The sequence below is a fragment of the Pseudoalteromonas nigrifaciens genome (assembly GCF_002221505.1).
Classification (GTDB): domain Bacteria; phylum Pseudomonadota; class Gammaproteobacteria; order Enterobacterales; family Alteromonadaceae; genus Pseudoalteromonas; species Pseudoalteromonas nigrifaciens.
The window spans coordinates 1-57,671 of record NZ_CP011036.1 but is presented as its reverse complement, the minus strand read 5'-3'; the positions used below and the strand labels follow the sequence as shown (position 1 = coordinate 57,671).

The following is a 57,671-nucleotide window of genomic DNA, read 5'->3' as shown; positions in this document are numbered from 1 at the left end:
GTGCCATTTAGCGCTTTATTGTGCGTGGTTAAATGGGCAGTCGCAAAGCGTGGCGTTACTCCAATAGAGGCACCTATATGCATTGCTAGTGCCGACGCTTCTACCAATGGCGATGTGGTCTCACGGCTTGGCTCGGTAATTTCATGACGACGACACGCCGCCATAAAAAGCCCTACATTACCGAGCAAATCAAACGCACTATCAAAACCTTCATCGGTATTTCCCTCCGCTAATAAATTACTTATTAATGCGTTACCTTCATCTTTTAATTGCTGTTTTAAAGGCTCTCCCAACCCCTCTACATTGGCTTTATCATCTTGTTGCCAGTAAAGTTGCTCAAGCTCGCTGTTTATCTGTGGGAAGGCGCTTCTTATCCATCGATCAAAAATGGCTGTATGGGTGCTCATTATTGTTTCCTGTTATTATAGTTATCACTAAATGCTAACAGAGTTTAATGAGGGTAAAACGCTAAAAAAATTAGTAATTATCAACATCATTAGCAATAATCACTACAAATATAAAAATAATTAATAAGAATCTATATATGCTCGATAAAAAAGATCAGCAATTGCTCATTGCCTTACAAGCCAACGCCAGAATGTCTGTTGCAGATCTTGCCAGTCATATTAGCCTCTCAGATACGCCCTGCCTTAGACGAATTAAAAAGCTAGAACAAGCTAGTATTATTACCGGCTACCACGCTGCTATTAACCCCAAGGCACTTAAACTAAACGTTTTGGTGTATGCATTTGTACGTTTAAATCAAAATTCGGCCAGTGCTGCCCGGCAATTTGAGCAACACGTAGAAAAGCTCACTCATGTGCTAGAGTGTTCGGTAATATCGGGAAGTTACGACTATTTACTAAAAATAATTGCGCATGATTTAGAAAGCTATGAGCAGTTTGTTAAGCATCAACTAGGGAGCTTAAGCTGTATCGCTAATATAGAATCAACCGTGGTGTTAAAGCAGTCTTTTAGCAAAAAACAATTACCATTATAAAAAATACCGCAAATAACTTACTGTTAGCTATACTGATATTTTAAATTGGGAATATTACTTGTACAGGGATTTATGTGAAAAATTTTAACTCCAAGTATTACTCTAGGGGCTGTTGATCTTTGTAGTACATATATCAATCAGCCCACATTGGTAGCCACATCATAGTAAATGCTAAAGCGAGCATTGAATGATAATTTCGTTCAAGCTTTTCATACCGCGTGGCTATCCCTCTATATTGCTTAATACGGCCAAATGCATTCTCAACCAAGTGCCGATATTTGTACATGCACCAGTCAATATCTTCATTGCCTACTAAACTGTTGCCCTTACGTGGAATAACGGGTGTAGCGTTATTATCACGAACAAACGCTCTCAGTTTTTCACTGTCGTAGCCTTTATCTGCGACAACCATATTACTTGTTGGGCAATTAGCTACGAGTGACTCTGCATGGACGATATCATGCGTATTTCCACAGGATAATTCATAATAAACAGGCAACCCTCCGCTATCGACTGCAAGATGAATTTTCGTAGAATTTCCACCTCGGCTCTTTCCAATTGATTCATTGTCAGCAGTTCTTGCACCGCAACTATGTTGATGAGCCCTGACAATACTGCCATCAATGAAGACCCAATCCATGTCCGCATCACGAGATAATGCGCGAAACAGTTCATTCAAAATCCCTTTTTTGGACCATAAATTAAACCGTCTGTAGATAGCACTCCAACGGCCAAAATCAGAAGGTAAATCTCGCCATGGAATACCTGTGCGCATCTTATACAGTATGCCTTCGAGCGTTTTTCTATGGTTGGGCTTATTATAAATTCGACCACTTAAGTACATTACTTTTGATAAGACATTCCATGTCCCGTCTGTTAACATTAATCTTGGCATGTAGGTTCGGTGTAAAGTTTTCTGGCGAATTCAATTATACCTTATCTTCATGCTGTTTGTTTTTCATACCACAAAGATCAACACGCCCTAGTGTTTTTTACATTATTTTTTCTTTAGCCTATTTTTTTGTAGGAGTAATACTTACCAAGCTAACCTTTAACTCGCAAATTATTCCGGTTTGGTTACCTGCTGGTATAGCCTTAGTTGGCTGCTTTGTGTGGTGGTGGCGATTTATTCCTGCGCTATTTTTAGCGGCTCTCGCATTTAATTTAAATTTTTTTGCTAATACAACTCATGAAATGGTATTGGTAGGAAATTCATTAAACGAGGCTATGTATATTGCCTTTGGGGTGGTATTGCAGGCCATGGTTGGGGCCGCAATATTAAAGTTTTGGTTAGGCCACCCTCTGCGCCTTAAAAAGCGCCAAAACATTATTTATTTTATTGTAGTTGTAGGTGTTTTAGTCAGTTTAATTTCGGCTAATTTTGGCGTGTTTGCACTAAGCCAATTTAATGCAATGTACAGTGCAGATAATCACTGGAAAAACACAACTTACTGGTGGTTAGGTGATATTTTAGGGGTGTTAATTGCCACTCCATTTTTACTTTCGTTATTACCAGAGAAGTCTGATAACTATAATATTTCGGTGCTACCGACACTTTCGGTATGTTGCATTTTATTTGTATCAGTAGCGGCCACCACACAATTATACGATAGTGAAAGCCGTATTAATGCGATAAAAATTGCTGAGCGCGAAGTGCAAGTGATAGAAAACAGCCTGTACCGCTATACTAATCGCAGCATTATTGCTGTGCAAAGTTTAGCTAGCCAAGTTCAGTCATCGCCAACATTAAGCCAGCAAGACTTTAATCTATATGCCAACACCCTACTTGCTAAGCACTCATTTATAAAAGCTTTATCATGGAATGTAAAAATCCCATCTCATCAACGCCAAGCATTCTCTAAAGAAATTTCAAGCATTTATAACTTAAATTATGATGTTATTGGTGAACCTTTAGAGCCAAACGATCCACTCGTTATTGTAAAATATATAGCACCGCTTAATAGCAACCAAAAAGCAATTGGGTTTAATGTATATTCAAACCCAGATCGCAAAGCATCCTTACTCAACCCCGCAATAAAGTATCAGCCAGTGGGAACTAAAATAATTCAACTCGTACAAACTGAGCACTCTGATGCTGCTTACTTATTATTTGCGCCTGTATATTCTCAATCCAATGAAAAAGAAACCATTAAAGGCTATGCCACAGGCGTATTTTTAGTCCCTCAAATTATTAAGCAGGCCATTACTGAGCAGCAGTCTAAAATGTTTTCGATTGCTATTTATGAAGATATAAACAAACCCGCATTTTACAGTAACTCAAACAATCTTAATGTTGCACAAGGCAGTAAGCTAATATCGTTTAATGTCGATTTTGGCGGGCAACAATGGATCGTAAAACTGGCACTTAAAGATGCCTTTTTAGCTCAACATAATAATCAACTCACCTTACTGCTGCTGATACTTCAAGTAGTTGTATGCTCATTAATTTTATTGATTTTACTACTGTTTAATCAGCAGCAAATTGCACTTACTCGCCAAGTAGCAGAGCGTACTTATTCGTTAGCACAAGCAAAAAAGCAATCTGATTTGGCTAACCGGGCTAAGAGTCAATTTTTAGCTAATATGAGCCATGAAATACGCACGCCACTAAATGCTGTTATTGGCTTTTCTTCGCTTGCCCGTAAAGAAGACGACGCCAATACCCTAATTGATTATTTAGATAAAATAAATTCGTCATCTAAAAGCTTATTAAATTTGATAAACGATATTCTCGATATATCTAAAATTGAATCAAAACGGCTAGTGCTTGAACGTATTCCATTTGATTTAACCTCACTTATTCAGCGCATTAATACTATGTTTGAACAAAGTGCTGCAAGCAAAGCAATTGTGTGGAAAATAAATAGCAATATCCCTAAAGACACTTGTTTTGTTGGCGATCCAATGCGATTAGAGCAAATAATGCTTAATTTATGCAGTAACGCTATTAAATTTACTAACGCTGGCAGTGTTACTTTAAATGTAGATACGCAACTTATTGCGCCCAATAAAGCACAGCTAACAATTGCCGTTATTGATACCGGAATAGGTATAAAAGCAACTCAACATGAAAAGTTATTTAGTGCATTTACTCAAGCCGATAACTCTACTTCTCGGCAGTTTGGTGGCACCGGCCTTGGGTTAGCCATAGCCAAAGAGCTTAGTGTATTAATGAATGCAAATATAGCGCTACATAGCGAGCTTGATAAAGGCTCTACTTTTACATTTACATTAGAAATAGAGACGGTTAAAGCGCAAGAACCTCTTATAAAACCTACAGATAATACTAATATAGCCGCTTTAAAAATTTTAGTGGCCGAAGATAACCCGGTTAATCAAATGGTTATAAAAGCCATGCTTGGCTCACTAAAAATTGTGCCACAGGTTGTTGAAAATGGTGAGCTTGCAGTTAATATTATAAAAAAACAGCATTTTGACCTCGTGCTTATGGATTGCCAAATGCCAGTAATGGATGGCTATAGAGCAACGGCCCTAATCAGGCAATTTAAAACGGCTGAGGAACTGCCAATTGTTGCCTTAACTGCCGACGTTATGCCCGAAGACAAAGCACACGCTCAGGCGGTTGGTTTTAATCAACACCTTGCAAAACCGCTTGAACTAATTAAGCTAACCGAGTGTCTTGCTCAATATGCAGTGGTTTATGAACAATAATAGTGTGTTTTTAAAAATATTTTTAACTTGTATGCTTAGCTTTTTGCCTCACTTAGCTGTCGCTGAAAATTGTATTGCGCAGGCAAGCGATTTTGAATTTATTAAAAAGAGTAAACAGCAAGGCCTATTACGCTATACAAAGGATCACCACCAAGCGTATTTTGATTACCAAGCGCGTGCCCCATTTAATAGCTACCTCAATCATGCGTATCAGTATATTAGTGTAGCTAATCCTCGCGCTGCTATGCCATGCCCTGTATTTACTCAAACGTATCAGCAACTAGTTACTCAAGGCAGTCGTAAGCCTAACCCCACTATTGCCGACATTATTGCTCCTTTTGAGTTAAAACATTCACAAAGTAAAAAAGCGGTATTACTCGTGCACGGCCTTACCGACTCTCCTTTTACCTATCACGATTTAGCCCAAGTGTATTATCAGCAAGGTTATACCGTACGCACTATTTTGTTACCCGGCCACGGCAGTGCTGCTAGTGCGTTACAAGATGTAGACCTACAGCAATGGCAACAAGCTGTGCGTTACGCTATAGAGCGCACAACACAAGACTTTGATGAGGTTATTTTAGGGGGCTACTCTACGGGGGCCGCACTACTTATAGACTATGCAATCACGCAAGCGCTTTCATCAAAAATAACGGCGCTTATGTTATTTTCACCGGGCTCCGAGCCGCATAATAAACAAGGTTGGATAGCCAAGTGGCTTGATTTAATCCCATTTTTAAATTGGATAGATAAAGACGCCGATGTTGATTTTGCTAAGTATGAGTCGTTTCCACTCAATGCTGCAGCAGCCTCATATGATGCAATGTCATTGGTTAGCATTAAAAACTTAAGTAAGCGCCCTGCTTTGGCATTGCCTGTATTTAGCGTAATAAGCGATATTGACGCGACAATTGATAGCCATGCCACCCTTAAATTATTAAATGCACTACATAATACTAATTTAAGTCGCTATAAAAAACTCGATACCCTAGTGCTTTATGGTAGCAGCACTATTTTACCCCCAAATTTTGCAGCAGATTACAGAGTATTAAATCCGCAGTGTGCCAGCGAAGCATGTCTAAAAATCCATGGTATATCGCATATTGCCATTGTTAACTCACCACAAAATCCGCATTATGGTATTAGTGCCTCTTATCGTAATTGCGGCAGTTTTATTGGCGGCGAAAAGTTATATAAAACCTGTAAAACCACAAAAAGCCCGCAACTTGGAGAACGTACAGCTGCTAACTTAAAGCAATATCCCACCTTACAACGATTAACCTATAACCCCTTTTTTCCTGAGCTTAAAAAACAAATAAGCACCTTTATAAAAAACGTAGAACACGCACAAGGTAAGTAGTAATGGCGACATTTTCGCATCAATGGTTTAGTAGTATTAATCAAATAGAGCGAGCGCATTGGCAACGTTTGTTTGGCGACGAGCCATTTACCCAACATGCTTTTTTATACGCATTAGAGCAAAGTCAGTGTGTTAATCAACAAAGTGGTTGGCAGCCTTATCACTTAGCTATTTTTGAGGGCGAAAATATTATTGCGCTGGCACCTGGCTATTTAAAAAGCCACTCTTACGGTGAATATGTGTTTGATTGGGCCTGGGCAGAAGCATACGAGAAACATGGCTTAGAGTACTACCCTAAATGGTTATGCGGTGTGCCATTTTGCCCCATTGAAGGTAGCCGTATTGCTATAGAGCACAGCAATCCTAGTTTAGTGTATAAATACATTACAGAGTTACTAAACCTGCACAGCAAAGAGCAAGGCTGGTCTGGTTGGCACGTTAATTTTTGCAACTTAGCCCAAGCCACACACCTCACTGAGCAACACGCTATGCTTAGAGTGGGTGTGCAATTTCAGTGGTTTAATAAAGGCTTTACATGCTTTGACGATTTTTTAAATACGCTTAATTCACGTAAGCGTAAATCACTAAAAAAAGAACGCAGCAAAATAACCCAACAAAACATTACTATTGAATGGCTGCAAGGGATGCAAATTACGCCTGAAATTATGCAGCTATTTTGCGAATTTTATCAACGTACTTATTTAAAACGCTCTGGCCACTTAGGCTATTTAAATATGCCCTTTTTTAAGCTTTTACATGCGCTAATGGCCGACAAGCTAGTCATTATGCTAGCCAAAAAAGAAGACGCTATTATTGCCGCAACCCTTAGCCTAATAGGAGCAGATACACTGTATGGGCGGTATTGGGGGGCAAGCGAAGAGGTAGATTCTCTGCACTTTGAACTATGCTATTACCAAGGGATTGAGTTTGCAATAAAGCATAACCTCAGCTGTTTTCATTCAGGGGCACAAGGTGAGCATAAAATAGCACGCGGTTTTGCCCCTGTATTAACCTACTCAGCTCACCATATAGTTGATAATAACTTTAGCAACGCAATTAGCGATTACTTAAAACGTGAACGCCAGCATATTAATATTTATAAAGATCAATGCAGCGCATTACTGCCGTTTAAAAATCAGTAACTGATTATTAGCAGGCATGGCTATATCACTTATTAACGTTAGCCCTGCTTGCTTTGCTAATAGCTCAACTGCTGCAAAATCTCTAATACCGCTAAGTGGGTCGCGCTCTATTAAAAAGCGATTAAAGTCGTTATTACTTTGGCTAGTAAACTCGCCTTTATATTTAAATGGCCCGTAAATACATACTATGCCTTGGTCATTTAAATGCTGTTTTACACCCGCAAAAAAATGCTCTACAAGTTGCCAGCTTACAATATGAAAAGTATTAGCCGTGTAAATAGCATCCACTTTATCTATTGGCCACGCATTGTTTAAGTCAAGTTCAAGGGGAGCATGTAAATTGGTTAAATTAACCTCGCGGTGCCATAAATTAATACCTTCATGATTAATCGCTCTGTCGCTGCTATACCATTGTAAATGCGGCAACTGCTGAGCAAAGTACACGCTGTGCTGACCTGTACCTGAGCCTATTTCGAGCACCGTTTTGGCATTCGCTAACACAGATTTTAACTGCGCTAAAATAGGCTGTTTATTATTTTCACACGCTTGTGAGAATGGCTTGATCATTTTTACTCTCAAGGTTAAAGACTGATGCGCAACAGTAAAACAAATTTAGCGTATTTTGTCGTGCGCTAATGTACGCTTTAAAGCCAGTTAATTAATCTATACTTTTATAGCTGTACTTTACATTGAAACACCTAGCTCAAAATGTAATGATAACTATTATCAAATAACCCTTGCAATTTACCACACCAGCCTACAGATAGAGTACAAGGTTTACTTACAATAAATAATTACCAAGCGAGTGCGTAATGAGCATTCTCAGCCGCTGGTTTAATCCTTTTAAGGAAGAATATTATGACTCAGTTTAGAACAGAATCAGATAGCATGGGCGAGTTACAAGTCCCTGCTAATGCACTATATCAAGCGCAAACTCAGCGCGCTGTGAATAATTTTGCCATCAGTGGTTTAGCTATGCCTAAGCAGTTTATAACCGCCCTTGCTTACATTAAACAAGCGGCAGCGCAGAGCAACTTTGAGCTTGGGCACCTAAGCAAAACTAAAGCTAAAGCAATAGAGCAAGCATGCCAAGAAATTATTGATGGTAGCCATTATGAGCATTTCCCGGTCGATATATTTCAAACTGGCTCGGGTACTAGCTCAAATATGAATGCCAATGAAGTGATTGCCACTTTAGCAAGCCGGCTAGGCGATGAAAGCATTCATCCTAATGATGATGTAAACATGGGGCAAAGCTCTAACGATGTGATCCCTACTGCCATTGCCCTGAGCAGCGCAATAAATGTGGTGTACGAATTACTCCCTTCACTAGAAAAACTATCACAGCATTTAGAACACAAAAAAGCCGAGGTTGGCGCTATAGTAAAAACCGGCCGCACTCATTTAATGGATGCTATGCCGGTTACTTTTGGGCAAACTCTAAGTGCCTGGCAAACGCAAATTAACCATGCCGCGGCTGGTATAAGGCATAGCCTAGAGCGTGTTTGCGAACTAGCGCAAGGTGGTACCGCTGTAGGAACAGGTATTAATGCCGATCCACAATTTGCACCGCTATTTGCTAAAAATCTCAGTGCCAACGTAGGTATTAGATTTACGCCTAGCAGTAACTTTTTTTACAATATTGGTTCGCAAGATGCCATTGTCGCGCTTTCAGGGCAATTAAAAGTACTTGCTGTAGCGCAAATGAAAATAGCCAACGACTTGCGCTGGATGAACTCTGGTCCATTAGCTGGTTTAGGTGAAATAGAGCTTGAAGCACTGCAACCCGGATCATCTATTATGCCCGGCAAAGTAAACCCAGTGATCCCCGAAGCGGCAGCTATGGTGAGCGCCCAAGTAATTGGTAACGACGCTACAATTACCGTTGCCGGCCAAGCAGGTAATTTTGAGCTAAATGTAATGCTGCCGGTAATTGCTTATAATATTTTACAAAGTATAGAGTTACTCGCTAATAGCGCCCAAGCACTGGGAGATAAAGCCATTGCTAGCTTTACAGTAAATCAGCTAAATATTGATAAGGCACTGGCTAAAAATCCTATTTTAGTAACCGCGCTAAATCCGGTGATCGGTTATGAAAAAGCAGCCAAAATAGCGAAACAAGCATATAAAGAAGCTCGCCCAATTATTGATGTTGCCGAGCAAGAAACTGATTTATCGCGCAGCGAGCTCGAAAAGCTACTTAACCCCAGCAAGTTAACCCAAGGCGGGCTGTAAATATTCACAGTAATTAATAACGGCTTTAATTGCTTGATAATAGAGTTTTTATTGCCGTAACAAATGCACAGTGTATGATAGTGGTGAATAATTCACCACTATCAGGATTTGTTATGCGTACACCATTGCTAGCTATATTTTTACCACTGTGTTTAACCGCTTGTTTAGATAACCCCGTAGCAGAAACAGAAAAAACAACTGCCAGCGAAGCAACAACGTCATCGCAGCAAAAACTACAACAACTGCAAAAAAGTAACAAAGCAGAATTACATGCCCCAGCCGAAAAACTATCAAATACTGCCATGAAAACAGTTACTCTTGATGACATTAAAACAGCTAAAAATGAATTAAATACGCTCATTGCTAATAAACAATGTGATAGCAGTACGCAGTGCCAAGTAGAAGCTGTAGGTAGCCGAGCATGTGGCGGCCCAAGTAGTTATATAGTGTATTCAACGACAACAGCAACAACTGAGCAAGTCACTGCATTAAGTAAAAAAATCACTACTTTTGAAAGTAACTATAATGCCCAAAATCAAATGGTCAGTATTTGCCAACATTTAACTGCGCCAAGCACGCAGTGTGTAGAAAATAAATGTGTTAAACTTGAAGGCTCAGCAGTAAGTGTATTTTAAGGATAAGGTTATGAGTTGTTTGCCATCAGCAATTAAACTATCAATTGTAAGTATTGCTACTAGTATTTTGTTACTGAGCGGCTGTGCTAGCACAACATCGTCAAGCAATGATCACGGAACGAGTTTAGCGAGTCTTAATAGTCAACTTAACGATATTGTTAGTAACAATAGCTGTACAGCTAGCTTTCAATGTAAAGTGCTTGAAGTAGGTGCGCGTGCGTGCGGTGGGCCAAGTAAGTATACGGTGTACTCAACACTTAATACCCAACAAGAACAAGCTGAGCAGATTGCACAGCAAATAACAGCACAAGAAAACACGCTAAATAAGGCACAAGGCTTAACTGACTGCCCATCAGTGCTTGAAGTACAATCACTATGTATTAATCAGCAATGCCAACCTTTTGAAATAAAATAATGCTGCAAACAATTTAATTTCAGCGTTATCCTAAATATGGGATTAACGCTGAAATAATTACCACCATTACTAAACAAATCCCCGCCTTAATAATATAGTGCATTGGCATTTTGTTAAGCACCCAATACGCATAAATAAAACGCACAAAGTAGCTTGCCGCAGTACCAAATAATGCAAAAATTAGTAAGTAAGCAATTAAAATTATATTCACGGCAACTCGTTATTTTATCTTTTTAGTTTAAGGGCATAGCGTCTATAACATAAAACTACTTAATTTTTTTTGTATGAGCAATCAAAAGTTCTGCAACGCGTTGCTTTACTACGCGCTTATCATCACTTTGCACATCAAAACGGCTTGCAAGCTGTGCTATTTCATCGTCGTTTAAATTAAACGATAGACGCTGTCGGGTTTTTTTAGACTTTACATCCAAACCGAGTATTTTGCGGATCATATCTGAAGGTGTTAGCTCTTGATCAATCGCTTGCTTTTTTATCGACTTTTGTACTTCGCTACTTAGATCAAATGCCATTTGCGTGGCACGCACTGCCTGCTCTTGGCGTAACCACTTTTCTTTAGCATCACTCACTTAGCGTCTCCTGGAAACAAGTCAACAATGTCGGTAATTGGCCGCGTTAAGGTAAGCGATACTTCGGTTTCGCCACCATCCCAAATCTCAATATTTAAACCAAAGCCTTTATCATCAGACTCTAAACAAATCATTTCACACAGCTCACCACCTTCTTGCTCATAACGTGGAAGAGCTTGATTGCGATAGTCTTTATTATGAAAATAACACACAAATGGCGATTCGCTTTGCTGATAGCTGTTAGCTAAAAACTGCGTAAAACGCTCTGGTATATTTTGCACTGTGATATGCGTTAAAGACTCTTCATCAAAAATACGCGCAAACTGATCAAGGCCAAATATATCTTCTACTTCATCACGTTGTACTTTTATAGAAAAGTTAGCCCATTGCTCACCATCTTCTTGCTCTATTTGTAAAAATACCACTTGGCCGCTGTCACTTTCCAACACAAACTCAGTGTCACTACTGTGTTGATACTGGTAAGTTTGTATATCAATAACGCGAAGAGTTTGCCCTTTTAACCACGCTGGATAAGCAAATGAATCGATGACAGTAAACATGTCACCTTTTTTAAGCTCACTGGCATGATTAAGCTGACGCTCTGGCTCTTTTTTAGATTTGAAAAAATTAAACATAGGAAGGCTGCCTTCTAAGCAAAAAAGGTAACTAAGCTAAAGCCTGGTTACCTTTTTAAATATGAACGTAATTATTAGCTATTTTGCTTGGCTTTAATACGCGCTAAAATATCAGCACTTTTTGGACTGCTGTCGCCAATTCCGGCTTCTGCCATTTTCGCTTTTAAATCGTCGCCGTTTACATCGGCTTCAAGCTCTTTAGCTGCACCTAACTGATCTTGACGGTCTTGCTGGCGTTGCTTAATACGCTCAAGTGATTGGCGAGCCGATGTCATAGACGAGCTGTTAGTGTTTAATGTGCTGTTTACAGCCATAGTAGCTTGTTGCACGCTTTCTGTGGTTTTAACCATAGTTAGCTGGCGTTGGTTTTCTTTAATCGACTTTTCAGCTTCTTTAACTTGCTGTTTAAGCGCTACAATATGATTGCTAAAACCAGATAATACTTGTTCGTTCTCTGCTTTTTCAGCTTCAAACTCGCCAATTTTTTCTGCAATTTCTAATGCTAAAGCTTCGTTGCCTTTTTCCAGCGCTTGCCCAGCATAAGCTTCATGCTCAGCAATAGATGCATCTACAGCGCTAATTTTACGCTTAGTTTGCATTTCTTTCGCCATAACTTCTGTTAGGCTTTTTTTAGCACGGTGCAAAGCATTTTGTGCATCTGCAATTTCTTGCTCAAAAATACGGATACCGTTTTTATCTACAATTGCTTCGCCTGCTTCACGCGCGCCGCCACGTACTGCTGTAAATAATTTTTTTAAAATACTCATAATCTTAACTCCACTAAATCGCTACTAATCGTTTAAATACATGGTCACGGCTTCTAGTGCATCAATAGCATTATCGGCTAATGTCACTAGTTCGTGGGTAATGTCATCTAATGATGAATTTACCGACAGTGCGCCAAAAATCGCGTATTTATTATCGATTTTAGCAAATGCACTTAATGGAATTGGCACGTTTAAACGTAGTAATGTTTCGTTTAACTCGTTACGTAATTCCGGCTTAACTTCATCTTCGTCAAACAAGTAGCTAATGCATAATAACTGCTCTTGTGTTTGCGTAACAAAAATTGGAAGCTCATCATTTTCATCAACAATGACTTGTAATACATCTTGCTCACCTGGATTAGCAATCAAGAAAGACTCAAAGTTAGCGCCTTCTGTTTCAAAAGAAGCTAATTTTATTGAAAGTTCATTTAATTCCATGTCTCTGCCTTTTGTCGTTTGACATATTATGTCTGAGTTAAGATTCTCATGGCTGACATATTATGTCAACCATGTTTTATTAGTTTTTATACAACTCGCTTTCTATTTGCCATGCTGTACGGTAATAATCGTACAGTTGGCCAGAGCCTAACCTATTGACTTCAATATCTTTAATATGTTCGAAATAATTATTCGGAAAAATAAAACTAGCCAGTAAATATTCTTTACTGATCCACCTTGATGGTATCGGCATTGCGGTTACATCGTTGATTCGCCCACTAGCCGATTGCCCCATTTTGGTAGCTATAGTCCAGCCCCACTGTCCAAATGAAGGAATGTTTTGTTGATACTGCTCTACATATTCAAATCCAGCCGCTTTAACCGTTTTAGCAATACTTAAAAAGGCTTTTTTAGCATGATAAGGCGAAGTTGACTGCACCGCCATTGCGCCATCTGGTGCTAGTAATTGGCGTACATGATTATAAAAGTAGTCACTATACATTTTATTTAAATCGGGATGATTAGGGTCAGGTAAATCAATTAAAATAGTATCAAATTGCTTTGCCTGATCGAGCAACTTTTCAACTTCTAAAAAGGCATCACCAACAATAATATCTGCACGCGGATCATGCATAGATTTGCTATTAAGGCTTAACAACCGCTGGCTAATATCTTCAGGCGAAGTAAATTCAGCATCTTTATGGCCAAACAAATTAAGCAATTGCCCATCAAGGTCAATCAGGGTTACTTTGCTCACCGGCCACTTTAAAACATCTCTAAGTGCCAGCCCATCGCCACCGCCAATGATCAGTACCCGCTCATGACGGTTTGACGCCAACATAGCCGGGTAAACTAACATTGAATGATATATTTGCTCATCAACACTAGAGAACTGTAAGCGCCCATTTAAGTATAAATCGGTTATTGGCTGCGGCTGATTTTTACTTAACCGCTCGGTTAGTACCACATGTTGATATTTAGTGGCTTGAGAATAAATAACCTTGTCTTTGTATAAAACATTGCTCAAGTTATCCATCCAACTACTGCCCAATACCAATATAAACGCAAATAATACTAGTAATAACAGGTGACACGCTAATAACAGTTTGGCAAAGCGTACATAGGTGTGATACCGCCATAAAAAAGCAAGCCCAGCAATTATATTAAACAGCGCAGTCCACGCGGCTGCTTGCATTATGGGCATAGACAACATAATGCTAACCCAAATAGCCGCGCCAATTCCGGCGCCTATATAGTCGGCACCATAAATTGTTCCTGCGTTATTTTCTAAAAAACGGCCATAAACATGCTGACGAATACGCGCAATAAGCGGTATTTCCATACCAATAAACAAGCCAAGTATAAGGCCAAATACATAGGGTAAAAAACGCGACCACTCTTGTAGCTTTTGAAATACATAGCCATTGAGTACTACGTCGGGAGGTAAATTAAAAATACTCGAAAACATATGCGGCAGTGAATAGCTAACAGCAATAACGCCGGCAATGGCTAAAATACAGCCCATACCAATCAAAGCAATTATACTTTCTAGCCAAGCAAAGGCGGTAAATGCATCTTTAAACCAACGTGCTAAAAATGCGCCAATGCCCATTGCTACTATCATAGTGCCGATCATCGCATAAATAGCGCTTTCTACTGAGCCAAGTACCCGCCCCGCATAATGAGACAGTAAGTATTCATAAATAAGGCCACACCCTGCGAGTACGGCCATAACGGTAATAAGTAAAATATCGTGCCCAAGTAAACTAAATTTACTTGGGCTTTTTATAGTTGATGACACTCGATTATGCGCCTAATAGTGTTGCCATAGTTATACCTACCGCAAATGATAACGCTGCAGAAATAGCGGCTACACCCACATTTTTTTGACGGTTCACTTCATCTGAAATATCACAGCCAGATAAAATTATTTTAATTGTCACTAAGTGCAAAATAATAAATACCAGTAAACTAACTACTGCACTTATAGCCCAGTACAACAAACTCGCATTAATATTATCGGCTACATAAGGCGCAATCCCCGTTGCTGCGGTAATGGCTAATGCGCTGCCAATTAAAAAACCGGCATAACGAATACCCACGGCTAAGTTGCCATCAATAATTGCTTGTTGTAAGCAATCACCACTTTTATTGGTGCGCTTAAACAGCTGTACGCGATATTGGCTCACTAACAACAGCACTAGGCTGCCAATAACAAAAGCAGCAACCACAATTGGTAAACCATGCCAACCGTCGGTAGCCACCCACAGCAATGCCGAGCGAATTACAATGGCGACACTAACAACGTGGCCAAAGTCGATAACAGCCGCAGTCACGTTACCTTTAACTATTTCGCTATGTAAGCTCACTTTACGCAGCGCAACTTTATCTTGAAAGAAATGCCCAAGCTTAATAAGTAAAATAGCCAGTGCACCATAGCCCAACATTTGCAGAGCTTCTTGCTGTAATGACACTGCAAAAGCACCGCTGCTTACACCTGTAAGCACAATCGCCAATGCAACTAAACCCGCAGCAAAACTAATACCAAATGCAAAGTTATCACGCTCAGTAATTTCATCATTAGCATGCAGGTTAGATACCCAACCCTTAATATATTTAAGACTCACAAACAGCAAAACAATAATTGCAAAATCAATCGCCAGCGCTTGTAGTGACCACATTGTTATTCCATTAAATTCATACATATTACTCTAACTCCAACTTTATTCTTTTACTTACCACGGCTCACGCCACGAGAGGTTCTACTACCGCTGTTACGAACTGAGCCCGAGTTATTGCTATAACTACTCGAACGAGAATAACTACTGCGACTTTTAGGTGGTGTGTAGCTACTTCGGCTTAAGCCTGACGCCCCCGTTTTTTTGCTCGCATAAGGGCTAGTAAACTGCTTACCTTGGCGTTGATATGATTGACGCGTACGTGTTTCTAGCGTGCTCTGCGCTTTAATTTGTTTTGGGCTTGAGTAGCGCGTGCGGCCGTAATCATTGTAATAACTATATTTACGACCTCGGCTCCAGCTACCATATTCAACACGATTGAATACATCCCCTAAAATACGATACATACCGTACCATTGCCAAAAGCTAGTACCATTGCTGTTAGATTGCCAGTTACCATAATTAGGATTACCCACCATTTGGTTACCAACTCCAGCGCCTTCAGCTTGCTGACTAATAGCACCAATACGCGCTAAATTACCTTTAGACATATCCGCAAGCATATTAATAGGATCGGTTAACGCATCTGAAAATAACGTAGGCTTTGCAGCTTCGCGCAATAAGTCAATACTGTGCAAAGTATCTTCGTAAGGAGGAATAAGGTAGGTGCCCTTAATATCTTTAAGTCGCTGTGTTAAACCACTATAAAGTGCACCTTGACGAGTGGCGTCAAGGGTAATGACATCAACAACTTTTGAAAGTTCTGGTTGCTGATTTTTAAGCTGAACACCGTATTCTTTAAGTAATAATGCATTACGCAAACTACCATTATCAAGCGCAGTACCTAGCTGTGATAGCTCAACCTCCGCTTTTTTAATCGATTCTTGAATTGTTTTTTGCAGTTGCTCTTCTTTAGATTGGCAACCCATAAGCACCGCAAACAAACAAAACAGGCTGAGAAGTTTCCAAGCTTTAATATTTGACATTCATGTCACCTGATTTACTGAATTAACCTCAGTAGTTTTACACAGGTCACTTATTAAACCAACAGTGAAGTTGCAACAAAATGATTTTAAAAATGAATTTCTAACTTGAGAATACAACGATTGTTAAAGGCTACAGGCTCCTTGAGCTATTTTTGATGCTCTTTATCGTCGGGTGTCGCTACGCTCGCCCGACCTACGTGGGAGATTTGTGTACATCACTCACCCACACTTCACTTTTCTGCAGACGTAAAAAAGCCCGAATATTTTCAATCGGGCTTTCTCGATTTGAAGCCTGGCCTAGTCACCCATATTGATAGATATGTAAAACCTGCCAATGATACTCTTACCTCCATATTTGCCATAGCTTAATCCAGTTGAGCAAGTATGAGCATGGATAAATATACTCACTTAATAAATAGCATTTGCTATCGATGCACTACGCAGTAGAAAAGCAACAATCTAGCTATTTTTGATGCTCTTTATCGTCGGGTGTCGCTACGCTCGCCCAACCTACGCGGGAGACTTGTGTACATTATTCACCCACATTTCACTTTTCTGCAGACGTAAAAAAGCCCGAATCGTTAAATTCGGGCTTTTTACAATTTGGAGCCTGGCAATGTCCTACTTTCACATAGCAAATGCTACACTATCATCGGCGCTGTTTCGTTTCACTACTGAGTTCGGCATGGGGTCAGGTGGGTCCAAAACGCTATTGTTACCAAGCAAATTAGGGCGTTAATTCGTATCACTACAAATTAACTGAATTTGGAAAATATCTGATAATATTTTTTAAGTCTTTGCGTAAATATCTACTTTAGTCATATTAACTTCTTGCTTGAACTGTCACATAAAACGCGTTTGGCGTTGTATGGTTAAGCCTCACGGGTAATTAGTACAAGTTAGCTTAATGCCTCACAGCACTTCCACATCTTGCCTATCAACGTTGTAGTCTCCAACGGCCCTTCAGAGAGCTTATAGCTCTAGTGAGAAATCATCTCGAGGCCTGCTTCGCGCTTAGATGCTTTCAGCGCTTATCAGTTCCGAACGTAGCTACCGGGCAATGCCATTGGCATGACAACCCGAACACCAGCGGTTCGTTCACTCCGGTCCTCTCGTACTAGGAGCAACCCCTCTCAATTCTCAAACGCCCACGGCAGATAGGGACCGAACTGTCTCACGACGTTCTAAACCCAGCTCGCGTACCACTTTAAATGGCGAACAGCCATACCCTTGGGACCGACTTCAGCCCCAGGATGTGATGAGCCGACATCGAGGTGCCAAACACCGCCGTCGATATGAACTCTTGGGCGGTATCAGCCTGTTATCCCCGGAGTACCTTTTATCCGTTGAGCGATGGCCCTTCCATTCAGAACCACCGGATCACTATGACCTACTTTCGTACCTGCTCGACGTGTCTGTCTCGCAGTTAAGCTGGCTTCTACCATTACACTAACCGTACGATGTCCGACCGTACTTAGCCAACCTTCGTGCTCCTCCGTTACTCTTTAGGAGGAGACCGCCCCAGTCAAACTACCCACCAGGCACTGTCCGTAACCCCGATTCAGGGGCCAACGTTAGAACATCAAAACTACAAGGGTGGTATTTCAAGGTTGACTCCAACAAAACTAGCGTCTCATCTTCAAAGTCTCCCACCTATCCTACACATGTAGGTTCAATGTTCAGTGCCAAGCTGTAGTAAAGGTTCACGGGGTCTTTCCGTCTAGCCGCGGGTACACAGCATCTTCACTGCGATTTCAATTTCACTGAGTCTCGGGTGGAGACAGCGTGGCCATGGTTACACCATTCGTGCAGGTCGGAACTTACCCGACAAGGAATTTCGCTACCTTAGGACCGTTATAGTTACGGCCGCCGTTTACCGGGGCTTCGATCAAGAGCTTCTCCCTAAGGATAACCCCATCAATTAACCTTCCGGCACCGGGCAGGTGTCACACCGTATACGTCATCTTGCGATTTTGCACAGTGCTGTGTTTTTAATAAACAGTCCCAGCCACCTGGTCACTGCGGCTCCCGTCCGCTTAGAGAGCAAGTCTCATCACAGATAGGAGCGTACCTTCTCCCGAAGTTACGGTACGATTTTGCCTAGTTCCTTCACCCGAGTTCTCTCAAGCGCCTTAGTATTCTCTACCTGACCACCTGTGTCGGTTTGGGGTACGATTCCATATAATCTGAAGCTTAGAGGCTTTTCCTGGAAGTATGGCATCAGCAACTTCATCACCGTGGTGACTCGTCTCGTGTCTCAGGTTTAGTGTTCGTCCGGATTTACCTAAACAAACGCCCTACTCACTTTCACATGGACTACCAACGCCATGCTTGCTTAGCCTGCTCCGTCCCCCCATCGCAATTATATCGAGTACAGAAATATTAATCTGTTTCCCATCGACTACGCCTTTCGGCCTCGCCTTAGGGGTCGACTTACCCTACCCTGATTAACATGGGATAGGAACCCTTGGTCTTCCGGCGTGGGAGTTTTTCACTCCCATTATCGTTACTCATGTCAGCATTCGCACTTCTGATACCTCCAGCAACCCTCCCGGGTCACCTTCAACGGCTTACAGAACGCTCCCCTACCACTCAGAATAAATTCTGAATCCGCAGCTTCGGTGCATAGTTTAGCCCCGTTACATCTTCCGCGCAGACCGACTCGACCAGTGAGCTATTACGCTTTCTTTAAAGGATGGCTGCTTCTAAGCCAACCTCCTGGCTGTCTGGGCCTTTCCACATCGTTTCCCACTTAACTATGACTTTGGGACCTTAGCTGGCGGTCTGGGTTGTTTCCCTCTTCACGACGGACGTTAGCACCCGCCGTGTGTCTCCCGGATATTACTTTACGGTATTCGGAGTTTGCAAAGGGTTGGTAAGTCGGGATGACCCCCTAGCCTTAACAGTGCTCTACCCCCGTAAGTATTCGTCCGAGGCTCTACCTAAATAGATTTCGGGGAGAACCAGCTATCTCCCGGTTTGATTAGCCTTTCACTCCTAACCACAAGTCATCCCCTAACTTTTCAACGTTAGTGGGTTCGGTCCTCCAGTTGATGTTACTCAACCTTCAACCTGCTCATGGCTAGATCACCGGGTTTCGGGTCTATACCTTGCAACTATTCGCCCAGTTAAGACTCGGTTTCCCTACGGCTACCCTAATCGGTTAACCTCGCTACAAAATATAAGTCGCTGACCCATTATACAAAAGGTACGCAGTCACCCAACAAGTGGGCTCCTACTGCTTGTACGTACACGGTTTCAGGTTCTATTTCACTCCCCTCACAGGGGTTCTTTTCGCCTTTCCCTCACGGTACTGGTTCACTATCGGTCAGTTGGGAGTATTTAGCCTTAGATGATGGTCCACCTATATTCAGTCAAAGTTTCACGTGCTCCGACCTACTCGATTTCACTTAAAATGTCTTTTCATGTACGGGACTATCACCCTGTATCGTGGCGCTTTCCAGCAGCCTTCCATTAACACATAATAAGCTTAAGGGCTGTTCCGATTTCGCTCGCCGCTACTTTCGGAATCTCGGTTGATTTCTTTTCCTACGGGTACTTAGATGTTTCAGTTCTCCGCGTTCGCCTCGTTAACCTATGTATTCAGTTAACGATACCTGCAAGCAGGTGGGTTTCCCCATTCGGAAATCCTAGTCTCAAGTGCTTTTTACTAGCTTGACTAGGCTTATCGCAAGTTAATACGTCCTTCATCGCCTCCAACTGCCAAGGCATCCACCGTGTACGCTTAGTCACTTAACCATACAACCCAAACGGGTCTTTGTTGTGTGACAGTTTAACTTCGCCAGAAGTCAATATTGAATACTAAAGTAGATACCAATCAATCAACTCAAAGAGTTAATTAAATGGCACTGAATGGTACTGCTACCATTCTTTTTTTACTTTTGAAAACTCTTGATAAATAACAATGTTATTTATCAGAATTTTATTATCAGCTTTTCCAAATTTTTAAAGAGCAAGAGAAATAAAAACTTCTCAAAATTAAACACACTTCATTCTCAGGTCGTTTATGACCCGATAAAGAATATTTATTTTTAAGAAGTAAAGTGGTGGAGCTAAGCAGGATCGAACTGCTGACCTCCTGCGTGCAAGGCAGGCGCTCTCCCAGCTGAGCTATAGCCCCACATATGCTGGTCTTACTGTTTGTATACCGACTTATTTTTAAGACAAGGCGTAAGTTGAGGCCGTTTAGTTTACTAAACAACGAAGCTTACAACGAAGTATTAAAAAGAAGTGGTGGGTCTGAGTAGATTTGAACTACCGACCTCACCCTTATCAGGGGTGCGCTCTAACCAGCTGAGCTACAGACCCAAACAATAAGTGTTGTTCTCTTTACAATTAACAATCATCTGTGTGGACACTACGAACAAATAAGTTCTAAATCGTATAAGGAGGTGATCCAGCCCCAGGTTCCCCTAGGGCTACCTTGTTACGACTTCACCCCAGTCATGAATCACTCCGTGGTAAACGTCCTCCCGAGGGTTAGACTATCTACTTCTGGAGCAACCCACTCCCATGGTGTGACGGGCGGTGTGTACAAGGCCCGGGAACGTATTCACCGCGTCATTCTGATACGCGATTACTAGCGATTCCGACTTCATGGAGTCGAGTTGCAGACTCCAATCCGGACTACGACGCACTTTAAGTGATTCGCTTACTCTCGCGAGTTCGCAGCACTCTGTATGCGCCATTGTAGCACGTGTGTAGCCCTACACGTAAGGGCCATGATGACTTGACGTCGTCCCCACCTTCCTCCGGTTTATCACCGGCAGTCTCCTTAGAGTTCTCAGCATTACCTGCTAGCAACTAAGGATAGGGGTTGCGCTCGTTGCGGGACTTAACCCAACATCTCACAACACGAGCTGACGACAGCCATGCAGCACCTGTATCAGAGTTCCCGAAGGCACCAAACCATCTCTGGTAAGTTCTCTGTATGTCAAGTGTAGGTAAGGTTCTTCGCGTTGCATCGAATTAAACCACATGCTCCACCGCTTGTGCGGGCCCCCGTCAATTCATTTGAGTTTTAACCTTGCGGCCGTACTCCCCAGGCGGTCTACTTAATGCGTTAGCTTTGAAAAACAGAACCGAGGCTCCGAGCTTCTAGTAGACATCGTTTACGGCGTGGACTACCGGGGTATCTAATCCCGTTTGCTCCCCACGCTTTCGTACATGAGCGTCAGTGTTGACCCAGGTGGCTGCCTTCGCCATCGGTATTCCTTCAGATCTCTACGCATTTCACCGCTACACCTGAAATTCTACCACCCTCTATCACACTCTAGTTTGCCAGTTCGAAATGCAGTTCCCAGGTTGAGCCCGGGGCTTTCACATCTCGCTTAACAAACCGCCTGCGTACGCTTTACGCCCAGTAATTCCGATTAACGCTCGCACCCTCCGTATTACCGCGGCTGCTGGCACGGAGTTAGCCGGTGCTTCTTCTGTCAGTAACGTCACAGCTAGCAGGTATTAACTACTAACCTTTCCTCCTGACTGAAAGTGCTTTACAACCCGAAGGCCTTCTTCACACACGCGGCATGGCTGCATCAGGCTTGCGCCCATTGTGCAATATTCCCCACTGCTGCCTCCCGTAGGAGTCTGGGCCGTGTCTCAGTCCCAGTGTGGCTGATCATCCTCTCAAACCAGCTAGGGATCGTCGCCTTGGTGAGCCATTACCTCACCAACTAGCTAATCCCACTTGGGCCAATCTAAAGGCGAGAGCCGAAGCCCCCTTTGGTCCGTAGACATTATGCGGTATTAGCAGTCGTTTCCAACTGTTGTCCCCCACCTCAAGGCATGTTCCCAAGCATTACTCACCCGTCCGCCGCTCGTCAGCAAAGAAGCAAGCTTCTCTCTGTTACCGCTCGACTTGCATGTGTTAGGCCTGCCGCCAGCGTTCAATCTGAGCCATGATCAAACTCTTCAATTAAAAAGTTTTATGTCTTTCGACAGCTCAATGAATTCTGAATTTATTTTTAATATCTTTCGATATTGAATTGACTGTGCCGAAGCAACTTATAAATAAGTTACTTCTGTTGGTCACTCAGTTTTCAATTGAGACTCTAATTTGTTTGCCTTACTTAGCGAACTAAGCTTGGCTGTTAGAACTCAATCTGTACGAGTGCCCACACAGATGATTGCTTTATATTGTTAAAGAACGTTTTGAGTCGCTTTAGCGTCTCAAGGGATGCGTATAATACATCCTTTATTTTTCGAGTCAATACTTTGTTTTAAACTTTCTTTCGACAATTTAAAACCGAAGTTTTATTTAACTCTCTGAGTAGTTCGTGTCTCGCTAGGCGTTGACGTTTCCCGTCTCAGTGGGGTCGCATTATAGGGAGATCCGAAAACAGATCAAGCATTTTTTACTGAAAAACTAAAAAAAAACGACGTTCGCTCAGTAACTGAGCTAAAGCGCCTAAAACTGATAGTTTTATAAACAATTACTGCTTTTGTGGCACTTAAATAAGCTCTGCTGTTACACTCTTAATTTAATATAACTGTTAGTTAAAGGTGCAGATATGACAATCCGTTCTTATAAAGGTGTTATCCCTTCATTTAATGCGTCTGTTTATATAGATGAATCATCGGTATTGGTTGGCGATATTACTTTGGGTGATGATAGCAGCGTGTGGCCGTTAGTTGCTGCCCGTGGTGATGTAAACTATATACGCATTGGTGAGCGTACTAATATACAAGATGGTAGCGTGCTGCATTTATCGCGAGCAACCAAAAGTAACCCCGAAGGTTATCCGCTTATAATTGGTGATGATGTAACGGTTGGGCACAAAGTTATGTTACATGGTTGTCAGTTAGGTAATCGTATATTGGTGGGAATGGGCGCAATTATTATGGACAATGCCATTGTTGAAGATAATGTGATTATTGGCGGGGGTTCATTGGTGCCACCAAATAAGCGTTTGGAGTCTGGTTACTTATATGTAGGCAGTCCAGTTAAGCAAGCTCGAGCGCTTACCGAGCAAGAGCTTACATTTTTAAAAGTATCTGCGGATAACTATGTACTGCTTAAAAATGAGTACTTAAGTGACGACGTTATATAAGCACTTAGCTAATTAAGCTGACTTCTATTTGGCCTGCCGAGTTGTAACTTTCATCTTCGATAAGTTGCTCGGCGCGCTCTTCGTAATCAAAACGATTTTTTTCAAAATAACTTGTTGCATGACTTTCATCGGTCAAACCTAAACTACTTACCGCAATAACACATTCCACCAGCATGCCATTTACTTGTGCAAAAAAGACTAATTGGTGCGCTGGCTCTCTAAATTCTAACCTATCTATAAATTGTATTGCTTGGTTCATGTAAGTGCTCCCTGTTTTAGTGCATTAACGACAGGTAGTATTGCAGGCATTTTATTACGCCATACATAATATGCCTGGGCAGCCTGACCAACTAGCATGCCGCTGCCATCCAACAATTTAGTCTTACTATTATATTGCGCTACCCAATTCATAAAAATGGTATTTTGCAGTGAATAAAACATGTCATACGCTACTTCACAGTTAGTAATATGTTTTTGATCAAGTGCTGGAAGCTCGTCATTCATACTGCTAGAGGTAGAGTTTATGATAAGCGCATAATCGTTTTCTGGTAGATTGTTAAAACCATAACCCGATACATTCCCATGTTGAGCAAACAACTTTGCTAAATTTTGTGCTTTTTCGGCGGTACGATTAACAATAACAACTTCCTGTGGCTGATGATCCAGCAAGGGTAAAACAACCCCCCTTGCAGCCCCGCCTGCGCCTATTATTAAAATACGTTTACCGGTAATACTGACATTATTAGCCAGCAGATCGCTTACAAAGCCGATGCCGTCGGTGTTATCGCCTAGTAACGTGCCGTCTGCTTGCTTTTTTAAGGTATTTACTGCACCGACAATTTTAGCTAATGGTGTGAGCTCATCTGCCATTGCAAAAGCCTGCTCTTTAAAGGGCATAGTTACATTAGCTCCCTTACCGCCTTGAGCAAAAAAATTCGATACTGTTTTTTCAAAGTTATCGATAGGTGCTAAGATTGCGCGATAGTCGATTTGCTCACCTAAAGAGATAGCAAATTGTTTATGTATCGCGGGGGATTTTGAATGTTTTATTGGATTTCCAAAAACCGCATATTTGTCCATTTTAAAGCAACCTCTTTGCAGTAGTAATACTGCCTATTAACGATGATAAATAATATGATTAAACGACTTTTTTCAAAATCTAAGCCCGCCACAATAGAGCAAACACCCACACCTGAAAAAACACCTTATGAAATACTAGGTGGAGAAGCAGGCGCACTTGCTATTGCAAATAGATTCTACGATATTATGGCTACAGATGAATACGCTAAACCATTATATGATATGCATCCTCTGCCATTAGATAGAATTCGCCAAGTGTTTTTTGAATTTTTATCTGGCTGGTTAGGCGGCCCAGACCTATTTGTAGCAAAACATGGCCATCCTATGCTGCGTAAACGCCATATGCCTTTTACCATTGATCAAGACTTGCGCGACCAATGGATGTACTGCATGAATAAAACATTAGACCTTGAAGTAGATAATCCATTACTACGAGAAGGCCTTAAGCAATCGTTTGGACAGCTAGCGAGCCATATGATTAACCAGCATTAACGCATAACGCTAAATACAAAAAGGCGCTATGTAGCGCCTTTTATATTTACACGAGAAGCCTTAAAGCTGGCACTCTCTAGCAATTAAATCATTTGGTTGTGTACTCAACCATTGCTGAGGGCGTAAGTAATACTGGTATAACTTAGCCTCAGCACTCTCTGCGTCTGGAGTGTAGTTATACTCCCAACGCGCTAACGGTGGCATAGACATTAATATAGATTCGGTGCGACCACCCGTTTGCAAACCAAACAGAGTGCCTCTATCCCAGACTAAATTAAACTCTACGTAGCGGCCACGACGATAAAGCTGGAAGTCGCGTTGCTGCGCTGTGTATTCATCTTTTTTACGACGCTCTATAATAGGTAAGTAAGCCTCTAAAAAGCCATTACCTACTGCTTGCGTAAAGGCAAAGCTTTGCTCAAAACCCAGTTCATTTAGGTCGTCAAAAAATAACCCACCTACACCGCGTGTTTCATCGCGATGCTTTAAATAAAAATATTCATCGCACCAGGTTTTGTACTTTGGATACAACTCATCGCCAAATGGTGCACATAAGTCATGTGCTACTTGATGCCAATGTACTACATCATCAAGTACAGGATAAAAAGGGGTTAAGTCAAAGCCACCACCAAACCACCATATTGGTTGTTCGCCTTCTTTTTCGGCAATAAAAAAACGCACATTGGCATGACTGGTTGGTATATGTGGATTTTTTGGATGAATAACCAATGACACACCGCAAGCATGAAAGCTTCGCCCTGCAAGTTCGGGTCTGTGTGCGGTTGCAGATGCGGGCATAGAGGCACCAAATACATGCGAGTAGTTAACACCGCCTTGCTCAATAATATTACCATTAGTGATAACGCGTGTACGTCCGCCGCCGCCTTCGCTACGCTGCCAGTTATCTTCTATAAACTTAGCTTTACCATCGGCTGCTTCAAGGCCTTGGCTAATAGTGTCTTGCAAAGCCATAAAGTAGGCTTTTACTTGCTCTAATAATTCACTTTGCATATTAACCTCTAAATACTTTGCCATTCATGGCATCTTTAATTGTACTTGGTTGCGTATTACCACCGAGTGGCTCATCAACATAATAACCTACCTGCTCAGTAAACTGGCTTTTAGCCTCGGCAATGCTTAATACTGTATTTTGACCGCTTAAATTAGCGCTAGTTGATACCAGTGGCTTACCAAACTCTTGGCATAAGCGCTTTACGGTTGGATGGTTAGTCACCCTAACTGCAATAGTGTCATACTGCCCAGTTAACCACTTTGGGGTGTTTTTAGCTGCGGGCATAACCCAAGTAATCGCATTTGGCCAACTTGAAAAAATGTCGGCGCGTTTATCCATTGGGATTTTGGCATCATCTACATATTTTAATAACTGCCCGTAGTTATCGGCAATTAAAATAAGGCCTTTTTCGACCGGGCGCTGTTTAATAGCCAGTAGTCGCTCAACTGCTTGTTGATTATCTGGATCGCAACCTAAGCCATATACAGCTTCTGTAGGGTATAAAATCACTTCGCCTTGCGCTAAACATGTTATAGCAGCTATAGTAGATTGATCTGACAAAATCGTCTCCAGGAGTTTTAAACGTTATTCAGTGGCTGCAAGTTTATGCATACAACTTTTTTGCGGGCATTGTAACACAGTGCTATTAGCCATTTTTCTCTCAATCAACAGTGGCCAGTTACATTCTGGGCACGATTGCTCAACCGGTTTATTATTCAGCGTATATTTACAGCTTGGGTAGCAATCGCATGAATAAAATATTTTACCAAATTTATTACTACGTGAAACTAAACGGCCTTTTTTACATTTAGGGCAACTAGGTAATGGCTCTTCATTTTGCTTTGCCTCGTTTTCATTGGCAATGTAATGACACTCTGGATACCCTGTACAACCAATAAACATACCGTAGCGGCCATTTTTTACCACCAGCTGCTTACTACATTGTGGACATGCGGAATCTTCTAGCACTTTTATTTCACTGCTATCGTGATGCGCCAACGGGCGAATAAAATCGCACTTGGGGTAGCTGGCACAACCTAAAAATGGGCCTGATTTACTATTGCGGATCACTAACTCTGAACCACATTGTGGGCATATCTCATATTCTTTTTCTAGGGCGTGCTTATTCGCCGAGAAAAGCGAATGGTCGATTTTACTCATGGTGATCCTAAAGGTTGGTGAATTTTCGCCTAATATACCCAAAACACTTAAAGATACAATAGCTATACCCATTACATTAAATTAGCGGCCAATTATAGCGTAAAAAGTACGGTGCAATAATAAGGCAAAGATTATGGCATATACTTGCTATATAAATTACTTTTTCGAAAGTACTTAAGCAATTTAATTTACTCGTATGCTCATATTTTGTATTAAATAGGTATTAATAGGTATCTTGAATTTAGGTATTAGTGAAGTAAGTCGCCGGGCTGGTCAAATATAAGATCTTCCATTTGCTCACAAGCCACTTCTGCTCCGGGTATATTAAATAGCACCATTAACACCACCCACTTTAAATCGTCTAACCCTATAAAAGATTTATCTAGCGCTGCTAAGCGGTCCATTACCATTTCACGGGTAATACCATTAGTAACGCCAATGCGTTCAACAAACATTAAAAAATTACGGCACTGCACATCCAGCATTTTGCATTCGTGGTCGGTAAATATTCTCATTGTTTGTGGCGAGTCAGTGATTAAATATGGTGATGTGTCACTATGCTGTAATTCGGCTAGCTGCTCTAGCCAATCTAGTGCTTTAAATATTTCGGCTTGATTAAAACCAGCTCGTAATAATTCATCGGTCAATTCGTTAGGTTCAATGAAGAGCCCAGCGTCGTTGTGAATATAGTTTTCAAAAAGATACATAAGCACTTCAAACATATCACCACCTCGCATTTAGCTTAAGTACTTAGTTTAGGGTCTGTTAATCTTTCAAGGTTAAATTTGCAGCAGCCTGTTTGGTATTTAGGCAAGGCAGAGCCTATGTGGTGTATTCCCCATAAATTGGCGATAACGCAGCATTAATGCCACACAGGCGCTACCCGAAGGGTTCTGCCTAGGGGCAATTAACTCTTTGTTGCCTACATGGATGTAGGTAAGGGGCGTGAGCAGGACGCGGAAGCTTTGCTCGGTTTTTACTTAGCCCACTAGGTTACAAACCTCGCGCCGCGATTAAATTGCCTCTAGTTTGAACAAATATTAACCCGCAAAGGTCAACAGACCCTGATGTAACCATCTAAAACTCGCTCTATTTGATCATCTAGCTCCAAGTCCAGCAATCTGGCTTGCACTTTATCAATTGGCCACTGAGCACGGCGAACAATGTCATCAACACTGGTTACCTCAAAGCCAATACTATTTAACACCTCACACTGGGAGTCTTTATTGGTTTGGGTTGACTGCTCTGGAGTTAAAAAACCACTTTGATAAGCAAAGCTCACCTCATCAAGAATATCACTTACATTCTCCACGAGCTTAGCACCTTGCTTAATTAAAAAATGACTCGCTTGGGCAAGTGGGTTTTTAATCGATCCGGGAACAGCAAATACTTCTTTATTTTGCTCCAGCGCATAGCGTACGGTAATGAGCGAACCGCTTTTAATTTCAGCTTCAACAATAAGTACCCCCAGCGACAACCCCGATATAATACGATTACGACGCGGAAAATTATGCGCATTCGCGGCAGTACCAGGTAAAAACTCACTTACAAGCAAGCCCTGCTCTAATACTTGATTTGTAAGTAGCTTATGCTGCTTGGGGTAGTAAATATCAACACCGGTACCCAGCACGGCAATGGTTTTTCCGCTGCCAGCTAAGGCCCCTTTATGCGCAGCTCCGTCTATACCGCGGGCCATACCTGAAGTAATAGTGATTCCAGCTAAGGTAAGTTGATATGCAAACTCAGCAGCTATTTCCAGCCCGGTGGGAGTGGCGTTACGGCTCCCAACTATGGCTATTTGTGGGCTAGTTAATAACGACACATCGCCTTTGCAAAAAAGCAATAAAGGCGCACTGGCTATTTGTTTTAAATCTTCGGGGTAAGCGGCATCAAAAATACTAATAACCGTTATATTATTGTGTAGGATTAACTGTTCATAATGCGTAATTTGCTGCCAATTAGTGTGCAACAAATTAGTAGCTTGATTAGCACTTAGTCCTAATTGCAGTAATTGCTGATGAGATAAGCCAAACAATGACTCAAGGGAATGGTTTTTAGATAGTGCTAAAAGGGTTTTAATACCCAACCCTTTACACATATAAAAGGCAAGCCAGTGGGCTAGCTTGCCAGATGACTGATCCATGCTCTCTCCTAGAGCACCGACTCGCTACTTAATGAATAACTGCAATATCTCCAACGCGAATTGGGTGCTGATTTTTAGTTATTAGCGCATAACTTACGTTGTCATACACCTTAAATACAATTAACTCACCTACTTTTTCTTTCGGCATTTTCCAAACCGTACTTCCATCATCGGGTTCAGCACCAAAAAACTCGTTAGCATTTGAAATTAACTTCTCAAAGCGACTTGAGTCCTCGGTGTAGCGAGGACCACGAGGACCATCTATAACGCTTGGTGATTGGCGTTCAATATCAAGTACATGACCCACTTCTACTTGCTGCTCTGATCCTAAGTTTAGCACCACTACATCCATAGTGCTAAATTCTCTAGAATCGCTTGGCGAAGCAATAACATAACCCAATACAGCCTGGGTAGGACGATGCATATTAAAATACGCTGGTAGCATTTGCCCTTCCATTGCTGGAAGTAAAAAGTCGCCTTGTTTTATTTCGCGCTTCACCGACTCAACTCTGACCGATGCAGGCTCACCATTAGCGGCATCACCTTTTCTAAAGGCGCGAGCCATACCAACATAAGCAGCACGATTAGCAAGTACCCTTCCAGTTTCCGGGTCTAAATATGGCTTACCTTTATGATAAATTGCATAAGCTTGGTGTAACTTTAAATCGCCTTTAACGTATAAAATATGCCCTAACGTTTGTGTTTTCGTGTTCTCGTTTGCCCCTAAAATATAAGGTTTAGCTTTTATATCGTCGCTATTTATAGCTTGCTCATAAGTTATATAAGGTCTGATCATTTCTAGTGGCAAGGTGGTAATTGCATTTTTGCCTTTAGGGGTAATTCGCCCCTGAGGAGACAGCTTTCGGTACGCTTTATTTATCACTAAACGTGGATTTCCCTGCGCATCGTAGATTAATGCTAAGGCATCGCCGGGATAAATAAGGTGAGGGTTATTAATTTGCGGGTTCAATTGCCACAACTCAGGCCATAGCCAAGGTTCGTTTAAATAAACCCCAGAAATATCCCAAAGTGTATCGCCTTTTTTCACAACATACTGTTTAGGTGCATCTTTTTTTATTTTTAGCACATCAGCATAAGTAGAAAATGCAGCACCTAATGCAACGATAATTGCAATTAATGGAGATTTCATTGGGCTTCCTTGTATTGTTTTTTCATTATTATTGACCAAAACCTGTTAAAGGGGAACGCGAATGGCTAAAATAAGAGCATACAATACCCTAAATTAAGCATAAGTGTAAAAGGTAACTATGGCTACGTTAGAAGTTTTAAGATTCCCAGATGAACGTTTACGTACAATAGCACAAGAAGTTGCACATGTTGACGACCAAGTCCGTGTGATTATAAAAGACATGCTAGAAACTATGTATGATGAAAATGGCATTGGTCTTGCTGCCACACAAGTTAATATTCATCAACGCATTGTAGTGATTGACGTATCAGAAGAGCGCAACGAACCACTGGTATTAATTAATCCACAAATCATTAAAAAAGACGGTACAACCGTAAGCGAAGAAGGCTGCCTTTCTGTGCCTAACTCTTACGCAAAAGTTGATCGCGCAGAAACGGTTACTGTTGCCGCGCTTAACGAGCAAGGCGAAGAATTTGTACTAGATGCAGATGAACTACTAGCTATTTGTATTCAACACGAACTAGATCACCTTCAAGGTAAGCTTTTCATTGATTACTTATCGCCATTAAAGCGCCAACGTATTCGTAAAAAGCTTGAAAAAGAAGCCAAATTTGCAGAATAGTAATAAGCACCGTAACAAGCACCTTAGGAAAACTCAGTGACTCAACCATTACGCATTATATTTGCCGGTACGCCGGACTTTGCCGCACGTCATTTACAAGCGCTGATACAAAGCGAACACCAAATAGTGGGTGTGTATAGCCAGCCAGACCGCCCGGCAGGTCGTGGTAAAAAATTAAAAGCCAGTGAAGTCAAAGAGCTCGCACTTGAGCACAACTTACCGGTTTTTCAGCCACAATCACTAAAAACAGAAGACGCCTTAAATGAGCTTACTAGCCTTAATGCCGACATCATGATTGTAGTGGCTTATGGCTTAATTTTACCTAAAGCCATTTTAGATGCGCCGCGATTAGGCTGTTTAAATGTGCATGGTTCTATTTTACCACGCTGGCGTGGTGCTGCCCCGATTCAACGTGCTATTTGGGCAGGTGATGAACAAACCGGCGTCACCATAATGCAAATGGATGAAGGGCTAGATACTGGCGACATGTTACATATAAGCCGCTGCCCTATTAGTGCCACCGAAACCAGTGCCAGTTTATATACTAAATTAGCTGATCTCGGCCCTGGTGCACTTATTGACACTATTAACAACTTAGCGAATGGTAAAATAACCCCTGAGCCACAAAATGATGCCGCGGCTAATTACGCTAAAAAGCTCTCAAAAGACGAAGCCAATATTGACTGGTCTATGAGCGCGGCGCAAATTGAGCGTAACATTCGCGCGTTTAATCCGTGGCCGGTATGCTTCACCCAAATGGGAGGGCAGCCAGTAAAAATTTATCAAGCACATGTTGTAGAGCAATCAAGCAACCAGCCTGATAATAACGGGCGCGTTCTGTCGAGCGACAAAAATGGCGTTATTGTAGGTTGTGGCGAACATGCTTTATGTATTACGCAATTACAACCGCAAGGTAAAAAACCAATGGCAATTAACGACTTTTTAAATGGTCGTAGTGACTGGGTTACTCCTGGCACAATATTAGGCGAAAATAATGAGTAATGTTCCAAACGTACGAGCGCTTGCCGCTGAAACTTTATATAACGTAGTTGATAAAGGCGCTTCGCTTAATCAAGAACTACCATTTGCCAGCCAAGGCTTGCCACCTAAAGATAAAGCCCTGCTACAACAAATTTGCTATGGCGTTTTACGCTATTTACCAAGCCTTGAAAACTACTGCCAACATTTAGTTGAGGAGCCGTTAAAAGGTAAGCGTAGAATATTTCAGTTTTTATTGTATGTGGGCATTTACCAACTACAACACATGCGTGTTCCGCCACATGCGGCAATTTCAGAAACTGTAAATGCACTACAACAATTGCGTGCTTTGGGTTTAAAAGGACTTATTAACGCTATTCTACGTAGTTTTCAGCGCCAACAACTTGAGCTTGAAGAAAAAGCCAAACTTATTCCGGTGTGTTTATACAATCATCCAAACTGGTTTATCAAACAAGTTAAAGAAGCTTATCCTGATAGTTGGGAAGATCTGCTTGCAGAAAACCAACAGCAAGCGCCTATGTGGCTGCGTGTAAATCAAGCGCAATACAGCACGCAAGAATACAGCGATATGCTAACAGCTAACGATATTGAGCATACACTTAACCCTGATTTTATAGATGGGATAAAGTTAGCTAAACCACGAGATGTATTTTCATTACCCGAGTTTGATACCGGTGCTTGTTCTGTACAAGATGCTGCTGCACAGTTAGCTGCGCGCTTTTTAGAGCCTAAAGATGACGACACTATTTTAGATGCCTGCGCCGCGCCGGGTGGCAAAACCTGTCATATTTTAGAATTGGCCGATGCTGAGGTACTTGCCCTTGATAGCGATGCAACTCGCCTAGAGCGTGTTAAGCAAAACTTAACTCGTATAGGCTTAGGTGCCGACCTACAATGTGGTGATGCATCACAACCACACACTTGGTGGGATGAAAAACAGTTTGATCGTATTTTACTCGACGTACCTTGCTCGGCTACCGGTGTTATTCGCCGCCACCCCGATATAAAGTGGTTGCGTCGTGCATCAGACATTGCCGATTTAGCAGCATTACAAGGCGATATACTCGATAGTATTTGGCCGCTTCTAAAGCCAGGTGGCACCTTGGTATACGCTACTTGTTCAGTACTCCCTCAAGAAAACCAACAACAAGTTGCTAAGTTTTTAGCTAATAACAATGATGTTGAGCATATTCCTCTACATGATAAAGACACGCCCACCACACCTGGTTTACAGTTACTTCCTGGTGAAAGCGATGGCTTTTATTACGCTAAACTAGTTAAAAAAATATAACCTATACAGCACACAACAATTAGCTATCTATCTTATTTTAGATAGCTAATACTTCATAGCAATAGGTACTTATAACACTGGTAAATAATGAAAATAATCATACTCGGAGCTGGCCAAGTAGGCGGCACACTAGCTGAAAATTTAGTTGGTGAACAAAACGAAATAACGGTCGTTGATATTGACGGCAACCGCTTACGCGAGCTTCAAGATAAGTATGACCTACAAGGCGTTGCTGGTCACGGCGCTCACCCAGATGTACTTCGCAGAGCCGGTGCGGAAGACGCCGATATGATTATCGCGGTAACCAGTTCAGATGAAGTAAACATGGTTGCCTGCCAAGTTGCGTATAGTATTTTTAATACCCCGACTAAAATAGCCCGAATTCGTTCTGAGCAATATTTAAAGTATCGTGAAAAGCTGTTTCATAACGATGACTTGCCGGTCGATCACTATATTGCTCCTGAGGCATTAGTAACTAAGTACATTCGCCGCTTAATAGACTACCCAGGCGCATTGCAAGTGCTGCAGTTTGCCGATGGCATGCTCTCTTTGGTTGCTGTAAAAGCTTACTATGGCGGTTTATTAGTAGGTTATGCGCTATCTACGCTTAAACAGCATATTCCCAATGTGGAAACTCGTGTAGCCGCTATTTATCGCCAGGGAAAAGCGATAAAACCTCTAGGCACAACAATTATTGAAGCCGATGATGAAGTGTTTTTTATAGCAGCCACTAAACACATCCGCGCCGTTATGAACGAACTCCAAAGGTTAGAGCGTTCATATAAAAACATTATGATTGCTGGTGGCGGTAATATAGGCGCAGGCCTAGCGCGCTCACTGGAAAAAAATCACAGTGTAAAATTAATTGAGCGCAGCAAAGAGCGCGCCGAGCAACTCTCTGAAATGCTCGACAACACGATTGTTTTTTGCGGAGATGCGTCAGACCAAGAGCTATTGTCAGAAGAGCATATAGATCAGGTTGATGTGTTTATTGCGGTAACCAACGATGATGAAGTAAATATAATGTCGGCCATGCTAGCAAAACGTATGGGCGCACAAAAAACCATGGTACTTATTCAACGCAGTGCATACGTTGACTTAGTACAAGGCGGCGATATTGATATTGCAATTTCACCACAAGAAGCCACTATTTCGGCATTACTTACTCATGTTCGTCGCGGCGATATTGTTAACGTATATTCACTACGCAAAGGTGCAGCTGAAGCTATTGAAGCTGTTGCCCATGGTGATGAAAATACATCTAAAGTAGTTGGCCGAACTGTAAGGGATATAAAACTCCCAGCAGGTACTACTATTGGTGCTGTAGTACGTAACGACGACGTGCTTATTGCCCACGACGATACCATTATTATGTCGGGCGACCATGTCATCATGTTCTTAATTGATAAAAAGCACATTAATATTGTAGAAAAACTATTTCAGGTGAGCGCTATATTTTTATAGCAGTACATTGTTGGTACTTTAAACACAAAAAAGCAGCTTAGTTAAGCTGCTTTTTTAATATAGGGTACTAAAGCTTTATTGTACTTTGGCAAACTCTTCTTTAGAAAGTTCGCCATTACCGTCAGTATCTAGCTGATCAAATATTTTTACTAACTGTGTATTTGCCGCAGCTTCTTGCTGAGAAATAACACCATCGCCGTTGGTATCAAAAGAGGCAAAATCCACTGCTGCATAGGCTGCTGCTGAAGACGCTAAAACTAAAATCGCAAGTGATGTATTTAATACTTTCATAATAATCTCCTAAAAATGAGAGGTCCTTCTCAGAAATCCCTGGCTGTGAAAAATAACCGAAAAAGTAATTAGTAGTTAGCAAACTCTGCTTTAGAAAGCTCACCGTTACCATCTGTATCTAACTCTGCAAATTGTGCGATTAAATCGGAATCTACCGACGCTTCACTTTGGCTAATTGCGCCATTACCATCTACATCAAGGGTATCAAAATCACTTGCTGCAAAAGCGGCTGATGACGATGCTAGAGCGATAAGTGCGAGTGCTTTATTTAACTGTTTCATAATTTAATCCTTTACTATGTTATTCAATGCTTTATCAAAAAATTAGATATACTAAGGTTTATACTTTCCTTGTTATTCTTTTTCATAAGCTCCCTTGCTTACTTAGGTTGTCTTTGGCAACACAGAATTTTATCAACCTTGCATTTTGCTTATGCTTTAGAAAATTCTTCTTTTGATAACTCACCGTTTTGGTCAGTATCAAGCTCTGAGAAAATACTCATTAACTCTGCATCAACAGCAGCTTCGCTTTGACTAATTGCGCCATTACCATCTACATCAAGGGTATCAAAATCACTTGCTGCAAAAGCGGCTGATGACGATGCTAGAGCGATAAGTGCTAACGTTTTATTTAATGTTTTCATAATCAATCTTCCTTCAAAGTTTATGTTAACTGCGATTAAGTGCTTCACTTTAAATCACGTTTAATGCAATACAGCTTAACTATTACAACTTCGATGCCAACATTTAAAACATCAATAACTTCAATTAGTTAAAGGTAACATGCACTTAAAGGTGATAATTAACTGTCTATTTTTGTTGCCTTTTTGCAACACACTTTAAGCCCAAACAATAAGTTCGAACAAATTCAATGCCTTACAAAAAGCAAAAAACGCCACAGATTATAAATACACACTGTAAGGAGACTGTTTAGCTGGGGTATTCAACTCGGTTACAGCTGAATAATTTTTGAAATGAAAATAACCAATAGCTTTTATTTTTATAAACAATTGTTTTTTATCGATTATTTTATTTTTATCAATGCAGGTATGCGTTATTTAAAATTAAATTTAATAAATCGCTATTTTGTTGCAAAATAGCGAAATGTACAGTTACTCGGTTTCTGATTGGAGTATTGAAGGGTCAATAAAGTGATCCCCCATAAAGCTTTTCATTTCTTCTTCGCTGGCTAATAGCTTTATTCCACAGTAAGCACCTTGAACGTGTTCTTTCACGCTACAAATTTCTCCCTGAAAGTCTTTAACTTGCTTATTACTGCTATCGAGGATGATTGAGCATTGCATCCCTTTAATGTTTTCGGCCTGGGCTTTGTCTTTAAGATCAAACTTTACGCCCGTTAGCGAAATATCTTTAATTACCCCGTCGAGTATCCTGTCATCACTAAGTTTTAGCTTGGCCGATAATAAGGTAGGTATACGAGTTTGCGAGCGTAAATCGAATAACTGCACTTGCTTTGGGTAATTAATAAAAAGTAAGCGTGCGGGATGAGATGCAACTGACATTATTTGCTGACGAAAAGCGATAACCTGCCCACCACTTCCCTCTATTAGTGCTCTTACTACCACCATTACCCCATCGTGCAGGTAGTCGCTTGCTGTAGGCAGGCGCTTTGAGCTCGGATAGTTTAAAATAATAAATCGATTTTCGAGCAAACCTATAAACTCTGTTTTTACACGCTTGCTGGCTGTTGGTGTTAAAATTTCAAGATCAACCATGGCACCAGACATTATTTGGTGTAACTTTTCTAGGTTAGTTGTTGGCATATCCTTTTCCCTAATACTATTTATAAACTAACAATTAAATTATCCGCGCCAAAATGTAGGCGTAAACAGCACTAATAAAGTAAATATTTCTAAACGGCCAAATACCATAGCAATGGTAAGCAACCATTTAGCACCATCACTAATAGACCCATAGTGCGATGCAACATCTCCTAAGCCCGGGCCAAGGTTATTTAAACACGCTGCAGTAGCAGAAAATGCTGTAATGTTATCCATACCGGTTCCCATCAGCGCTAGCATAATAATTATAAACACCAATGCGTACGCTGAGAAAAACCCCCATACAGCTTCTACTACTTTGTCTGGCAACGCTTTGCTGCCTAACTTGATAGAATATATAGCCCGAGGATGCACTAGCCTATTAAGCTCTCGCACGCCTTGTAAGTATAGTAAGAATACGCGCACCACTTTCATACCGCCACCGGTAGAGCCCGCACAGCCACCTATAAAGCTCGAAAATATAAGCAGTATTGGTAAAAATAATGGCCAAGCCGAAAAGTTATCGGTGGCAAATCCTGCCGTACTGCTAATTGAAACAGCATGAAATAGCGCTTGGTCGAGTGTTTCATCGCCATTGGCATACACTTCATGAGACGAAAGCACGGTAAAGCAAATAACCACCAGCGCTAACTGAATACATAAAAACACTTTAAACTCAGGGTCGCGAATATAAACACTGATATTTCTACTTGCTACCGCAGCGTAATGCAGTGAAAAGTTAATGGCTGCAATAATTAAAAAGAACACACAAATAAAGTTAATTACTGGGCTATCAAAATGCCCCATAGAGGCATCATAAGTAGAAAACCCACCAATGGCGACCGTTGAGAACGCATGGCTTATTGCGTCAAACCAATCCATACCTGCAATCCAATATGCCAAGGTACACGCAAGCGTAATTGACACATATATATACCAAAGGTGCTTTGCGGTGTCGGCAATTCGCGGGGTCATTTTAGAGTCTTTTACTGGCCCTGGTATTTCGGCGCGATATAGCTGCATACCACCAACCCCTAGCATAGGTAAAATAGCAACCGCCAATACAATGATCCCCATACCGCCAAACCACTGTAGTTGTTGGCGATAAAATAATACCGATTTAGGCAAGTACTCTATACCGGTTAGTACCGTTGCTCCGGTGGTGGTTAACCCCGAAAACGCTTCAAATACCGCATCAGCCAGTGATAGGTTTGGCTCTTGTAAAAATATCAGCGGTAAGGATGCAAACGCGCCAAGTACCAACCAAAACAACACAACAATTAAAAACCCTTCCCGCGCTTTTAAATCGCCATCTTCGTGGCGGTTAGGGTAATAAGCCATTAAGCCAATAGTGACACTAAAAATAAAAGCCAAAACAAAAGGAACACCACCACCGTCTTTATAAATTAAAGACACGATTGCCGGAGGCACCATGGTAATACTAAACAGTGCAACAAGTTGCCCAAGGATTTTTATAATGGTACGAAATTGCATTTAGCGTATCGCTTTTATTATTAGTAAGTTTAACGAGTAAGATATTGTCTTACTCTTTAATGGTTAACTCAACCGCGCCGTGGCTTAAATCAAAAATATCTTTAATTGCTTGCATCGCTTGGCGGCTATCAATAGTAATAACCCATTCAATATTAGCAGTAAATTGCTTATCGATGTTAAGCACTTGATACTTCGTTTTTAATAGTTGCTCAATAACGCCTTGCATACTGTATTCACTACTACCAATTAGCTCAATACTTGGCACTTTATTTATCGTTGATAAGTTAGCTAATGCATTATTTAATGTGCCTCCATAAGCACGTACTAAACCGCCTGTACCTAGCTTTATACCACCAAAATAACGCGTAACCACAGCGGTAACTTCACCAAGCCCTGAGCCCATAAGCACATTTAACATAGGTTTACCGGCGGTGCCATTTGGCTCACCATCATCCGAAAACCCATACACATGGCTTCCTCCTGGTTTACCCGCTACGTGAGCCCAGCAATTATGCCGTGCATCGGCATACTTAGTTTCAATACTTTTTATAAACGCTTTAGCTGAACTTAAATCTGGGGTATGTGCAATATGCACAATAAAGGTGCTTTTTTTAATCTCTTCTTGATGAAAAACATCTGCTGCTGGGTATTTATATTCTGACATTCGTTGATGAACCAAGTTATAAACCAAAAAATGGGGCCAACAGGCCCCTCTTTATAATACAGCTAGTCTAACGCGTGATTAATCTAGCGCTAAATTTCGTGTCATATTCTCAAGGCTATCTTCGTGTACTATGATGTTATCTTCAATACGAATACCACCATAAGGCTTAAACGACTCTACCTTTTGCCAATTAATAAACTGTTTATTATCGGTTTGTGCTAAATCGCCTAGCAAAGAGTCGATAAAGTATAGCCCAGGCTCAATAGTAAACACTTGGTTTTTTTCAATTATGCGAGTACAACGCAAAAATGGATGTCCCTCTGGAGCTGCTTGTTGTGCGCCCATTTCATCAGCCATAAAACCACCCATGTCGTGCACTTGTAAACCTAGGTGGTGCCCTAAACCATGTGGGAAGAAGGTAGAGGTAATTTTACGTTCAACTATTTCCTCAGCCGGTAGCTTAACAATATCAAAGTCGCTAAGTATTTGTGCAACTCTATTGTGACACTCAACATGTAAATCACCATAAAGCATGCCGGGTTTTAACCCCGTACCTAACTCTATTTGCGCTGCAGTCATTGCTTGCACTAGCTCTGCAAATTCGCCTTGTTTTTTAAAGTCATACGTACGGGTAATATCTGCCGCATAGCCATTAAAATTAGCGCCTGCATCTATTAAAAATGAGTTGTGTTGCTGCGGTGCTTTTGCCTCAAAGTGCGTGTAGTGCAAAATGGCGCAGTTTTCGTTTAGCGCCACAATGTTGCCATAAGGCATTTCGTTTTCACTTTGGCGAGTTGCCATTAAGTAAGCTTGCTGAATATCAAACTCACTGCCACCATTAAAAAAGGTATCGCGGGCAGCTTTGTGGCCATCTACTGCAATACGGTTGGCGTTGCGTAAACATTCAAGCTCATATTGGGTTTTATAAGCGCGGTGGTAATGAAAGTAATTTAGTACCGGCTCAGGATTCATAACACTAAAGCCTAGTGCTTGTGCTACTTCTAAGTATTCGCCCACATAAGCGTAGTTAGCTTTGTCGTAGGGCAATAGCTTTTCAACCTGATCGGGCTGTAATAACAATTCAATGTCAAAATACTCAGCCCAAAAATCGCGCGGCTCATCTGGCACTTTATGCCAAAAATCAACCGGACGATAAAAAATAAGTTTAGGCTTGTCGCTACCATTTACCACAATCCAGCAATGTGGATTGTCTAGTACTGGTAACCAAGCTTTAAAGTGTGGATTAACTTTAAATGGATAATACATATCATCTAAAAACTGACGCTTAGCTTGGCCCGAGTGAATAACTAATCCCTCTAACCCTTCACGTTCACAAATTGTACGAGTACGTTGTTGCAGTGTTGCAATATGTTCGGCGTATAAAACGGCTAATTTATCCATAATAAACCCATCTGTTGTATTTAACTTGCTTTGAGTCTACCACACACATAATCCATACCCAAAGCGCTCAAAATAAGGGCAGCATCTAACCTTATTAGCATCCCCTTACCTTTATTAATTATCCGCCCATTTTCATTTCGAGTAGCGGCGCCAGTATATTTCCCTCGCGGTGTAAACGCGTATGATAAACCTGCCTGTAGGCAAATACGTTTTTAACATAATCGCGAGTTTCTCTATACGGGATCAATTCAATCCATAGCTCTGCTGGAATAGCTTCATCTGGTAACCAGCGTTTAATACGATGATACCCTGCGTTATATGAAGCCGTTGCCAATATTTCATTGCCGTGGTTTTTCTTTTTTAAATACTGCAAATAGCGCGTACCTAATCTTATATTTGTTTGTGGTTGATATAAGCGGCGGCTCGACACACTGCCTTTATTTACGTAATCGGCAGTACTGGGCAATAACTGCATTAACCCTCGCGCATTTGCTGATGAACGTGCATCGGGGGCAAATGAGCTTTCACGGCGCGCAATGGCAATACTCCACGCCACGTCTATTTTACTGCGCTTACTGTAGCGCTCAAATACATCTTGAAACGCAAACGGAAAACGCTGCTCTACGTTATCCCACGCTTTTATTTTTGCCAGTGTAAAAATAGTGCTGTCATGCCAACCCAGCTCTGTGGAGAGTATTGAAGCAGCTAACTTTTCTTCGTCACTCGAGGTGTTTGTTAGGTAATTCCATTCGCGACGTGCCGAGGTAAAGCGCTCAAGCTCATAAAAAGCTTTCGCACGCTTGTAGCCCGGGGCATTTTTTACTTTATTAACAAGCGCCTGATCAACAACTAAAGGTTGGTTATTTAAATCAACCGGTAACCCTAATCGTGCCGCGGCTAAAAAACCATAATAATCGCGATTAGCTGCTACTGTTTTCCAAATAGCGTCTGCTTTTTGTTGCTCACCACGTTTTGCGTAGCTGTACGCTAACCAGTATTGCTGGCCAAGACTTAAGTTATCTTTACCAGTAAAAAAGGCTGCAATACCCTCCCAGTCTTGGGTTTTAAGCATATTACCGAGTTGCCACTGAATTAGTTTGCCGTCTTGGCGATCTTTTGGCACTTTGTTTAGCCAAAAGCTTGCTTGTTTATGTCCGCTGGAAGCAAGCGACAGTGCAAAGGTATAATACACATCTGCTTTAGCTGCATCGCTGTAAGTAAATATTTGCTCTAGCTTTTCCCATGCTTTTAAAGCAAGCTCTTTATCGCGCCAAATTAAACGCTTTACACCATAAAGAGCAATTTGCCCTTCTTTAACCGACTTATTTTTGTATCTGTATAATCCGGCTGCAGCACTTGGATCGCGGCGTACTTTTAAGTATAAATCAGCTAAGTAACCTTCATTACTGGGTAGTAATGTTTTTAAATAAGGTAATAGGCTTTGAGTACCGCCTTCTGCCGCCATAGTCACCCGCTGCCAAACAGCCTCTTTACTCATATAGCCTTTTTTACGCCATAACGAAAAAAGCCCATCGCACGCTTTAGGTTGCGACTTGCCTACCGTCCATAAATCAGTTACTTGGTTAAATATCGCTTTTTCTGGCGCGCCTAAATCAAGTTGATAATCTAAATATGTACAAGTCAGTTCAGTATCAGAAGTTTTACGGTAATTGCGAATATACGCTGCTTTTTTATTATGCTTTTCTAAATAACTTAACCATGCTTTACGCACTGGCCACTCTAGCGGCGTATGCTGATAAATAGTGAGGTAATCCTCTATTTCTGCTTGGTGTTTTATATCGGGATGTCGTTGCCAATATACTTTTTCAACATAAGGCTTTAATGGATGATCAAGATTACTTATAGCCATTTTAAAGTCTTGGTAATCACCATAGCGAACTTTTTTTTCAGCGTCTAAAAATGCATCGTTATCGATGTTTGCCTCAACGCAGTGAAGAGGGAAAATAAAAACCGCTGCCATAGCATTTAATAAATATTTTTTCATAATGCCTTCATAATAAAATTAAAATAATAAGCAAAAACTTTTGTTCCACCATAGCACCAAACAAGCTATATTTTAACCAACTGTTTTGTAACCAAGTTAAATTTTTCGTTGCATTTTTAATTCAAAGCAAGCACACTGATTAAATCGCAACTCATCGTACCAGTCTTAGTTCGTCAACTAGGGAGAATAATAATGTTATATAAAAGCGATTCCTTTGAAGTTAGCTTCATAAAGGAAAACATCGCCGAGTTTAAGTTTTGTGCTACAGCTTCTGTAAACACACTATCTCAGCAAACCCTTTCAGATTGCGCAACAGCATTAAAACAATTAGCTGCAAATACTGATATAAAAGGCATGATTTTTACCAGTGATAAAGAACACTTTATTATTGGTGCCGACGTATTCGAATTTTTACCTATATTTACTAGATCTGAAGCAGAACTAGTAACTTGGATAAAAGAAGCCACTGACGTTTTTGACGCTATCGAAGACTTACCATTCCCAACTCTAAGCGCTGTAAATGGCTTAGCACTTGGCGGTGGCTGTGAGTGGGTACTTGCTACCGATTATCGTGTAGCAAGCGAAACTGCACAAATGGGTCTTCCAGAAGTAACCCTTGGCATAATGCCTGGTTTTGGTGGCACAGTTCGCTTACCGCGTATTATTGGTGCCGATAACGCCATGATGTGGATTACCTCAGGTTCTACTAACCGCGCAGCAGATGCCCTTAAAGTAGGTGCTTTTGACGCAGTAGTTAGTGCTGACAAACTTATAGAGTCAAGTGTATCAACACTTGAATTAGCAATTGCTGGCAAGCTCGATTGGCAAGCAAAACGCAATGTAAAGCTACAACCACTTAAATTAAACCGTGTTGAGCAAGGCATGAGCTTTGCAATGGCTGAAGGCATGGTAATGGCTAAAACTAAAGGCCACTATCCTGCACCTGTAATGGCTGTAAAAACCATTAAAGCAGCTGCTAACTGTACTCGTGATGAAGCAATGGCAATCGAAAATGCCAACTTTGCTAAATTAGCAGGCACGCCAGAAGTTGCCGCGCAAATTGGTATATTTCTAGCCGACCAGTACATTAAAGGTAAATCACGTAAACTTGCTAAACAAAGCGATGTAGAAATTAAACAAGCTGCAGTGTTAGGTGCTGGCATTATGGGCGGCGGTATTGCATACCAGTCTGCTTATAAAGGTACACCTATTATAATGAAAGATATCCAACAGGATGCACTTGACTTAGGTATGGGCGAAGCCTCTAAGTTACTTGGCCAAAAAGTTAAACGTGGCCATATGTCGATGGAAAAAATGCTTGGTACGCTAAGCAAAATTAAACCGACCCTTAATGATTCTGATCTACAAAGTGCCGATATTATTGTTGAAGCCGTAGTAGAGAACCCTAAAGTTAAGCAAGCAGTACTTGCAGAGCTTGAGAAAACCATGCCAGAGGGCACGGTACTTACCTCAAACACTTCAACTATTTGTATTGATTTACTTGCAGAAGCGTTAGATAAACCAGAAAACTTCTGTGGTATGCACTTTTTTAACCCAGTACCGAAAATGCCGTTAGTAGAAATTATCCGTGGTGCAAAAACCTCTGATAAAACCATTAACGCCGTAGTTGATTACGCGCTTAAATTAGGCAAGTCTCCTATTGTTGTTAACGATTGCCCTGGCTTTTTTGTAAACCGTGTTTTATTCCCTTACTTTGCAGGTTTTAGCAAATTAGTAGTTGAAGGTGCTAACTTTGCAAAAGTAGATAAAGTAATGGAAAACGTATTTGGCTGGCCTATGGGTCCGGCTTACTTACTTGATGTTGTAGGTATTGATACCGCTTTTCATTGTACTGGCGTAATGGCCGATGGCTTCCCTGAGCGCATGGCGCGTGCAGATAAAGACCCAGTGACTATTTTTGCTAACGAAAAGCGTTTTGGCCAAAAGAACAAAGCTGGTTTTTATAAGTACGAAACAGATCGTCGCGGTCGTCTTAAAAAATCGCATGACGAAACTGCAATTGAGCTACTTAAGCCAATTACTGAAGCAGAAAAAGCATTCGATAAACAAGAAATCATTGACCGTTGTATGATCCCAATGCTTAACGAAGTGCTACTTTGTTTACAAGAAGGCATTGTTGCATCACCACAAGAAGCTGATATGGCACTTGTTTACGGTGTTGGTTTCCCTCCATTTAGAGGCGGCGCGTTCCGTTACTTAGATCAAACCGGTTTAGCTAACTTTGTGGCAACTGCCGACAAATATGCTCACTTAGGTGCGATTTATCAAGTATCAGAGCAAACTCGTCAATGGGCCGAAGAAGGTCGTGTTTTCTATAAGGTGGAAGGTTAATATCATGAATAATCCAGTAATTGTAGATTGTATCCGCACACCTATGGGTCGTTCTAAAGGTGGCGTATTCAAAAATAAACGTGCCGAAGACTTAAGCGCACATTTAATGAAAGGCTTACTCGATCGCAACCCAGCAGTTGATCCAGCATCAATTGACGATATTTATTGGGGTTGTGTACAGCAAACATTAGAGCAAGGCTTTAACGTTGCACGTAACGCTGCATTACTTGCCGGTATTCCACATAGCGTACCAGCAGTAACAGTTAACCGTTTATGTGGCTCGTCAATGCAAGCATTGCATGACGCAGCACGCGCAATAATGACTGGCGCTGGCGACACTTACCTAATTGGTGGTGTTGAGCACATGGGCCACGTACCTATGACTCACGGTAACGACTTTCACCCAGGTTTAGCAACAAGCATTGCGCAAGCTGCTGGCTCTATGGGCTTAACAGCTGAATACCTAGCAACACTGCATGGTATTAGCCGTGAGCAGCAAGATGAATTTGCGTACCGCTCACATCAACGTGCTCAAGCTGCAACTGTTGAGGGACGTTTTCGCCGCGAAATTTTAGCAATGGAAGGTCACGCAGCAGATGGTTCTCTTATCTTAGTTGAAGACGACGAAGTAATTCGTCCAGAAACAACGGTAGAAGGCCTGTCAAAGCTGCGCCCAGTGTTTAATCCTGCATCGGGTACGGTAACAGCCGGAACTTCTTCTGCACTTTCTGACGGCGCATCTGCAATGTTAGTAATGAGCGAAGCAAAAGCAAAAGAACTTGGCTTACCAATTCGCGCACGCATTAAAGCAATGGCAGTAGCGGGTTGCGATCCATCAATCATGGGTTACGGCCCAGTACCAGCAAGCAAAAAAGCACTTGCACAAGCCGGTATTACAATTGATGACTTAGGCGTAGTTGAGCTTAACGAAGCCTTTGCAGCACAATCATTACCTGTAATGAAAGATTTAGGGTTAATGGATGTAGTTGACGAAAAAGTGAATTTAAACGGCGGCGCAATCGCACTTGGACACCCACTAGGCTGTTCGGGTTCGCGTATTAGCACATCGCTTATTCACTTAATGGAAGACAAAAATGTACGATACGGTTTAGCAACTATGTGTATTGGTTTAGGCCAAGGCATTGCCACTGTATTTGAACGTGTTCAAGACTAATTAGTTTAAACATGTAAAACCATCTTGGTGATTAAAAAGGCGAACTGATTTTATGCAGTTCGCCTTTTTTATTGGTTTATTTTTAGTTATTTTATATGGTTATATTGAAAAACTGGAATACTGTGATCGGGTGTATTATCTGTTATTGCCACGCTCTATTGATTAAACCCTTTGATTAAATAAGGTGTGTAATTTAGATATGAGTAAAATAGTTAAATAACGCTTTAAATTGCGCTAAACTCTACAACTTATAAAATGTAAAACCCTAATGTGCAGCAATCGCTTTAACTAAACAGGCAAATTTATTATGAGCTTTAATAACCCCGATCACCAATTAGATGCCATAGGCCTTCGCTGCCCAGAGCCAGTGATGATGGTACGCGCTGCTATTCGTAAAATGAATGATGGTGAAACGTTATTAATCATTGCCGACGACCCATCAACCACGCGTGACATTCCCAGCTTTTGTACCTTTATGGATCACACGCTGGTGGCCAAAGATGCCGAACAAGCACCGTATCGCTATGTAGTGAAGAAAGGGTTGTAGGACTAGGTGCTGCTAGGTGCTGCTAGGTGCTTCAATGTATTGTGTTCTGATTAAGTTTGCACTCTTAAAATATAAATTATTTTTTTCTTCTAAATAGTGAGCGACTCGGAACCACTCAAAATCCAAGTGAAATTCCTTTTCATTGTTAACTACTAATGCTGGCGGCCCCAAGAGTCGCTTCATGTTTAAGTTTATATTTTGATCAAGTAACTTACTAAAATAATCTTCAGTCTCAGTAACTGATTTATTTACCAGGGTGCGTAATTTAATCATTAAATCAAAAATTCCTTCAAAATAACCATCTATCGCTCTATTGAGGTCAACTAAATCAGACTTTAAGAGCTCATCTATAAATGCAGAGTTTAGTCCCCTTAACAACTTTATCCTTTCTGCCTCTTCCATTGCCGATAATACGAGTGGAATCTGAAATTTTGTTATTACGCCGTTTCCATATGTACTTTTAGATGGATATTTTAAAGTTAGCCTATTTACTGGCAACATTTTATGTTGGCATAAATTTCTCAAATTACAGCATAGAACATAATACTGATTCTCTTTAAAGATCCTCTCTCTTTCTATTAATAGTTCAGGTAATAAAGATTGATCAATATCATTAATTATCGAAAAATTATCACGTTTATTGTACAACCGATCTAAAACTAATTTTCCAGTATTCAAAATACTTAGATAGGAGATATTTAATTTAGTACGGGCTTTTTGATTTTCTATATAAGCATGTACCTCAGAGAAATGTGAAAACTCTTGTGAAAGTTGAGCCATAGTAAGCAATGATTTGAATGTTTTAAACTCCTCTATCAAAACGTCAAATAAATTTTCTATCTCAAGTTTTCGTGAGAATACTCTATATTTATTTATGCACTCAGATAAGTCGGATTCAGTTAACTTAATTCGTTCATAGCTAGGCTTATCATTTTCTAGATAGCAGTACTCTATATAATTATTCAATGCCTCACCCCTTAATCCAAAGGTTCAATTTCATATTAACGTCCTTGTCATAAATCTTTAAGCTCACTCGGGCAACTAAAAGCTGACAGCTATTTCTTCGTTATCGTCACTTGTGGCTTGTCGTAATTACTGTAATCAATACTTACTATGTAGGTGCCTTTTATTGCGGGCGTATAGCTAAAGTAATTATAAATAGTATTACAGTCGGCAACTGCAGGTTGGCCTAGTGTTAGTTTTTGCCCTGCTGGCTGAGTATCGCTGTAGCCACAGTTGTAACCTTCACTAAAGTCGGCATCGGCAATTTTAAATTCGTATACTTTACCAGGCGTTGAAAATTTAACTTCTGCTTGATACAGCGATCGCGCTACTTGGGTAAATTGGTACTGTGGCTCTGCATCCCATAAGGTAAAGTCGCCCCTTAAATACACGGTACGATCTAATTTTTGTTGTGGCAATACATCATCAAGCGTTATTTGCGTAGAACAAGCAGTTAAAAAACTAACAAGTGCTAAGGTTAAAATACGTTTTATTGGGCTTTTCATTCGAGATCCTTACTTTATATATGCAGGTTAATAATACACCAAAATTAAAACTAAAAAGCCAGCAAAACGCTGGCTTTTTACATTATCGAATAATGTTATTTTTGTAGTACAGAAATGTCTGCAATACCTAAAAACAATCCGCTTAACTGACTTAAAAGCGCCAGACGATTTTGCTTAACTGCTTCGTCGTCGGCCATAACCATCACGTTATCAAAAAAGCTATCAACACTTTGACGAATACCAGCCAATTGGCTTAATGCTTCTTGGTAATTACCACTGGCGTAAAGTGGTGCAAGTTCAGTAGCAAATTTTGCTACTTGTGCCGCAAGTACTTTTTCAGCGTCGTCGGTTAGTAAACTTTCATCTACATTACCTTCGCTGGTAATGTCATTTTTAGCAAGTATATTACTTACGCGCTTATTAGCGGCTGCAAGCGCTTCTGCTGCGTCTAATGTGCGAAAATGGCTTACGGCTTTAACACGGCGATCAAAATCAACAGGTTTAGTCGGACGACGTGCAAGCACAGCTTGAATCACATCTACTTCTATTCCTTCGTCTTGATACCAAGCACGGAAACGCCCTAGCATAAACTCAAACACATCGGTTGATACATTAAGATTAGTTAGCTTATCGCCAAACAAGGTTTGCGATTTAGCAACTAGGTCTAAAATATCAAGCGGTAGCTCTTTTTCTACCATGATGCGCAATGCGCCAATAGCAGCACGGCGTAAAGCAAACGGGTCTTTGTCGCCTTTTGGCGCTTGGCCTATGCCAAAGATACCCACTAAGGTATCAAACTTATCGGCAATCGCTACTGCGCAACTAATTAAGTTGGTAGGTAAGCTGTCGCCTGCAAAGCGTGGCATATATTGCTCATTCTGCGCTAGTGCTACATCTTCAGCTTCGCCGTCAAAACGTGCGTAATGCATTCCCATAACACCTTGGATGTCGGTAAATTCCATCACCATTTCGGTCATTAAGTCAGTTTTACTCAATAAACCAGCACGTTGTGCTAGCTCTTTATCTGCACCAAGTTGCTGGGCAATATAACCGGCAAGCTCGCTAATACGCGCAGACTTGTCTTTAAGTGTACCTAACTGTTTTTGGAACAATACGCTATCGAGAGATTCTAAACGGCTTTCTAGTGTTTTCTTTTTATCGCTTTCAAAAAAGAATTGCGCATCGGCTAATCGAGGACGCACTACTTTTTCGTTACCCGAAATCACTACGCTAGGATCTTTACTTTCTATGTTAGACACAAACAAAAACTTATTTAAAAGTTTGCCGTTTTGATCTAAAAGCGGAAAGTATTTTTGATCGTCTTTCATCGTGTAAATAAGCGCTTCGGCCGGTACTGCCAAAAACTCTTCTTCAAATGTAGCCGTTAATGTTACTGGCCATTCTACCAGTGATGTTACTTCTTCAAGTAAATCTTCATCCATGGCTACAACCGCATTTATTGCTTTTGCTGCAGCTTCTATTTGCGCTCGAATTTGCGCTTTACGCTGCTCGTAATCGGCAATAACGTAGGCTGATTTTAAAACATCAAAAATATCATCAGCATGGTTAATGGTAATTTTTTCAGGATGATGAAAGCGATGTCCTTGAAGCTGATTACTTACCTGCTTACCCAGCACTTCACCTGTTACTAACTCATCACCCAATAAAATAGTTACCGTATGCACTGGACGAATAAATTGTGTTTTATTCGCGCCCCAACGCATTGGCTTAGGAATAGGTAATTTAGCCAGCGCTTTATTAATAACGTCAACCATCAGCGTTTTAGTTTCTTGCCCTGCTACTTTAGCAAGGTGCAGCAACCACGCGCCTTTGTCGGTTTCAAGTGTTTGCGCATCTTTTACTTCAATACCACAACCACGTGCCCAACCCATTGCAGCTTTAGTAGGATTGCCGTCTGCATCAAACGCTGCCTTAATTGCTGGGCCGCGTTTTTCTACTTCTTTATCTTGTTGTTTTGCATCAAGCGCTATTACGCGAAGGCCTAAACGACGTGGTGATGCATACCAGCTTACGCCTTGATGCGCTAATTCTAATGTCTCTAGTTCTGCAGTTAAGTTTGCAGCAAATGCTTCTGCTAATTTACGCAGCGCTTTTGGTGGCAACTCTTCGGTGCCAATTTCTACTAATAAGTTTTGTGCTGACATGCCTACTTATCCTTACACAGCGGGAAACCAAGCGCTTCACGTTTATCATAATAACTTTGTGCACACGCTTTTGATAAAGCACGAACGCGTAGTATGTAACGTTGGCGTTCGGTTACCGAAATTGCGTGGCGCGCGTCTAATAAGTTAAATGCATGCGATGCCTTCATTACTTGCTCATAAGCCGGTAACGGTAAGTTTGCTTCAATTAACTTTTGGCTCTCTGCTTCACATTTATCAAACTGAGCAAATAGATCTTCTACGTTGGCGTGCTCAAAGTTATAAGTAGATTGTTCTACTTCATTTTGATGAAACACATCGCCGTAAGTTACTCGCCCAAGCGGACCATCAGCCCAAACTAGGTCGTAAATACTGTCTACGCCCTGAATATACATGGCTAAACGCTCTAGGCCGTAAGTGATTTCGCCAGTTACCGGTGAGCACTCAATGCCGCCCACTTGTTGAAAGTAGGTAAACTGGGTTACTTCCATGCCGTTTAACCAAATTTCCCAACCTAGGCCCCACGCACCTAAGGTAGGTGATTCCCAGTTGTCTTCAACAAAGCGCACTTCGTCTGTTAAGGTATCTATGCCTACGGCCGCTAAAGAGCCTAAATAAAGCTCTTGAATATTATCTGGCGAAGGCTTTAGCACAACCTGAAACTGGTAATAATGCTGTAAGCGGTTTGGGTTTTCGCCGTAACGGCCATCGGTAGGTCGTCGACACGGTTGTACGTATGCACTCGACATTGGCTCTGGGCCAATCGATTTTAAAAATGTTTGCGGGTGGAATGTCCCAGCGCCCACTTCCATATCAAGTGGTTGAATAATAACGCAGCCTTGCTGCGCCCAATAATCCTGTAAAGCCAGGATCAAACCTTGAAAGGTTTTAACGTCATATTTTTGCATATTTGGCTTTTTACTATCTGAGAAGTAGCGTGAAAATTACCCTCAGTATACCTTGTGCACACGCAGGTTTTAAGCAGTTTGTGCAATTGAAAAAATAAAAAAGGAGCCATTGGCTCCTTTTTTGTGAGTAGTATTACTAATTATACGTCTAGGTTAACTACGCGTAGCGCGTTCTGTTCTATAAACTCGCGACGAGGTTCTACTTGGTCACCCATTAGCGTTGCAAATAACTGATCAGCAGCTACTGCATCTTCAACGGTTACTTGTAGCATACGACGTGCATCGGGATCCATTGTAGTTTCCCACAGCTGACTTGGGTTCATTTCGCCCAACCCTTTATAGCGCTGTATATAGAGGCCACGCTTAGATTCAGCAATTAGCCATTCTAAAGCATCCACAAAGTTATCAACAGGTTGTGTTTTCTCACCGCGTTGAATATAAGCGCCTTCGGTAATGATATTTGCAATGTTTACACCAGTAACAGCAATGCGCTGATAATCGCGTGAAGCTATAAAATCATAATGAAGTACGTGCGCTTTATCTACACCGTGCTGACGAATTTTCACTACTGGGTAGTATAAATTGCGCTCAGTATCGTGCTCTGTTGCAGCTTGGAAAATAGTAGCATCTTCATCACGATCAATTAAGTCATCAACTAATTCTTTAGTCCATGCTATTACTTTAGCTTCATCTGAAAGATCTTCTTTTTTCAGTTCACTTTGGTAAATAAGACGGTTCATTACAGTATTAGGAAACTTACGTTTTAGACGCTCAATTACCTTAACGGTATATTGATAATCGTGAACGATTTTTTCTAGTGCTTCGCCTTCAATACCGCTTGCATCTGTACTGGTGTACAAAGTTGCATTATTTAAAGCAAGTGTTGTTAGGTATTCAACTAGTGCTGGATCATCTTTAATATAACGCTCTTGCTTACCTTTTTTCACTTTATAAAGTGGTGGTTGTGCAATATAAATATATCCGCGCTCAACAATTTCAGGCATTTGGCGATAAAAGAACGTAAGTAATAAGGTACGAATGTGCGAACCATCCACGTCAGCATCCGTCATGATAATGATACGGTGATAGCGCAGTTTTTCAGGATTATATTCATCACGACCAATACCACAACCTAATGCCGTAATGAGTGTTGCTACTTCTTGTGATGAAAGCATTTTATCAAAACGTGCTTTTTCTACGTTTAATATTTTACCTTTAAGCGGAAGAATAGCTTGGTTTTTACGGTTACGTCCCTGCTTGGCTGATCCGCCAGCAGAGTCTCCTTCCACTATGTATAGTTCTGATTGTGCTGGATCTTTTTCTTGGCAATCGGCTAACTTACCAGGTAAACCGGCTAAGTCCATTGCACCTTTACGACGTGTCATTTCACGTGCTTTACGTGCAGCTTCACGCGCACGTGACGCATCTATTATCTTACCTACAACAATTTTGGCATCTGTTGGGTGTTCTAATAAAAACTCAGTGAATTTTTCAGCCATTGCTTGTTCAACCGCAGACTTAACTTCGCTCGAAACTAGCTTGTCTTTAGTTTGTGATGAAAACTTAGGATCTGGTACTTTAACACTTACAACAGCAGTTAAGCCTTCACGAGCGTCATCACCCGTTGCATTACTGGTTGTTTTAGCTTTTTTGTTAAAGCCTTCTTTTTCCATATAATTGTTAAGTGTACGTGTTAGCGCAGATCTAAAACCGGCTAAGTGAGTACCACCATCACGTTGTGGGATGTTATTTGTAAAACAGTATATGTTTTCTTGATAAGCATCATTCCACTGCATTGACACTTCAACAACAATACCATCTTCTTCACGCGTATGTGTAAAGTGGAATACACCTTTATGTATAGGTGTTTTATTACGGTTTAAATACTCTACAAACGCTCTGATGCCGCCTTCGTATTTAAAGTGATCACTTTTATTCTCTTCACGCTCATCATTTAAAATAATGCTTACGCCAGAGTTTAAAAATGAAAGCTCGCGCAAGCGCTTAGCTAAAATGTCGTAATGAAAATCTAAGTTAGTAAATGTTTGATCACTTGGCCAAAAACGTAACTCTGTACCAGTTGTGTCTGCGTCGCCAATTAAGGCTAATGGCGCATCTGGTACACCATGAGAGTATGTTTGCTCATGAAGTTTACCTTCACGGCGAATTGTTAATTTAAGCTTTTCTGATAATGCGTTAACAACCGATACACCAACACCGTGTAAGCCACCTGAAACTTTATAAGAGTTATCATCAAACTTACCACCGGCATGCAGTACCGTCATGATTACTTCGGCTGCAGATACACCTTCTTCTTCATGAATTGAAGTTGGGATACCACGGCCGTTATCTCGTACAGATACCGAACCATCTAAGTGAATCGTTACAAAAATATCATCACAATGACCTGCTAAGGCTTCATCTATAGAGTTATCGACGACCTCAAACACCATATGGTGTAAGCCCGTGCCATCATCGGTGTCCCCTATATACATTCCAGGACGCTTTCTTACTGCGTCTAATCCTTTAAGTACTTTTATACTCGACGAGTCATAATTCTCAGACATGGTTAATCCCACTTATCTTGTTATTAGGTTGCCATGTTTCACGTGGAACATTTGCAGTTCTCGTTGCATGGGTTCCACCACAGCAGAAATACTTTCAGACAAAATTGAAGATATAAAAATTTGAGAACTGCAGTGAGCTAATAGTTGCCCCACTTTCTCTTTTGTATCTTCGCTTAACTCTGAAGGTAAATCATCTATTAGCAATATAGATTGCTTATCTGTCTCTGACTCAATTAAACTATTTTGCGTTACTTTTAACGCATAAAGTAATAGCTTTAATTGTCCACGAGAGAAAATATTCTCAACGCTACTGCCAGCGACACTAAAACTAAAATCAGCCTTATGAGGCCCTTTACTAGTAAAACCTTGGCGAGCATCTCGCTCAAAGTTTAACTCTAATGCATCGCTAAGAGATTCGCTCTCTTTCCAGCCGGCATTAAAGCTTATTTCTAAATCGCGTATTAGCGTTAATTCTGCACACATTTTATCAAAAAACTGCTGCTTAAACCTACTTATATACGCCATTCTTAATTTATTTATTTGCTCAGCCAGTCTAACAAATTCTTTGTCCCAAAACTTAATTTGGTCAAAATAATTCTTTGGCTTACTTTTTAGTAGCGCATTTCGTTGTTTTAACACTTTATTGAACGATTGCCATAAAAAGAAAAACTCATGTTCCACGTGGAACAAACCTAAATCTAAAAACTTTCTGCGCTCTTTAGGCCCACCAAAAAATAACGAGTAACTCTCTGGAGTAATTATTTGTACCGGCATAAGCTGTGCAAGTTCTGATATTTTTCGGCTCGCCTTACCTTGAATTTTTAAATTCGTTTCGCCCGCTTGGGTTTTACTAATACCAATAGGAATAGATAAGTCGTGTATAGCTTTACGGCCATGAATTACAAACTGCTCTTGCTGATGCGCAATAATACTTTTATGCTTTGATGTTCTAAAAGATTTGCCGTGTGAAAGGTAATAAATAGCTTCTAAAAGGCTGGTTTTTCCGCTGCCGTTTTCACCATAAATTATATTAACGCCGTTAACTGGTTCTAGCGTCAGCGCCTCAATATTACGAAAATATTTGAGGCTCAAATGACTTAAGCTCATTGGGTACTTATAGTCTTATAAACGCATAGGCATAACTACGTACATTGCTTCTTCATCGCCTGCACCTTCAATTAGTGCGCTGCTGTTTGAATCGGCCAATGTAAACAGTACATCTTCTGTTTTTAATGTGTTTAATACATCAAGTACATAAGAAACGTTAAAGCCTATTTCTAGGTCGGCGCCTTCGTAACCAACCTCTACTACTTCCTCAGCTTGTTCTTGCTCAGGGTTATTAGCAGTGATTTTTAACAAACCATTGGATAAGTTTAAACGCACACCTCTAAACTTTTCGTTAGATAAAATAGAGACTCGCTGAAACGCACTACGTAACCATTCGCGATTAGCAGTAATGACTTTATCGCCACCACGAGGTAACACACGGCGGTAATCAGGAAAGCGTCCATCAACTAACTTACTAGTAAAGGTAAACTCTATATCGATAATACGAATATGATTAGCACCAAACTGAATAGTGACTAGTTCTTCGTCGGCTACCATAAGGCGCATAATTTCTTGCACCCCTTTACGAGGTATAATTAGCTGACGCTGCGTATTAAGCGATTGCTTTAATTGCTTTTGTGCAATAGCTAAGCGATGTCCATCAGTGGCCACTGTTTTAATGTCAGTATTGTCTACTTCAAACGACATACCATTTAAATAGTAACGTACGTCTTGATTCGCCATCGAAAAATGCGTGCTTTCTAGTAATTTTCGCAGCTCTAAACGCGTTAGTTGAAACTCAACTTCGCCATCCCACTGTTCTAAATTAGGAAAGTCTTCGGCGGCTAAGGTCGTTAACGAAAAACGACTTTTACCGCTGGTTAGTAATAACTGATGCTCTTGTAAGCTTAACGTTAGGTCTGAACCATCTGGTAGGCTTTTACAAATATCGAGTAATTTTTTAGCCGGTAATGTTAACTTAGTATCGGCAATATCATCACCTACAAACACGCTTGCAACGAGTTCAATTTCAAGGTCGGTACCTGTCATTGAAAGTTGCCCGTTTTCTACTGCTAACAATACGTTAGATAAAATTGGCAATGTATGCTTACGCTCAATAGCGCCCGATACTTGCACTAATGGCTTTAAAAACTGTTGTCTTGATATTGTTATTTGCATAATAAAGTCAGCCTTAAGATGACAATGTTCTTATTAAATTTTGGTAATCTTCTTTAATTTCGTGGCTTTCATCACGTAGTGATTTAACCTTACGACACGCATGCAATACAGTTGTATGATCGCGGCCACCAAAGGCGTCTCCAATCTCAGGTAAACTGTGATTGGTTAACTCTTTAGATAATGCCATAGCAACTTGTCGAGGCCTTGCTATAGAGCGACTACGGCGTTTAGACAGCAGATCAGAAATACGAATTCTGTAATACTCTGCCACAGTGCGCTGTATGTTATCTATGGTAACTAGCTTATCTTGTAAGGCAAGTAAATCGCGTAGCGCTTCTTTTACAAAGTCGATAGATATAGGACGACCGGTAAAGTTAGCATTGGCAATAACACGATTAAGCGCACCTTCTAGTTCGCGTACATTAGATCGTAATTTTTTAGCAATAAAAAAGGCGACTTCGTGCGGTAAATTAATTTTACTCTGCTGCGCTTTTTTCATCAATATAGCAACGCGTGTTTCAAGCTCAGGAGGCTCAATTGCAATAGTTAAACCCCAACCAAAACGCGATTTAAGTCTGTCTTCAACGCCTTCTATCTCTTTTGGATAACGGTCAGAGGTTAAAATTATTTGCTGATTGCCTTCTAATAACGCATTAAAGGTATGAAAAAACTCTTCTTGTGAGCGCTCTTTGTTAGCAAAAAATTGAATGTCATCAATCATTAGCGCATCAACACTACGATAGTAACGCTTAAATTCTTCAATCGCGTTATTTTGCAGTGCTTTTACCATATCTTGTACAAAGCGCTCTGAATGCATATAAACTATTTTTGCATCTGGCTTATTAGCCAAAATACCATTACCTACAGCATGCAATAAATGCGTTTTACCTAAACCTGTACCACCGTATATAAATACAGGGTTAAAAGCGGCACCTGGATTATCTGCAACTTGTGTTGCTGCTGCTTTTGCTAACTGGTTTGATTTACCTTCAACAAAACTGTCAAAGGTATAATTTTCTTTTATATTCGATTTATATTCAGATTTTGGCGCTGGCTCTACAACAGGTTTTGGTTGTCGTGATTGTTGTTTGGCTTGTGTAGTTGGCGCCGATTGCGTTCCAGCAACAGATACAGGCTGTGCATTTAATAAAGGCTTACTGCCTACATCAAAACGTAGCTCTGGAGCTTCAACACCACAAATCTCTACTAATAATTCATTAATTCTATTTAGGTATTTTTCTCTTACCCAATCTAGTACAAAGCGATTAGGTGCATAAATCGTCAAGGTATCTTCGGTACTTTCTGCTTGTAGTGGTCGCACCCACATACTGAACTGCTGAGAAGGCAATTCATCTTGCAATACATATAAACAACTTTGCCAAACCGACAGATACACAGTCAAACTCCCAGAGATATAATTTTTATTCCCGCACATCATTAATGATTAAAAATCACCTCTGTAATGCGTTTAAATGGCCCAATAAGCGACCCAAGACCGGCTATTATGAAGACACTTTATCCACAAGTAAAAGACTGATTTTTATAAAATTGTTGA

51 protein-coding genes, 2 tRNA genes and 3 rRNA genes (1 of these 56 running past the window's edge) are annotated in these 57,671 nt (G+C 41.0%); 16 read left to right on the top strand and 40 right to left on the bottom strand.

Annotated features, from left to right (window positions below; genetic code table 11):
- Positions 1–407 carry the 5' end (the start) of a PrnB family protein gene (locus tag PNIG_RS00285; protein WP_089367532.1) on the bottom strand. 763 nt of this gene lie to the left of the window's left edge, so 407 of the gene's 1,170 nt are visible here — the first part of the coding sequence; it begins with the start codon at positions 405–407; its stop codon lies off the left edge, out of view.
- A 137-nt stretch (positions 408–544) separates the two neighbouring features.
- On the opposite strand from PNIG_RS00285, the gene PNIG_RS00280 reads away from it, so the two are divergent.
- Positions 545–1,000 carry an Lrp/AsnC family transcriptional regulator gene (locus PNIG_RS00280; protein WP_011326781.1) on the top strand — a complete coding sequence of 152 codons (456 nt, stop codon included), beginning with the start codon at positions 545–547 and terminating at the stop codon, positions 998–1,000.
- A 133-nt stretch (positions 1,001–1,133) separates the two neighbouring features.
- On the opposite strand, the gene PNIG_RS00275 is transcribed toward PNIG_RS00280, so the two are convergent.
- On the bottom strand, positions 1,134–1,895 hold the full coding sequence (locus PNIG_RS00275; protein ID WP_089367531.1) for an IS5 family transposase: 762 nt from the start codon (positions 1,893–1,895) through the stop codon (positions 1,134–1,136).
- Positions 1,896–1,960: 65 nt separating this feature from the next.
- Here PNIG_RS00275 and PNIG_RS00270 point away from each other — a divergent pair, with 65 nt between their 5' ends.
- The 3 genes from PNIG_RS00270 to PNIG_RS00260 are packed head-to-tail and all read left to right on the top strand — an operon-like array spanning position 1,961 to position 7,174.
- Positions 1,961–4,672, top strand: a complete 2,712-nt coding sequence (locus PNIG_RS00270) for an ATP-binding protein (protein ID WP_089368918.1) — start codon at positions 1,961–1,963, stop codon at positions 4,670–4,672.
- Positions 4,662–6,032: an alpha/beta hydrolase gene (locus PNIG_RS00265; protein WP_011326779.1), complete on the top strand. Its 1,371-nt coding sequence runs from the start codon at positions 4,662–4,664 to the stop codon at positions 6,030–6,032. The genes PNIG_RS00270 and PNIG_RS00265 overlap by 11 nt, the downstream gene beginning before the upstream one ends.
- Positions 6,033–6,034: 2 nt before the next feature.
- Positions 6,035–7,174: a GNAT family N-acetyltransferase gene (locus PNIG_RS00260; protein WP_011326778.1), complete on the top strand. Its 1,140-nt coding sequence runs from the start codon at positions 6,035–6,037 to the stop codon at positions 7,172–7,174.
- On the opposite strand, the gene PNIG_RS00255 is transcribed toward PNIG_RS00260, so the two are convergent.
- The gene (locus PNIG_RS00255; RefSeq protein ID WP_089367530.1) at positions 7,151–7,741 is read right to left on the bottom strand and encodes a DUF938 domain-containing protein; all 591 of its coding nucleotides are present in this window, start codon (positions 7,739–7,741) and stop codon (positions 7,151–7,153) included. The genes PNIG_RS00260 and PNIG_RS00255 overlap by 24 nt on opposite strands.
- A gap of 291 nt (positions 7,742–8,032) precedes the next feature.
- On the opposite strand from PNIG_RS00255, the gene PNIG_RS00250 reads away from it, so the two are divergent.
- The 3 genes from PNIG_RS00250 (at position 8,033) to PNIG_RS00240 (ending at position 10,459) form a co-directional block, all read left to right on the top strand.
- Positions 8,033–9,409, top strand: coding sequence for a class II fumarate hydratase (locus tag PNIG_RS00250; protein ID WP_011326776.1), 1,377 nt, complete (start codon positions 8,033–8,035; stop codon positions 9,407–9,409).
- Between the two features lie 113 nt (positions 9,410–9,522).
- Positions 9,523–10,044, top strand: a complete 522-nt coding sequence (locus PNIG_RS00245; RefSeq protein WP_172459217.1) for a hypothetical protein — start codon at positions 9,523–9,525, stop codon at positions 10,042–10,044.
- 10 nt (positions 10,045–10,054) lie between these two features.
- On the top strand, positions 10,055–10,459 hold the full coding sequence (locus PNIG_RS00240; protein WP_011326774.1) for a hypothetical protein: 405 nt from the start codon (positions 10,055–10,057) through the stop codon (positions 10,457–10,459).
- Positions 10,460–10,484: 25 nt separating this feature from the next.
- Here the strand turns inward: PNIG_RS00240 and PNIG_RS00235 are convergent, their stop codons facing one another.
- The 13 genes from PNIG_RS00235 to PNIG_RS00175 all read right to left on the bottom strand — a co-directional run bounded on the left by PNIG_RS00235 (position 10,485) and on the right by PNIG_RS00175 (position 22,491).
- On the bottom strand, positions 10,485–10,670 hold the full coding sequence (locus PNIG_RS00235) for a hypothetical protein (protein ID WP_011326773.1): 186 nt from the start codon (positions 10,668–10,670) through the stop codon (positions 10,485–10,487).
- Between the two features lie 55 nt (positions 10,671–10,725).
- The gene (locus tag PNIG_RS00230) at positions 10,726–11,046 is read right to left on the bottom strand and encodes a hypothetical protein (protein WP_041454305.1); all 321 of its coding nucleotides are present in this window, start codon (positions 11,044–11,046) and stop codon (positions 10,726–10,728) included.
- Positions 11,043–11,681, bottom strand: a complete 639-nt coding sequence (locus PNIG_RS00225) for a DUF4178 domain-containing protein (RefSeq protein WP_011326771.1) — start codon at positions 11,679–11,681, stop codon at positions 11,043–11,045. Before PNIG_RS00225 ends, PNIG_RS00230 begins: the two co-directional genes overlap by 4 nt.
- Positions 11,682–11,755: 74 nt before the next feature.
- A complete protein-coding gene (locus PNIG_RS00220) occupies positions 11,756–12,448 on the bottom strand; it encodes a PspA/IM30 family protein (RefSeq protein ID WP_011326770.1) in 693 nt (230 codons plus the stop codon).
- Between the two features lie 24 nt (positions 12,449–12,472).
- The gene (locus PNIG_RS00215) at positions 12,473–12,886 is read right to left on the bottom strand and encodes a YjfI family protein (RefSeq protein ID WP_011326769.1); all 414 of its coding nucleotides are present in this window, start codon (positions 12,884–12,886) and stop codon (positions 12,473–12,475) included.
- A gap of 79 nt (positions 12,887–12,965) precedes the next feature.
- Positions 12,966–14,687, bottom strand: a complete 1,722-nt coding sequence (locus tag PNIG_RS00210; protein WP_011326768.1) for a polyamine aminopropyltransferase — start codon at positions 14,685–14,687, stop codon at positions 12,966–12,968.
- A gap of 4 nt (positions 14,688–14,691) precedes the next feature.
- The gene (locus tag PNIG_RS00205; protein WP_011326767.1) at positions 14,692–15,591 is read right to left on the bottom strand and encodes a DUF350 domain-containing protein; all 900 of its coding nucleotides are present in this window, start codon (positions 15,589–15,591) and stop codon (positions 14,692–14,694) included.
- A gap of 26 nt (positions 15,592–15,617) precedes the next feature.
- On the bottom strand, positions 15,618–16,550 hold the full coding sequence (locus tag PNIG_RS00200; protein WP_011326766.1) for a hypothetical protein: 933 nt from the start codon (positions 16,548–16,550) through the stop codon (positions 15,618–15,620).
- Between the two features lie 608 nt (positions 16,551–17,158).
- Positions 17,159–17,273: ribosomal RNA gene (gene rrf, locus PNIG_RS00195) — 5S ribosomal RNA — on the bottom strand.
- Between the two features lie 145 nt (positions 17,274–17,418).
- A 23S ribosomal RNA gene (locus tag PNIG_RS00190) occupies positions 17,419–20,309 on the bottom strand.
- Between the two features lie 306 nt (positions 20,310–20,615).
- Positions 20,616–20,691 (bottom strand) — tRNA-Ala (locus PNIG_RS00185).
- Positions 20,692–20,802: 111 nt separating this feature from the next.
- Positions 20,803–20,879 (bottom strand) — tRNA-Ile (locus PNIG_RS00180).
- Positions 20,880–20,955: 76 nt separating this feature from the next.
- Positions 20,956–22,491 (bottom strand): 16S ribosomal RNA (locus tag PNIG_RS00175).
- Together the 16S, 23S and 5S rRNA genes with 2 tRNA genes alongside form the textbook arrangement of a ribosomal RNA operon.
- 592 nt (positions 22,492–23,083) lie before the next feature.
- Between PNIG_RS00175 and PNIG_RS00170 the strand changes: the two genes are divergently transcribed.
- On the top strand, positions 23,084–23,623 hold the full coding sequence (locus tag PNIG_RS00170) for a gamma carbonic anhydrase family protein (RefSeq protein WP_011326765.1): 540 nt from the start codon (positions 23,084–23,086) through the stop codon (positions 23,621–23,623).
- 4 nt (positions 23,624–23,627) lie between these two features.
- Here PNIG_RS00170 and PNIG_RS00165 read toward each other — a convergent pair whose 3' ends face one another.
- Both PNIG_RS00165 and aroE read right to left on the bottom strand, forming a co-directional pair.
- A complete protein-coding gene (locus PNIG_RS00165) occupies positions 23,628–23,882 on the bottom strand; it encodes a DUF1488 family protein (protein ID WP_011326764.1) in 255 nt (84 codons plus the stop codon).
- Positions 23,879–24,703, bottom strand: coding sequence for a shikimate dehydrogenase (gene aroE, locus PNIG_RS00160; RefSeq protein ID WP_011326763.1), 825 nt, complete (start codon positions 24,701–24,703; stop codon positions 23,879–23,881). Before aroE ends, PNIG_RS00165 begins: the two co-directional genes overlap by 4 nt.
- Before the next feature lie 54 nt (positions 24,704–24,757).
- Here aroE and PNIG_RS00155 point away from each other — a divergent pair, with 54 nt between their 5' ends.
- Positions 24,758–25,195 (top strand): group II truncated hemoglobin, encoded by a 438-nt coding sequence (locus tag PNIG_RS00155; protein WP_011326762.1) that lies wholly within the window; start codon positions 24,758–24,760, stop codon positions 25,193–25,195.
- 60 nt (positions 25,196–25,255) lie between these two features.
- On the opposite strand, the gene hemF is transcribed toward PNIG_RS00155, so the two are convergent.
- The 6 genes from hemF to PNIG_RS00120 all read right to left on the bottom strand — a co-directional run bounded on the left by hemF (position 25,256) and on the right by PNIG_RS00120 (position 30,661).
- Positions 25,256–26,206, bottom strand: a complete 951-nt coding sequence (gene hemF, locus PNIG_RS00150; RefSeq protein ID WP_089368917.1) for an oxygen-dependent coproporphyrinogen oxidase — start codon at positions 26,204–26,206, stop codon at positions 25,256–25,258.
- A gap of 1 nt (position 26,207) precedes the next feature.
- Positions 26,208–26,768: an L-threonylcarbamoyladenylate synthase type 1 TsaC gene (tsaC, locus tag PNIG_RS00145; RefSeq protein ID WP_089367528.1), complete on the bottom strand. Its 561-nt coding sequence runs from the start codon at positions 26,766–26,768 to the stop codon at positions 26,208–26,210.
- A 24-nt stretch (positions 26,769–26,792) separates the two neighbouring features.
- Positions 26,793–27,368, bottom strand: a complete 576-nt coding sequence (locus PNIG_RS00140; RefSeq protein ID WP_011326759.1) for a DNA topoisomerase family protein — start codon at positions 27,366–27,368, stop codon at positions 26,793–26,795.
- 248 nt (positions 27,369–27,616) lie between these two features.
- On the bottom strand, positions 27,617–28,090 hold the full coding sequence (locus PNIG_RS00135; RefSeq protein ID WP_011326758.1) for a DUF494 family protein: 474 nt from the start codon (positions 28,088–28,090) through the stop codon (positions 27,617–27,619).
- A gap of 332 nt (positions 28,091–28,422) precedes the next feature.
- A complete protein-coding gene (gene dprA / locus PNIG_RS00125; RefSeq protein WP_089367527.1) occupies positions 28,423–29,511 on the bottom strand; it encodes a DNA-processing protein DprA in 1,089 nt (362 codons plus the stop codon).
- A gap of 28 nt (positions 29,512–29,539) precedes the next feature.
- Positions 29,540–30,661, bottom strand: a complete 1,122-nt coding sequence (locus PNIG_RS00120) for a LysM peptidoglycan-binding domain-containing protein (RefSeq protein ID WP_011326756.1) — start codon at positions 30,659–30,661, stop codon at positions 29,540–29,542.
- Positions 30,662–30,779: 118 nt separating this feature from the next.
- Here PNIG_RS00120 and def point away from each other — a divergent pair, with 118 nt between their 5' ends.
- From def to trkA, 4 genes are all read left to right on the top strand, one after another.
- The gene (gene def, locus PNIG_RS00115; RefSeq protein ID WP_011326755.1) at positions 30,780–31,283 is read left to right on the top strand and encodes a peptide deformylase; all 504 of its coding nucleotides are present in this window, start codon (positions 30,780–30,782) and stop codon (positions 31,281–31,283) included.
- Between the two features lie 36 nt (positions 31,284–31,319).
- Positions 31,320–32,285: a methionyl-tRNA formyltransferase gene (fmt, locus tag PNIG_RS00110; protein ID WP_089367526.1), complete on the top strand. Its 966-nt coding sequence runs from the start codon at positions 31,320–31,322 to the stop codon at positions 32,283–32,285.
- Entirely contained in the window at positions 32,278–33,573 is a 1,296-nt protein-coding gene (rsmB, locus tag PNIG_RS00105) for a 16S rRNA (cytosine(967)-C(5))-methyltransferase RsmB (protein ID WP_011326753.1), read from the top strand. The genes fmt and rsmB overlap by 8 nt, the downstream gene beginning before the upstream one ends.
- 87 nt (positions 33,574–33,660) lie before the next feature.
- A complete protein-coding gene (trkA, locus tag PNIG_RS00100; protein ID WP_011326752.1) occupies positions 33,661–35,037 on the top strand; it encodes a Trk system potassium transporter TrkA in 1,377 nt (458 codons plus the stop codon).
- A gap of 75 nt (positions 35,038–35,112) precedes the next feature.
- Here trkA and PNIG_RS00095 read toward each other — a convergent pair whose 3' ends face one another.
- The 8 genes from PNIG_RS00095 to PNIG_RS00060 form a co-directional block, all read right to left on the bottom strand.
- The gene (locus PNIG_RS00095) at positions 35,113–35,328 is read right to left on the bottom strand and encodes an EF-hand domain-containing protein (protein WP_086996434.1); all 216 of its coding nucleotides are present in this window, start codon (positions 35,326–35,328) and stop codon (positions 35,113–35,115) included.
- A gap of 68 nt (positions 35,329–35,396) precedes the next feature.
- Positions 35,397–35,609 carry an EF-hand domain-containing protein gene (locus PNIG_RS00090; RefSeq protein ID WP_011326750.1) on the bottom strand — a complete coding sequence of 71 codons (213 nt, stop codon included), beginning with the start codon at positions 35,607–35,609 and terminating at the stop codon, positions 35,397–35,399.
- Positions 35,610–35,758: 149 nt separating this feature from the next.
- Positions 35,759–35,971: an EF-hand domain-containing protein gene (locus PNIG_RS00085; protein WP_058372236.1), complete on the bottom strand. Its 213-nt coding sequence runs from the start codon at positions 35,969–35,971 to the stop codon at positions 35,759–35,761.
- A gap of 468 nt (positions 35,972–36,439) precedes the next feature.
- Entirely contained in the window at positions 36,440–37,111 is a 672-nt protein-coding gene (locus PNIG_RS00080) for a flagellar brake domain-containing protein (RefSeq protein WP_089367525.1), read from the bottom strand.
- 39 nt (positions 37,112–37,150) lie between these two features.
- On the bottom strand, positions 37,151–38,602 hold the full coding sequence (locus tag PNIG_RS00075; protein WP_011326747.1) for a TrkH family potassium uptake protein: 1,452 nt from the start codon (positions 38,600–38,602) through the stop codon (positions 37,151–37,153).
- A gap of 49 nt (positions 38,603–38,651) precedes the next feature.
- Positions 38,652–39,266 carry a YigZ family protein gene (locus tag PNIG_RS00070; RefSeq protein ID WP_089367524.1) on the bottom strand — a complete coding sequence of 205 codons (615 nt, stop codon included), beginning with the start codon at positions 39,264–39,266 and terminating at the stop codon, positions 38,652–38,654.
- 78 nt (positions 39,267–39,344) lie between these two features.
- Entirely contained in the window at positions 39,345–40,667 is a 1,323-nt protein-coding gene (pepQ, locus tag PNIG_RS00065) for a Xaa-Pro dipeptidase (RefSeq protein WP_011326745.1), read from the bottom strand.
- 118 nt (positions 40,668–40,785) lie between these two features.
- The gene (locus PNIG_RS00060; RefSeq protein WP_089367523.1) at positions 40,786–42,672 is read right to left on the bottom strand and encodes a transglycosylase SLT domain-containing protein; all 1,887 of its coding nucleotides are present in this window, start codon (positions 42,670–42,672) and stop codon (positions 40,786–40,788) included.
- Between the two features lie 192 nt (positions 42,673–42,864).
- Here PNIG_RS00060 and fadB point away from each other — a divergent pair, with 192 nt between their 5' ends.
- From fadB to tusA, 3 genes are all read left to right on the top strand, one after another.
- Positions 42,865–45,024 carry a fatty acid oxidation complex subunit alpha FadB gene (gene fadB / locus PNIG_RS00055; protein ID WP_011326743.1) on the top strand — a complete coding sequence of 720 codons (2,160 nt, stop codon included), beginning with the start codon at positions 42,865–42,867 and terminating at the stop codon, positions 45,022–45,024.
- A gap of 4 nt (positions 45,025–45,028) precedes the next feature.
- Positions 45,029–46,198, top strand: coding sequence for an acetyl-CoA C-acyltransferase FadA (fadA, locus tag PNIG_RS00050; protein WP_011326742.1), 1,170 nt, complete (start codon positions 45,029–45,031; stop codon positions 46,196–46,198).
- A 307-nt stretch (positions 46,199–46,505) separates the two neighbouring features.
- Positions 46,506–46,745 (top strand): sulfurtransferase TusA, encoded by a 240-nt coding sequence (gene tusA / locus PNIG_RS00045; protein ID WP_011326741.1) that lies wholly within the window; start codon positions 46,506–46,508, stop codon positions 46,743–46,745.
- 12 nt (positions 46,746–46,757) lie between these two features.
- On the opposite strand, the gene PNIG_RS00040 is transcribed toward tusA, so the two are convergent.
- The 8 genes from PNIG_RS00040 to dnaA form a co-directional block, all read right to left on the bottom strand.
- A complete protein-coding gene (locus tag PNIG_RS00040) occupies positions 46,758–47,711 on the bottom strand; it encodes a hypothetical protein (RefSeq protein ID WP_011326740.1) in 954 nt (317 codons plus the stop codon).
- Between the two features lie 89 nt (positions 47,712–47,800).
- On the bottom strand, positions 47,801–48,253 hold the full coding sequence (locus PNIG_RS00035; RefSeq protein ID WP_011326739.1) for an early set domain-containing protein: 453 nt from the start codon (positions 48,251–48,253) through the stop codon (positions 47,801–47,803).
- A gap of 95 nt (positions 48,254–48,348) precedes the next feature.
- A complete protein-coding gene (gene glyS / locus PNIG_RS00030) occupies positions 48,349–50,418 on the bottom strand; it encodes a glycine--tRNA ligase subunit beta (RefSeq protein WP_011326738.1) in 2,070 nt (689 codons plus the stop codon).
- 2 nt (positions 50,419–50,420) lie between these two features.
- Positions 50,421–51,323 (bottom strand): glycine--tRNA ligase subunit alpha, encoded by a 903-nt coding sequence (glyQ, locus tag PNIG_RS00025; RefSeq protein WP_011326737.1) that lies wholly within the window; start codon positions 51,321–51,323, stop codon positions 50,421–50,423.
- 140 nt (positions 51,324–51,463) lie between these two features.
- Complete coding sequence (gene gyrB / locus PNIG_RS00020) at positions 51,464–53,890, bottom strand: DNA topoisomerase (ATP-hydrolyzing) subunit B (protein ID WP_089367522.1); 2,427 nt, start codon at positions 53,888–53,890, stop codon at positions 51,464–51,466.
- Positions 53,891–53,902: 12 nt separating this feature from the next.
- Complete coding sequence (gene recF / locus PNIG_RS00015; RefSeq protein WP_011326735.1) at positions 53,903–54,997, bottom strand: DNA replication/repair protein RecF; 1,095 nt, start codon at positions 54,995–54,997, stop codon at positions 53,903–53,905.
- Positions 54,998–55,012: 15 nt separating this feature from the next.
- Positions 55,013–56,116, bottom strand: coding sequence for a DNA polymerase III subunit beta (gene dnaN, locus PNIG_RS00010; protein ID WP_011326734.1), 1,104 nt, complete (start codon positions 56,114–56,116; stop codon positions 55,013–55,015).
- 13 nt (positions 56,117–56,129) lie between these two features.
- Positions 56,130–57,512 carry a chromosomal replication initiator protein DnaA gene (dnaA, locus tag PNIG_RS00005; RefSeq protein WP_041454303.1) on the bottom strand — a complete coding sequence of 461 codons (1,383 nt, stop codon included), beginning with the start codon at positions 57,510–57,512 and terminating at the stop codon, positions 56,130–56,132.
- Between the last annotated feature and the right edge of the window lie 159 nt (positions 57,513–57,671).

Coding starts and splice junctions, on each gene's coding strand:
- PNIG_RS00280 (WP_011326781.1), top strand. CDS start 545: ATGCTCGATAAAAAAGATCAGCAATTGCTCATTGCCTTACAAGCCAAC.
- PNIG_RS00275 (WP_089367531.1), bottom strand. CDS start 1,895: ATGCCAAGATTAATGTTAACAGACGGGACATGGAATGTCTTATCAAAA.
- PNIG_RS00265 (WP_011326779.1), top strand. CDS start 4,662: ATGAACAATAATAGTGTGTTTTTAAAAATATTTTTAACTTGTATGCTT.
- PNIG_RS00260 (WP_011326778.1), top strand. CDS start 6,035: ATGGCGACATTTTCGCATCAATGGTTTAGTAGTATTAATCAAATAGAG.
- PNIG_RS00255 (WP_089367530.1), bottom strand. CDS start 7,741: ATGATCAAGCCATTCTCACAAGCGTGTGAAAATAATAAACAGCCTATT.
- PNIG_RS00250 (WP_011326776.1), top strand. CDS start 8,033: ATGACTCAGTTTAGAACAGAATCAGATAGCATGGGCGAGTTACAAGTC.
- PNIG_RS00245 (WP_172459217.1), top strand. CDS start 9,523: ATGCGTACACCATTGCTAGCTATATTTTTACCACTGTGTTTAACCGCT.
- PNIG_RS00240 (WP_011326774.1), top strand. CDS start 10,055: ATGAGTTGTTTGCCATCAGCAATTAAACTATCAATTGTAAGTATTGCT.
- PNIG_RS00225 (WP_011326771.1), bottom strand. CDS start 11,681: ATGTTTAATTTTTTCAAATCTAAAAAAGAGCCAGAGCGTCAGCTTAAT.
- PNIG_RS00220 (WP_011326770.1), bottom strand. CDS start 12,448: ATGAGTATTTTAAAAAAATTATTTACAGCAGTACGTGGCGGCGCGCGT.
- PNIG_RS00215 (WP_011326769.1), bottom strand. CDS start 12,886: ATGGAATTAAATGAACTTTCAATAAAATTAGCTTCTTTTGAAACAGAA.
- PNIG_RS00205 (WP_011326767.1), bottom strand. CDS start 15,591: ATGTATGAATTTAATGGAATAACAATGTGGTCACTACAAGCGCTGGCG.
- PNIG_RS00200 (WP_011326766.1), bottom strand. CDS start 16,550: ATGTCAAATATTAAAGCTTGGAAACTTCTCAGCCTGTTTTGTTTGTTT.
- PNIG_RS00170 (WP_011326765.1), top strand. CDS start 23,084: ATGACAATCCGTTCTTATAAAGGTGTTATCCCTTCATTTAATGCGTCT.
- PNIG_RS00165 (WP_011326764.1), bottom strand. CDS start 23,882: ATGAACCAAGCAATACAATTTATAGATAGGTTAGAATTTAGAGAGCCA.
- aroE (WP_011326763.1), bottom strand. CDS start 24,703: ATGGACAAATATGCGGTTTTTGGAAATCCAATAAAACATTCAAAATCC.
- PNIG_RS00155 (WP_011326762.1), top strand. CDS start 24,758: ATGATTAAACGACTTTTTTCAAAATCTAAGCCCGCCACAATAGAGCAA.
- hemF (WP_089368917.1), bottom strand. CDS start 26,206: ATGCAAAGTGAATTATTAGAGCAAGTAAAAGCCTACTTTATGGCTTTG.
- PNIG_RS00140 (WP_011326759.1), bottom strand. CDS start 27,368: ATGAGTAAAATCGACCATTCGCTTTTCTCGGCGAATAAGCACGCCCTA.
- PNIG_RS00135 (WP_011326758.1), bottom strand. CDS start 28,090: ATGTTTGAAGTGCTTATGTATCTTTTTGAAAACTATATTCACAACGAC.
- dprA (WP_089367527.1), bottom strand. CDS start 29,511: ATGGATCAGTCATCTGGCAAGCTAGCCCACTGGCTTGCCTTTTATATG.
- PNIG_RS00120 (WP_011326756.1), bottom strand. CDS start 30,661: ATGAAATCTCCATTAATTGCAATTATCGTTGCATTAGGTGCTGCATTT.
- def (WP_011326755.1), top strand. CDS start 30,780: ATGGCTACGTTAGAAGTTTTAAGATTCCCAGATGAACGTTTACGTACA.
- rsmB (WP_011326753.1), top strand. CDS start 32,278: ATGAGTAATGTTCCAAACGTACGAGCGCTTGCCGCTGAAACTTTATAT.
- trkA (WP_011326752.1), top strand. CDS start 33,661: ATGAAAATAATCATACTCGGAGCTGGCCAAGTAGGCGGCACACTAGCT.
- PNIG_RS00095 (WP_086996434.1), bottom strand. CDS start 35,328: ATGAAAGTATTAAATACATCACTTGCGATTTTAGTTTTAGCGTCTTCA.
- PNIG_RS00090 (WP_011326750.1), bottom strand. CDS start 35,609: ATGAAACAGTTAAATAAAGCACTCGCACTTATCGCTCTAGCATCGTCA.
- PNIG_RS00085 (WP_058372236.1), bottom strand. CDS start 35,971: ATGAAAACATTAAATAAAACGTTAGCACTTATCGCTCTAGCATCGTCA.
- PNIG_RS00080 (WP_089367525.1), bottom strand. CDS start 37,111: ATGCCAACAACTAACCTAGAAAAGTTACACCAAATAATGTCTGGTGCC.
- PNIG_RS00075 (WP_011326747.1), bottom strand. CDS start 38,602: ATGCAATTTCGTACCATTATAAAAATCCTTGGGCAACTTGTTGCACTG.
- PNIG_RS00070 (WP_089367524.1), bottom strand. CDS start 39,266: ATGTCAGAATATAAATACCCAGCAGCAGATGTTTTTCATCAAGAAGAG.
- pepQ (WP_011326745.1), bottom strand. CDS start 40,667: ATGGATAAATTAGCCGTTTTATACGCCGAACATATTGCAACACTGCAA.
- PNIG_RS00060 (WP_089367523.1), bottom strand. CDS start 42,672: ATGAAAAAATATTTATTAAATGCTATGGCAGCGGTTTTTATTTTCCCT.
- fadB (WP_011326743.1), top strand. CDS start 42,865: ATGTTATATAAAAGCGATTCCTTTGAAGTTAGCTTCATAAAGGAAAAC.
- fadA (WP_011326742.1), top strand. CDS start 45,029: ATGAATAATCCAGTAATTGTAGATTGTATCCGCACACCTATGGGTCGT.
- tusA (WP_011326741.1), top strand. CDS start 46,506: ATGAGCTTTAATAACCCCGATCACCAATTAGATGCCATAGGCCTTCGC.
- PNIG_RS00035 (WP_011326739.1), bottom strand. CDS start 48,253: ATGAAAAGCCCAATAAAACGTATTTTAACCTTAGCACTTGTTAGTTTT.
- glyS (WP_011326738.1), bottom strand. CDS start 50,418: ATGTCAGCACAAAACTTATTAGTAGAAATTGGCACCGAAGAGTTGCCA.
- glyQ (WP_011326737.1), bottom strand. CDS start 51,323: ATGCAAAAATATGACGTTAAAACCTTTCAAGGTTTGATCCTGGCTTTA.
- gyrB (WP_089367522.1), bottom strand. CDS start 53,890: ATGTCTGAGAATTATGACTCGTCGAGTATAAAAGTACTTAAAGGATTA.
- recF (WP_011326735.1), bottom strand. CDS start 54,997: ATGAGCTTAAGTCATTTGAGCCTCAAATATTTTCGTAATATTGAGGCG.
- dnaN (WP_011326734.1), bottom strand. CDS start 56,116: ATGCAAATAACAATATCAAGACAACAGTTTTTAAAGCCATTAGTGCAA.